General features: G+C 32.8%; 41 protein-coding genes and 1 other annotated feature. Of the genes, 11 read left to right on the plus strand and 30 right to left on the minus strand.

The window, feature by feature from the left end; all coding sequences use genetic code 11:
* Positions 1–714: 714 nt before the first annotated feature.
* The 6 genes from nadE to BM120_RS07285 all read right to left on the minus strand — a co-directional run bounded on the left by nadE (position 715) and on the right by BM120_RS07285 (position 6,781).
* On the minus strand, positions 715–1,470 hold the full coding sequence (nadE, locus tag BM120_RS07260) for an NAD(+) synthase (protein ID WP_091994502.1): 756 nt from the start codon (positions 1,468–1,470) through the stop codon (positions 715–717).
* A 12-nt stretch (positions 1,471–1,482) separates the two neighbouring features.
* Complete coding sequence (locus BM120_RS07265) at positions 1,483–2,124, minus strand: YigZ family protein (protein WP_091994503.1); 642 nt, start codon at positions 2,122–2,124, stop codon at positions 1,483–1,485.
* Between the two features lie 154 nt (positions 2,125–2,278).
* Positions 2,279–3,352, minus strand: a complete 1,074-nt coding sequence (locus BM120_RS07270) for a CPBP family intramembrane glutamic endopeptidase (RefSeq protein ID WP_091994505.1) — start codon at positions 3,350–3,352, stop codon at positions 2,279–2,281.
* Positions 3,353–3,412: 60 nt separating this feature from the next.
* A complete protein-coding gene (locus tag BM120_RS07275) occupies positions 3,413–3,628 on the minus strand; it encodes a type II toxin-antitoxin system antitoxin (protein ID WP_091994506.1) in 216 nt (71 codons plus the stop codon).
* Positions 3,628–4,638 (minus strand): SPFH domain-containing protein, encoded by a 1,011-nt coding sequence (locus BM120_RS07280; protein ID WP_091994508.1) that lies wholly within the window; start codon positions 4,636–4,638, stop codon positions 3,628–3,630. Before BM120_RS07280 ends, BM120_RS07275 begins: the two co-directional genes overlap by 1 nt.
* A gap of 109 nt (positions 4,639–4,747) precedes the next feature.
* Complete coding sequence (locus BM120_RS07285; protein WP_177187397.1) at positions 4,748–6,781, minus strand: cell wall-binding repeat-containing protein; 2,034 nt, start codon at positions 6,779–6,781, stop codon at positions 4,748–4,750.
* A gap of 313 nt (positions 6,782–7,094) precedes the next feature.
* On the opposite strand from BM120_RS07285, the gene BM120_RS07290 reads away from it, so the two are divergent.
* Positions 7,095–7,772 carry a HEAT repeat domain-containing protein gene (locus BM120_RS07290; protein ID WP_091994510.1) on the plus strand — a complete coding sequence of 226 codons (678 nt, stop codon included), beginning with the start codon at positions 7,095–7,097 and terminating at the stop codon, positions 7,770–7,772.
* 54 nt (positions 7,773–7,826) lie between these two features.
* Positions 7,827–8,243 (plus strand): NUDIX domain-containing protein, encoded by a 417-nt coding sequence (locus BM120_RS07295; RefSeq protein ID WP_091994512.1) that lies wholly within the window; start codon positions 7,827–7,829, stop codon positions 8,241–8,243.
* 179 nt (positions 8,244–8,422) lie between these two features.
* Here BM120_RS07295 and rpsD read toward each other — a convergent pair whose 3' ends face one another.
* The 3 genes from rpsD to BM120_RS07310 form a co-directional block, all read right to left on the minus strand.
* Positions 8,423–9,028: a 30S ribosomal protein S4 gene (gene rpsD / locus BM120_RS07300; protein ID WP_091994514.1), complete on the minus strand. Its 606-nt coding sequence runs from the start codon at positions 9,026–9,028 to the stop codon at positions 8,423–8,425.
* A gap of 285 nt (positions 9,029–9,313) precedes the next feature.
* Entirely contained in the window at positions 9,314–10,849 is a 1,536-nt protein-coding gene (gene cls, locus BM120_RS07305) for a cardiolipin synthase (RefSeq protein WP_091994515.1), read from the minus strand.
* A 3-nt stretch (positions 10,850–10,852) separates the two neighbouring features.
* Positions 10,853–11,140: a cysteine-rich small domain-containing protein gene (locus BM120_RS07310; RefSeq protein ID WP_091994517.1), complete on the minus strand. Its 288-nt coding sequence runs from the start codon at positions 11,138–11,140 to the stop codon at positions 10,853–10,855.
* A gap of 296 nt (positions 11,141–11,436) precedes the next feature.
* Here BM120_RS07310 and hflX (BM120_RS07315) point away from each other — a divergent pair, with 296 nt between their 5' ends.
* Complete coding sequence (gene hflX, locus BM120_RS07315; RefSeq protein WP_091994519.1) at positions 11,437–12,744, plus strand: GTPase HflX; 1,308 nt, start codon at positions 11,437–11,439, stop codon at positions 12,742–12,744.
* Between the two features lie 13 nt (positions 12,745–12,757).
* Positions 12,758–14,053, plus strand: coding sequence for a GTPase HflX (hflX, locus tag BM120_RS07320; RefSeq protein ID WP_091994520.1), 1,296 nt, complete (start codon positions 12,758–12,760; stop codon positions 14,051–14,053).
* Between the two features lie 134 nt (positions 14,054–14,187).
* Here the strand turns inward: hflX (BM120_RS07320) and BM120_RS07325 are convergent, their stop codons facing one another.
* Complete coding sequence (locus BM120_RS07325; protein WP_143076521.1) at positions 14,188–15,438, minus strand: D-alanyl-D-alanine carboxypeptidase family protein; 1,251 nt, start codon at positions 15,436–15,438, stop codon at positions 14,188–14,190.
* Positions 15,439–15,676: 238 nt separating this feature from the next.
* On the opposite strand from BM120_RS07325, the gene BM120_RS07330 reads away from it, so the two are divergent.
* Positions 15,677–16,210: a DUF4364 family protein gene (locus BM120_RS07330; RefSeq protein ID WP_177187398.1), complete on the plus strand. Its 534-nt coding sequence runs from the start codon at positions 15,677–15,679 to the stop codon at positions 16,208–16,210.
* A gap of 75 nt (positions 16,211–16,285) precedes the next feature.
* Here the strand turns inward: BM120_RS07330 and BM120_RS07335 are convergent, their stop codons facing one another.
* Together BM120_RS07335 and BM120_RS07340 are read right to left on the minus strand one after the other, a co-directional pair.
* The gene (locus BM120_RS07335) at positions 16,286–16,903 is read right to left on the minus strand and encodes a hypothetical protein (protein WP_091994525.1); all 618 of its coding nucleotides are present in this window, start codon (positions 16,901–16,903) and stop codon (positions 16,286–16,288) included.
* 197 nt (positions 16,904–17,100) lie between these two features.
* Entirely contained in the window at positions 17,101–18,438 is a 1,338-nt protein-coding gene (locus tag BM120_RS07340) for a bifunctional folylpolyglutamate synthase/dihydrofolate synthase (RefSeq protein ID WP_091994527.1), read from the minus strand.
* 404 nt (positions 18,439–18,842) lie between these two features.
* On the opposite strand from BM120_RS07340, the gene BM120_RS07345 reads away from it, so the two are divergent.
* The 3 genes from BM120_RS07345 (at position 18,843) to BM120_RS07355 (ending at position 21,793) form a co-directional block, all read left to right on the plus strand.
* Positions 18,843–19,469, plus strand: coding sequence for a GntR family transcriptional regulator (locus tag BM120_RS07345; RefSeq protein ID WP_091994528.1), 627 nt, complete (start codon positions 18,843–18,845; stop codon positions 19,467–19,469).
* Positions 19,470–19,509: 40 nt separating this feature from the next.
* On the plus strand, positions 19,510–20,940 hold the full coding sequence (locus tag BM120_RS07350; RefSeq protein ID WP_091994530.1) for an aminoacyl-histidine dipeptidase: 1,431 nt from the start codon (positions 19,510–19,512) through the stop codon (positions 20,938–20,940).
* A gap of 313 nt (positions 20,941–21,253) precedes the next feature.
* Complete coding sequence (locus BM120_RS07355) at positions 21,254–21,793, plus strand: ECF transporter S component (RefSeq protein ID WP_091994531.1); 540 nt, start codon at positions 21,254–21,256, stop codon at positions 21,791–21,793.
* A gap of 117 nt (positions 21,794–21,910) precedes the next feature.
* Here the strand turns inward: BM120_RS07355 and BM120_RS07360 are convergent, their stop codons facing one another.
* Positions 21,911–22,816: a CPBP family intramembrane glutamic endopeptidase gene (locus BM120_RS07360; protein WP_091994533.1), complete on the minus strand. Its 906-nt coding sequence runs from the start codon at positions 22,814–22,816 to the stop codon at positions 21,911–21,913.
* Between the two features lie 310 nt (positions 22,817–23,126).
* A complete protein-coding gene (locus BM120_RS07365) occupies positions 23,127–25,778 on the minus strand; it encodes a valine--tRNA ligase (RefSeq protein ID WP_177187399.1) in 2,652 nt (883 codons plus the stop codon).
* A 116-nt stretch (positions 25,779–25,894) separates the two neighbouring features.
* Positions 25,895–26,122 (minus strand) — a binding site (T-box leader).
* Positions 26,123–26,459: 337 nt separating this feature from the next.
* Between BM120_RS07365 and BM120_RS07370 the strand changes: the two genes are divergently transcribed.
* On the plus strand, positions 26,460–28,007 hold the full coding sequence (locus tag BM120_RS07370; protein WP_091994534.1) for a 4Fe-4S dicluster domain-containing protein: 1,548 nt from the start codon (positions 26,460–26,462) through the stop codon (positions 28,005–28,007).
* Between the two features lie 136 nt (positions 28,008–28,143).
* Here the strand turns inward: BM120_RS07370 and BM120_RS07375 are convergent, their stop codons facing one another.
* Positions 28,144–29,694 (minus strand): ABC-F family ATP-binding cassette domain-containing protein, encoded by a 1,551-nt coding sequence (locus BM120_RS07375; RefSeq protein WP_091994536.1) that lies wholly within the window; start codon positions 29,692–29,694, stop codon positions 28,144–28,146.
* 141 nt (positions 29,695–29,835) lie between these two features.
* Between BM120_RS07375 and BM120_RS07380 the strand changes: the two genes are divergently transcribed.
* On the plus strand, positions 29,836–32,646 hold the full coding sequence (locus tag BM120_RS07380) for a transglycosylase domain-containing protein (RefSeq protein ID WP_091994537.1): 2,811 nt from the start codon (positions 29,836–29,838) through the stop codon (positions 32,644–32,646).
* 231 nt (positions 32,647–32,877) lie between these two features.
* Here the strand turns inward: BM120_RS07380 and BM120_RS07385 are convergent, their stop codons facing one another.
* From BM120_RS07385 to BM120_RS07420, 8 genes are all read right to left on the minus strand, one after another.
* Positions 32,878–34,515 (minus strand): DEAD/DEAH box helicase, encoded by a 1,638-nt coding sequence (locus BM120_RS07385; protein ID WP_091994539.1) that lies wholly within the window; start codon positions 34,513–34,515, stop codon positions 32,878–32,880.
* 277 nt (positions 34,516–34,792) lie between these two features.
* Entirely contained in the window at positions 34,793–36,148 is a 1,356-nt protein-coding gene (locus BM120_RS07390; RefSeq protein WP_091994541.1) for an MATE family efflux transporter, read from the minus strand.
* A gap of 12 nt (positions 36,149–36,160) precedes the next feature.
* The gene (locus BM120_RS07395) at positions 36,161–37,231 is read right to left on the minus strand and encodes a methyltransferase domain-containing protein (RefSeq protein ID WP_091994542.1); all 1,071 of its coding nucleotides are present in this window, start codon (positions 37,229–37,231) and stop codon (positions 36,161–36,163) included.
* Between the two features lie 44 nt (positions 37,232–37,275).
* Positions 37,276–38,649, minus strand: coding sequence for an ABC transporter ATP-binding protein (locus BM120_RS07400; protein ID WP_091994544.1), 1,374 nt, complete (start codon positions 38,647–38,649; stop codon positions 37,276–37,278).
* Complete coding sequence (locus BM120_RS07405; protein WP_091994545.1) at positions 38,643–39,329, minus strand: energy-coupling factor transporter transmembrane component T family protein; 687 nt, start codon at positions 39,327–39,329, stop codon at positions 38,643–38,645. Before BM120_RS07405 ends, BM120_RS07400 begins: the two co-directional genes overlap by 7 nt.
* Complete coding sequence (locus BM120_RS07410) at positions 39,329–39,913, minus strand: MptD family putative ECF transporter S component (protein WP_091994547.1); 585 nt, start codon at positions 39,911–39,913, stop codon at positions 39,329–39,331. The genes BM120_RS07405 and BM120_RS07410 overlap by 1 nt, the downstream gene beginning before the upstream one ends.
* A 60-nt stretch (positions 39,914–39,973) precedes the next feature.
* Complete coding sequence (locus BM120_RS07415; protein WP_091994549.1) at positions 39,974–41,698, minus strand: ABC transporter ATP-binding protein; 1,725 nt, start codon at positions 41,696–41,698, stop codon at positions 39,974–39,976.
* Positions 41,691–43,466, minus strand: a complete 1,776-nt coding sequence (locus tag BM120_RS07420; RefSeq protein ID WP_330389417.1) for an ABC transporter ATP-binding protein — start codon at positions 43,464–43,466, stop codon at positions 41,691–41,693. The genes BM120_RS07415 and BM120_RS07420 overlap by 8 nt, the downstream gene beginning before the upstream one ends.
* Positions 43,467–43,698: 232 nt before the next feature.
* Here BM120_RS07420 and BM120_RS07425 point away from each other — a divergent pair, with 232 nt between their 5' ends.
* Complete coding sequence (locus BM120_RS07425; RefSeq protein WP_091994550.1) at positions 43,699–44,688, plus strand: helix-turn-helix domain-containing protein; 990 nt, start codon at positions 43,699–43,701, stop codon at positions 44,686–44,688.
* Between the two features lie 53 nt (positions 44,689–44,741).
* Here the strand turns inward: BM120_RS07425 and BM120_RS07430 are convergent, their stop codons facing one another.
* The 7 genes from BM120_RS07430 to BM120_RS07455 all read right to left on the minus strand — a co-directional run bounded on the left by BM120_RS07430 (position 44,742) and on the right by BM120_RS07455 (position 57,582).
* Positions 44,742–44,855: an IS3 family transposase gene (locus BM120_RS07430; protein WP_091994602.1), complete on the minus strand. Its 114-nt coding sequence runs from the start codon at positions 44,853–44,855 to the stop codon at positions 44,742–44,744.
* A gap of 164 nt (positions 44,856–45,019) precedes the next feature.
* Complete coding sequence (locus BM120_RS07435) at positions 45,020–50,803, minus strand: Cna B-type domain-containing protein (protein ID WP_091994552.1); 5,784 nt, start codon at positions 50,801–50,803, stop codon at positions 45,020–45,022.
* A gap of 146 nt (positions 50,804–50,949) precedes the next feature.
* Positions 50,950–51,126 carry a hypothetical protein gene (locus BM120_RS10895; RefSeq protein ID WP_177187400.1) on the minus strand — a complete coding sequence of 59 codons (177 nt, stop codon included), beginning with the start codon at positions 51,124–51,126 and terminating at the stop codon, positions 50,950–50,952.
* Positions 51,127–51,405: 279 nt separating this feature from the next.
* Positions 51,406–52,017 (minus strand): recombinase family protein, encoded by a 612-nt coding sequence (locus BM120_RS07440; RefSeq protein ID WP_091994553.1) that lies wholly within the window; start codon positions 52,015–52,017, stop codon positions 51,406–51,408.
* A 614-nt stretch (positions 52,018–52,631) separates the two neighbouring features.
* Entirely contained in the window at positions 52,632–54,272 is a 1,641-nt protein-coding gene (locus tag BM120_RS07445; RefSeq protein ID WP_242941576.1) for an ABC transporter ATP-binding protein, read from the minus strand.
* 61 nt (positions 54,273–54,333) lie between these two features.
* Positions 54,334–55,023 carry an ABC transporter ATP-binding protein gene (locus tag BM120_RS07450; protein ID WP_091994556.1) on the minus strand — a complete coding sequence of 230 codons (690 nt, stop codon included), beginning with the start codon at positions 55,021–55,023 and terminating at the stop codon, positions 54,334–54,336.
* A gap of 48 nt (positions 55,024–55,071) precedes the next feature.
* Positions 55,072–57,582: an ABC transporter permease gene (locus BM120_RS07455; RefSeq protein WP_091994558.1), complete on the minus strand. Its 2,511-nt coding sequence runs from the start codon at positions 57,580–57,582 to the stop codon at positions 55,072–55,074.
* Positions 57,583–57,671: the final 89 nt, after the last annotated feature.

The raw sequence follows: 57,671 nt of genomic DNA on the forward strand, positions 1-57,671 counted from the left end.
CACGCTTATTAAAAATGCCAATAATGATATCAATATTGACCTAAATTTCTCTTTCATTTTTTCCTCCTCAACTGATATTCTTATAAATTATCGCTGTAAAGCTCCTATTTTTTTGTATGTTTGAAATAAAAAATTGGCAAGAATACATACCTATCCATCAGGTAAATATTCTTGCCAATCACAAAAAATTATATTACAAAAAGACAGAGCTATTTGTCTGTCTGTCTGTCTGTCTGTCTGTCTGTCTGTCTGTCTGTCTGTCTGTCTGTCTGTCTAACGATTGTGTTCAAATAATCCATCCTTGTCCACTCTTTTCACATAAATTTCTATTTGTATATTATATCAAATTCATTTAATTTTTTCCAGTGTTATTTTTCATATTTGTTACTTAAAATTTGTAATATTACAATCGATATGAAACAAATAATAAAAAAAGAGAGAAAATCCTGTATAATTGAAGTAACCACAAATCAAAAATGAAAGGAATTCTCTCTATGAATAATATTATAACACAAAAGCAAAGATACTTATCTCATATTTTAGAAGCTAGATACCATGTAGTCAAAACTTACAGAAGTGATTACTTCATCAAATTTGTATACAGAAAATATAAAAATTAGTATATTTAACTCCCCATTTTTCCATAACATCTTCTAAATGTTCTAAAGCATTTTTTTCATAGTCTCTTTTTAAAATACAAATTTCAAACCATATCTAAAATACTGGTGGCTTTGGTGCTGGAACTCTCTTATGCTCACTAATTCTATTTAGCCTATCGATTATCTCCAGGTCTTTTTCAGGAACCTCGTCTCTTCTTCCTTCAACAACCATATCTATATAGTTGTAAGTAGTTCCCATTTCATTTTCGTCCGTCTGACCTTCCCATAGTCCCGCAGATGGAGCCTTTTTAATTACATCCTCATGTACTCCAAGCTCTTTTGCCCATTCATATACCTCTGCCTTTGTAAGATTGGCGATCGGCAAAAAATCAACACCGCCATCTCCATATTTTGTAAAGTAACCAGTTAGTATTTCAGCAGCATTGTCAGTACCAGCAACCAAATAACCTTGATTGTTTGCAACAGCATACACAGTCGCCATTCTAACTCTTGCTCTCAAATTTGCATCTGTTATCTTCTCGTTCCCCTCTATGAATAGCCCCTTTTCCTTCAATTGCCCACACACAGCATCAAGAATAATTCCTTGTGGCTCATCCAAAGTCAATTCGATATGTTCGATTCCACAGCCTTCAATAACCTTTAGAGCATCTAACCTATCTTGAGTATTTGATTTTATATTCATAATAACGCCCAAAGAATTTTCAGGGAAAGCCATTTTCAACAAATAAGCTACAACTGCTGAATCTATTCCACCAGATACACCTACTACAGCACCTCTGCAATTAGCTTCTTTTACTTTTTCTCTAATCCAATCAACAGTTTTTTCAATTTTCTCTTTTCTAGTCAACATAACAATTCTCCTTTAAATAATTCTTCCATCTACAACAGACAAGTAAAACTCATCCCCAAAAGACACCCTTGCATTTGCATTTGTCAATTCTAATATCATTTTATTTAAGCCCTCTGTTTTTTCCGATTCACAGAAAACATTAATCTTTACCTTATCAGCATACTCTATCTCTTTTACAAAATAATTATTATTCGATAACTCATTTTGTATTTTACCCAATAACGTATATTCAAGCTCTACTTCAACGCTCACAAAAGGTCTTTTTTCAACGATTTTAGCAGCATCCAAACCAAGCTTTGCACCTTTGGTATATGCCCTTACAAGCCCTCCTGCACCTAGTTTAATACCACCAAAATATCTAGTAACAACAACTACTACATTTCGTAAATCTTCCTTTTTTATCAGCTCCAAAGTCGGTATTCCCGCAGTTCCTTGAGGCTCACCATCATCACTATATCGTTGAATATTCATGCTTTGACCAATTGTATACGCCCATACATTGTGAGTTGCATCTTTATAATTTTGCTTTATTTTATCAATAAATTCTCTAGCCTCTTCTTCTGTCTGAACTGGCTTTGCATGGCCAATAAATCTTGATTTTTCAACAATATATTCATCGCTACCATATGAATTAAGTGTTTTGAAGTTATCCATAAAGCAACCCCTTTCTATAAATCCTTTAGAAATTATTATATCACAAACAGAGACGTATTTTCAAAAACTCAATACTTATTTTACTCTAGTTCGTTTATACAGAAATATCGACCTCAGTTGTGATTTCTGAGGTCGATATATATTTATTTTTAAATTAACTATTAAATCTTTCATATATTGTTGGCATCCTGAAGTTTTCATTTCTCACATATTTACTAAATACAAACCAAAGCTGAGTCAAAACAACTACTGCTATAGTGGCAATTATACTCTCTACGTCATATGACTGATTTTCTATTGAGTTTGAAAAAACACCTACAAGATTATTATTTAGAAAATGCATAATTACTACAGACCATATTGATTTGGTGTATCCATATGCAAATGAAAATAATACAGACAGTCCTATGCAAAAAATAATCTGAATACAAACACTAAACATCCAAGTCTTACCATCCGAGTAAAACAATATATTAAGTGGAAGATGCCATAGTCCCCAAATTACGCCTAAAAGGATTACCCCTTTTACCATCCCAAATTTTTTCTGTAATACAGGTTGAAGATAGTATCTCCATCCGTACTCCTCACCAAAGAATGGCATATATACTAGGAAAAATGATGGTATTAATGATAATAAAGCATATACTTTGTCAACACCAAATTCTGATATGATTTCTTTAATAGAATTTTTTTCTATTAAGAATACTATCAAAAATCTAGAAAAAAACAGTATTATAAATATCAAAGAGACAATCAATACTTTTTTTCTTGAATCTAATGAAAACCCTGCTTTTTCTTTCAGGTGTTTATCCATCACCCAAAGATATGATATTCCAACTATAGATGACAATATCATCACTATATTTGTAATAAACGATATACTCTCTCCGACAAATGGATACAATATTGCAGTTACACATAGTATTACAACACATATTATATATAAAATCATAAAACTGAACATATTGCTATCTTTTTTTATATATTTATTTTTGAATAATATATACATAACTGCAAATGCTGGTATAAACATCTGTAAAGATGGATATATACTTGTATCTAGCCCTTTTTCTTTTGCAAGATAAAGTGGTATTGCCATTATAAATGGTATTAAAAATGATATTAACATAAAAAGCATTAAATCATTGTTTTCGGTATTTTTTGATTTTTCCTTAATATCATTACTATTATCCTCAATATTAACTCCATTCAACATACTATCCTTCATAACCCCCTCTGAAATAACCACATTATTCAACAATGTTATTTCATTTCATTTAATAAATAGCTACAAATCACTCTCTTCTAAATTTATTTCCATTTCCTCATCAATTTCTTCTGACACATATTTTCCGTCTTTTTTTCTTTGCTTTACACACAAGGTCAATAGATATTCAATTTGACCATTTATAGATCTAAAATCATCCTCTGCCCATGATGATAGCTGGCTATAAAGCTTGGAGGAAATTCTTAGTGGAACCTGTTTTTTTGTATCCTTTTCCATTAGTAAAGACTTCCTGAATTTACAATTGGTTGTGCATCTTTATTACCGCAAAGAACAACCAATAAGTTAGATACCATTGCAGCTTTTCGCTCTTCATCAAGCTCTACTTTGCCTCCTTCACTAAGCTTATCAATTGCCATTTCAACCATACCTACAGCACCATCAACAATCATTTTTCTAGCATCTATTATTGCAGAAGCCTGCTGTCTTTGTAGCATAACAGCTGCTATTTCCTGTGCATATGCCAAATAAGTTATTCTAGCTTCAATTATTTCTATACCTGCTTGATTTACTTTGTTTTGTATCTCATCTTTAATTCTCTTAGCCACTATTTCACTTGAACCTCTCAATGAACCCTCATCTGGCTCTCCATCACCTGTAGTATCAACATTAGATGCTACATCATACGGATAAATTCTAACGATATTCCTCAATGCAACATCACATTGAAGCGATAGGAACTCCATATAGTTATCTACTTCAAAGACCGCCTTCGCAGTATCTGTAACCTTCCAAATGACTGCTATCCCTATTTCTACCGGATTTCCCAAACAGTCATTTATCTTTTGCCTATTATTGTTTAGAGTCATATGCTTTAAGGATATCTTTTTGCTAGAGGGAGAATTGACTTCAACACCTTCAATATTCACATCTGTTTTCTTTCTATTCACATCGCCACTCTGTCTCAAGGACGTAGATGCAGCAGGATTAACTGAGACAGAAAATGGATTTACAAAATATATTCCTTCTTTTCTAATTGTACCAGTATACTTACCAAAAAGAGTCATTACCAATGCCTCTTGAGGCTTTATGACCTTGATTCCTGCAAAGCAGATAAATATAACTACCATAAGGCAAATCAGTAAAAAAATAAATATCGCTTTAGTAGCACCGAAAATATTTTCAGCTCCAATAACCTTTATGAATAATCCAACATCTGCTACCAATGCTAAAATAAGTAAAAATAACATCCCCAGTCCATTCATAGCCTTTAATTCTTTTTCTTGCATAATAACACCTCCATTAATTATATTTGCTAAAAAATAAAGAAAAAAATACAAAACATCTTTTCGATATCATAATGATATCAAAAAGATGTTTTGCAGTCAATAGCATATTCTATCTAATTTTTGAAAAATCTTTTACCAAAAATACATTCTCTAGAAATATTCTATTATTTTTATCCAAAATTGATGTAGGTGATATTTCATTTTTAAAGACAGCTATATTTTTTCCATTCTCTTTTCTATATCCGTACTGGTGTACCATGTATGTCCTTCCATTTTCATCAACACCTAAATACAGCATTGTGTGTCCAGATAAATACATTGCTGAAAAACCTGGCTTTTGCTTCTTTAACAAATTGTTTTTTGCATTATAGCCACCAGAAATGTTAAAATTCACAGTACTTCCAATAATATCCTTAGATTGCGTGGAGGTATCTCTAGAAATTATCACTCCAAAGCTCCTATATACATCTCTTATAAAGCCAGAGCAGTCTCTGGCACTATTGCTATGTCCCCAACCATACTTTTCACCATTGAATTTTAGCATCTGCTTTATTACATTACTTTGAGTGAACGGCAAAAAGCGTTCTGTCGCATCATTCTTATTTATCTCAATATTTCTAACCCTATACCCATCTCCAGATATCGGCATGGATACAATGTAGTTGTCCCCATTTTTTTTCAATAATGGCAATTTCGTACCCATATCCAAAAGATATCCTTGACTATCTCTGATTTGTCTTGAGATAACGGTTATAAAGCTTTGATTTTGTAATTCAATTAGCTTCTCCTTGGAAACCTTCATTATATCTTTTGTCGGAATCCATCCGCGATAGTCTACAGAGGTTATATATGCCCACGATTTGTCGGAATTGTATTTATTTATCGCAATAGGCTCCCAAGGGAAAAGTCCTGACAGTGATGAATAATCGTCAAAGGTGTTTGGATCGACATAGTTTTTACCCATAGGCTTTTCTTTTATAATTGTTCTTCTAGCAATCACACCAAACTCAGAAGCATTCTCTGCGTATATATTATATAAATAGCTTGAGCGCTGAATATTCGACTGATTAATTCGCTCTATTTCTTCTGCTGAATACAACACTGTATTATCATATTTGTTATAGTAATTCCAATATTCATAAGTATTTCTGTTCGTCGGCTTTAATTTACTTCTAGGTGTATTCATATCCTTATCTCCAATTGACGAGTCTGGATTGCCATCGTTTGATGCCATCGAAAATAATTTACTAGACACAGAATTTTCTCCACCAACGACAAATATTCGTTCTTTATTTTTTATATATTCCTTTATGTCCGAATCTAAATTTTTGTTATTTGTCAAAAGTATAGAGCTATCGTAGCCAAATGAAAGTGTTCCAGATGCTAAGGCATCTATCAGAGCTCTTCCATTCGAAATAATGGAGCTTGTATATCCAGTTTCCTTAGCAATATTTAACGATGTTCTATATCTGTCACTACCACTTATTCTTCTTGAAGCCTTTATCATTTTAAATGTATTGCCAGAAATCGAGCCTTCTCCTCCCACTACAATCTTATCTAGGTTAGAATTAATCAATTTTGAAGGTATATTTCTATCATCTATCAATATGATAGGCATTGTATTTCTAGCCAAAGCAGTAGATGACACAGAATCGGCTGGATTTGCTGCCACGATATAAGAGCTAACATCTGTGTTTTTCTCTATTTCATCCGCAATTAACACAGATGTTTCATATCTACTAGCACCCCCAATCCTTTGAACTTGAATTCCTTGTCCTTTTAATCCATCTTCTATTTCCTTACCTACAGAGCTATAACCACCTAGTATTATGACCTTTTCAGGCTTTATCAAGTCAATTTCTCTCTTTGTATTATCATCCAAATTATTTTCTCTAGTCAATAATATTACACCCTCGCAGGAATTTGCTAAAACTGTTCCCGGTAAGGCATCTATAAAATTTTTTGAATTTACAAGGAGCACAGCCTTTTTATTTTCGATTTTTCTAGAGATATTGATGGCGGTCAAATATCTATTGCCACCAGATATCCTTTCAAAATTAATACCATCTGCCTTTACTTTTATTCCAGCTATAGCTAGTATAGACAACGATATTGTCATAGCTTTTATTACTCTGTTTTTCATATTACACCTCATTTCAAAATAATATTTATTTGAACTCCCTCTTGCTATCAGGCATTTCTACCTGTATATACAATTATATCATAACAGTAACCAATTGTTCCCATTCAATTACAGCAATTATTGTCACAAGTATTCAGATGTCCATAAAAATAGGTATGAAATTTTTTTAAATTTTGTCTTGAAAACGTTGTTTAAAGCTTTCTATGATGATATAATAAAGGAAAGAAAATAATTTTCTAAATTTTTAAAAAGTTATATTGAATAAAAGAATTTGTTATTCGATAGATAAAATTTATTATTAGGAGGAATAGAATTGGTAATAAGATGGGAAAATGTCGACGACCTAGAGGATTACTTTATTACTTATCTTCTTTATGCAGATTCTTTTACAGTTCCACAAATATCCAGAATAAGAAATATGACAGAAGAATCTGTTAATAAGGATCTTATATTGGCAAAGACACGATTGAGAGAAGTTAGAAAATCCTCCGATACACCGAAAAGTGATATCATAGAAAAGTATTTGTCATTATCAAAAGAGGAAAGATTGGATTTTATAAAAAAAGTGCCAAAAAACGAATTGGAATCATTTAAAATGAAGGTATATAAATCCATTCTAAAGACTGATAACGCTGAAGACTTGATGGTATTGGTATGGACTGTTGGAGAACTAAAGGATGATAGATTTCTTAACATTATCTATCCACTTCTTGACAAAGGTCATTCTAATTTAAGGCGTATAGCTTACTCTGCATTGGGAAAAATTGGTAATTCTGATAGTTGTAGGTATATTGAAATGGGATTGTCAGATTCCAATCCACAAATCAGACAATACTGTGCAAAGTATCTTGGAAAAATTGGAACAAGAAACAGCTTGAGAATTTTAGAAAATGTAATCAAAAACAAGTCTGATTTTGAAAAGAGGTACGTGCTACGTGCCTGCGATGAATCAATTATAAAATTGAAGCAGAAATTCACAATCAGCAAATAAACCGCGTAGCTGCGTGGTATAGTAATATTACTAAGGAAAATGGAGGGATTCAAAATGATAGTTAGACGTTGTTCTGGTGGAGTTGTTTTTTATGCAAATAAGGTATTGTTGGTTAAAAATGACAAGGGTGAGTGGACGTTGCCAAAGGGAAAAATAGTTGGCGAAGGACTGCCTCATGAAAGTGCTGTTCATAGAGTAAAGCTAGAAACGGGAGTAGCTCCTAAGATATTGGATATCGCAGGAGACACCATTTATGAATTCTTCTCAAGAAGTAGAAATCAAAGAGTTTGTAATGCCATAATGTGGTATGTTATGGAGGCTGAAAATATTGAAACCGAAATTTCTAAAGAGTTTTTAGAGGGTGGTTTCTATAAGGTTTCAGATGCGTTAGAAATGCTTACACATAGTAAGGAAAAATCATTGGTTGATGTATCGTATAAGAAATATAAAAACTATAAAAAAGAAAAATAACAAGAATTAAGCTATAGTTATCATACTTATGATTACTATAGCTTATTTTTAGCTATAAAAAATACAGCCTATGGATTATCTATTTGTGATTTCATAGAAATATTACAAATAGCTTATTATTTCAATAAAAAATGCAGTAGACGCCATAGTGGCGAATACTGCAAAATACTTTTTTTATCCTATAGTGATGACTTAGAGTAGAATTCGACTACTAGTGCGTCATTGATTTCAATTGGCACTTCATCTCTCTCCGGCATTCTTGAAAGAACTGCTGAGAAATTAGCCTGATCCTTAGTTAAATAAGGGTATTCGCTTAGTGAAGCAGCCTCAAAATTAGCCTTGAATAAAGGATTAGTTCTATATTTTTCTCTTAGTGATATTTCATCTCCAACACTTACAATGAATGAAGGTATATCAACTTTTCTTCCATTTACATGGATGTTTCCATGACCTACCATCTGTCTTGCCTGTCTGATTGAGTTAGCTAGACCCATTCTGTATACTAGGTTATCTAGTCTACATTCCAAAGTCTTTATAACTGCATTACCAGTTGTTTCCTTAGAATTCTGAGCCTTCTTCATATAAATTCTCATCTGCTTTTCAGAAATTCCGTAGTAAGCTCTTAATCTCTGCTTTTCTAGCAACTGCTGTCCATATGGTGAAAGCTTCTTATCACTTCTAGCAGTTCCCTTTCCCGCTCTGTTCATTGCTTTTGGATGACCACAAACATTAAGTCCTAGTCTTCTTGACAATTTGAACTTAGGTCCCTTTGTAATTGATGACATAATTTTTTCTCCTTTTTAAAATAATAATTTGGATGCACACCTTGTGCATTGTCCACGAAAATGGATGTGTAAACATACTATTTCAGCCGCAAAGACTAACTGTCTTAGATATATTTGCTACATTGTCCATTTAAAGGCTATGCCTCTATGCTGTAATTCACAGCATTAATACTATACCATTTTTTACAACAATTGTAAATACTATTATATAATAATATCAGCTTTTTCCCAAAAATTAACTTCGAGAATTTTACCTTTTTTCTAAAGCTATGATTCTAACAGCTATTACAATAATGGTGAAAACAGCCTCAAAATACACTGCCTAATTCTCAGTACAGTCGATCTATCTGATGAGTAATTATGTGTAACCTCCTCACATTGCTCAAAAACACTCTCAAAATCCTTTTTCATTTCCAAAATCACAGGATTGTCAGTAATGAAAACACCATTTTCAAAATGTAGATATAGACTTCTATAGTCCAAATTTATTGTTCCAATAATTGCGTATTTATCATCGGCAATATGTTGCTTTGCATGCATAAATCCCGGTGTATATTCAAAAATTCTTACACCCTCTCTCGCCAGTGCAGCATAGTATGATCTAGTCATGCTATATATTACTTTTTTGTCTGGGATACCTGGCGTAATAATCCTCACATCCACTCCTCTTTTTGCAGCCATTGTCAATTCGTCATTTAATAAATCATCAATTATCAAATATGGAGTCATAATATACAAGTAGTCATTGGCACTCTTTGCCAAATTAATATATGCATTTCTCGATACTTTTTCCTCATATAGTGGATTTTCTGAGAATGGCTGGACAATTCCCTCTTCACCCTCAAAATAATCTGCTTGATTCAACAATCTATCAATATGCTCTTTTTTATTTATGTCGAATTTAATAGAATTCCACATTTCCAAAAACATTATTGTAAAATTATCTACCGCCCTACCTTCTATTCTCACGCCCGTATCTTTCCAATATCCATATGGATTTACAATATTGAAATATTCATCGGCGATATTATATCCACCAGTATAGGCAATCTTGCCATCTATGACTGTTATTTTCCTATGATCTCTATTATTCATAAAGATGTTCAAAATAGGTATCACTGGATTAAAAACCCTACAATTAATCCCCTTCTTTTTGAGTTTTTTCGTAAATGAAGTATTTACAAAGCCAATACTCCCCATATCGTCATAGAGTATTCTAACATCAACACCTTCTTTGACCTTTTGTACCAAAATATCTTCAAGCTCTCTAAATGACTCCGAATCTTCAATTGCGTGATATTCCATAAATATGAAATTTTTCGCATTTTTCATATCTTCCTTTTGAGCAGCTATCCCCTCATAAGCCTCACTAAAATACCTGATTTTATTCCCCTTATATGGAGGCATTTTTCCATGCTTGCTTATATAATATGACTGTCCAAAGGCAACACTATCTCTTTCTCTAAGCTCATTTAAAACCGATCTATCAGATATCAAAATACTGTCAAATATTCCATAAATCGACTTATATCTTCTTTTCGTAAAAAAACGTGAAAACCTACTTCCAAATAATGTATAAAAAATAACACCAGCTAATGGCAAAACTAAAAGAAAAAACATCCAAGGCATCTTAATATTTGCGTTAGTGTGTTTTCCGTATACCTTAAGAGCTAAAACAACCGATAGAAGCTGTGTTATTACAGTCACCAACTGATAGTAACTGCTAAGTCTGTAAAACATAAAATAAATCCATGATACTTGAACAATTAAGGCTATCCCAGCCACTATCCCCCTTCTAATTCCATTACGTCTATCTTCCACTTATTACTCAGCCCCCATTCTTTCAACTATTTTTGTAGCCTCAACAATTTCTTTAAATTTTGAGATAATATAATCATAGTTATCTCTTACATGTGGCAATAAACAATTTGTACAGTCCTTCACACCAGATTCAGTTATAGAAAAGTTTCCGCCACATTTCTTACCCAGTGCATAAAGAGGACAATAGCAGAATAGACAATTAAAGCTTTCTTTTTTTAAACTACTACCTTCCAATTTGTGACATGGAAAAAATTCGCATTCAGCATGACTAAAAAATTTATATTTTTTCATATAATAACCCTTTATTTAGATTCAATCTAAACCAAATCCTTTCTTGTAATCGTATTCAACTATAATATAGTATGAACTCTTTGCGTAATTTTATAATTTGTTTTTCGGTACATATATTATACACCAAACAAAGTAACTTTTGTTTAAATTACTGTTTATTTTATCAATTATATAGCTATATATCAATAAAATTGTGGTATAATTATTGTAAATTTACCAACATCATCTAAGAATGGATGCTCTTGGTAAATACTTTAGACTCAAAAACAGGAGGATACTACATAGTATATAATGATATGAACGATTTAAATATAAATAATGAAGACATGATAAACCAGAGAGAGAAAGCCCTCTGCGTAGGTCTTAATCTTACGTCGAACAGCTTGCGAAAATCAGAAATAGATATTGAAGCTTCAATGAAGGAGCTTATAGAGCTAGTAAAGGCTGCTGGTGGCGAGGTTGTCGGTGATTTGACTCAAAACAGATCCACAATTGATGCTGCCACATACCTGGGAAGCGGAAAAATAGAAGAAATAAAAAACTATGCCGAAAGCCTAGATGCTACAATGGTTGTTTTTAATGACGAGTTGTCTGGTGCTCAAATAAGAAATATTGAAAACATTGTTGGAAAAAAAATAATCGACAGAACAACTTTGATATTGGATATTTTCGCACAAAGAGCACATAGTAAAGAGGGAAAGCTGCAAGTAGAGCTTGCACAATTAAAATATAGATTACCTAGACTGTACGGCATGGGTGGACATATGAGTAGAACTGGAGCAGGTATAGGTACAAGAGGTCCAGGTGAACAAAAATTAGAAAAGGATAAAAGACATATCCTAAACAGAGCGGCAAGCATCAGAGAGGAATTAAGAGAGGTTTCAAAAAATAGAGAAACTCAAAGAGTTCAAAGAGCAAAGAATAATATTCCAATAGTGGCTCTGGTAGGATACACAAATGCCGGAAAATCAACATTACTCAACGAGATAATAAAAAAACATCCAGAATATGAAAAGGAAAAAGACGTATTTGTGAAGGATATGCTATTTGCAACCCTTGATGTATCTTTGAGAAAGTCTGCTCTTCCAAATAAAAAAGAATTTCTAATAGTAGATACTGTTGGTTTTGTAAGTAAGCTTCCACATGATTTAATTGAAGCATTCAAAGCAACCTTGGAAGAAGTAAAATATGCTGACTTAATTCTTCACGTTATTGATGCCACTAATAAAAGCTCAGATATTCAAAGGCTGACTACAGAAAGTGTGTTAAAGGACTTGGGTGCTAATGACAAAGAAACTATAACAGTCTACAATAAAATAGATCAGCTGGAATTAGATATTTATCCGAAAAACCAAAAAGATATCGTCTATATTTCTGCAAAAAATGGAATAAATATAGACAAGCTGATGAATCTAATTCAAGAGTCGATTATGGAGAAAACATACAATGTAAATCTGCTGTTACCTTTTGAAAGAGGTAATATCTTCAGCTCAATCAAGGACAAATACGTATTGGACAGATTTGAATATACTGCTGAAGGTATCGATCTAATAGTATCCTTAGATGAAATGGACTACAATAGCTATAAAAAATATATAAAATAATCAGGAGGTCCCTATGGAAAAATTAATTATTTCGCAAAAAGATCTAAGCAAATTCGATGAAATCGGTATAACTATAGCCGTAGCCGAGGACATAATCATCCATGCTACATCAGTTGAGGAATCTATGGTGGAATTGAAGGAGCTCGTTCAAGCAGCCGGAGGAGATGTAAGAGCTGAGCTGATACTTCACCAAAAAATCGATCCAGATTACTATCTAGATAAGGAAACCTTGGACTATGTAATCAGACAGCTAAAGGATTTAGATGCAAATATGCTCGTATTTATAGACGAATTAACTGGAACACAGATCAAAAATATCGAGGAATTATCTGGTGTAAAGGTTGTAGACAGAACGATGCTTCTATTAGACATACTTGCAAATAGAGCCAATAGAAGAGAGGGAAAACTTGAAATAGAAAAAGCGCAGCTTTCATATAGACTAGATAGATTGGAAGGTTTTCAGGGAATATATAAATACGGCTCTGGAATATGTGTAAATAACCCCTTCGGAAACAGAATTCTTACTGATGAGGAAGCTATAAAAGAAAAAATTCAGTCAATCAAAATCGATTTGAGTGTCATTGTAAAAAACAGATTTGTCCAGAGATCAAAAAAATTAGGAAAAAATCTTCCGCTCGTTGCATTTACTGGATATACAAATTCAGGAAAATCCGCTATTATCAACGAATTGATGAAATTAGATTCAGATTATACAAGAGAAAGCGAAATAGTGGTAAAAGACAAGATGCTGTCAACAATGGACGTTTCCTTAAGAAAATCCGTTCTACCAAACGGACAAGACTTTTTGGTTGTTGACACGATAGGATTTGTAAGCGATGTTCCAAGACCAATGCTAACTGCCTTTAGATCGACTTTTGAAGAAATAAGCTATGCCGATCTTATCATCAACGTTTTCGATGCAAGCTCTAATGGACAGGATATCCAGAAAAATATTATGGATTATACCTTTGAAAAAATTGGAGTTACAAACAAGAAAAAAATATCTGTTTACAATAAGGCAGATAAGCTTGATGTCATTCCTGAAAGCACAGACGAAAAAATATACATTTCAGCAAAAAGTGGTTACAATATGGATAAATTGCTAGATGCTATTCAGTCAAATTTATTCCAAAAGTCTTACGAAGAAATTCTTCTTATACCATATTCAAAATATGAAGCTTTCAATGAAATAAGATCTAACAGAGTAATTGAAATGGAAGATTTTGAAATGACGAATGATGGAATAAAGCTTAGACTAGTTATGAATCAGTCAGAGCTTGATAAATATAAAGAGCTTATAGCTAAATAATAATTACACCAAAAATATGTATTTAACTAAAAAAGCTCGCACATTCCAAAAATTGCTGTGTTCTCCAAAATAAGCTAGAATATACTAGTCTTGAAAACAACACATCGACAAGGAATGCTGCGAGCCTTTATTTTTTAAAATAATTTAAAAACCGGATATTCACCATTGCTATCTATGCCAAGTAAGGTTGAGTATATTGCAGAAAATGAAACCTTCAGCTTGTCAAAATAAGGCAGCTTTTCGAGTGGCTTTTCCGTATATATATTACTCTCGGAAATGACATTGTCATATTTATCCTTTAATACCATTTTTCCAATCGGACTGTCGTTATTATCCATCAATTTAACAGTGTTGTACCTAATACTCTGCTTTATTTTTTCAGTATCCTTTTTCATTACCTTTATTTCATTTCTTGAAGAAACATCAATATTAAAAATTGATAGACCTCCTAAATTCGTATTTGAAATCTTTGAGCTTTTACTATACAAAAGCTTTGTTTTGTAGTGCTTTGCGATGTAAGTCAATGCATTAAATGTCGTGCTTTTTCTAGCGTCTTTACTAGGTGCTCCAAGAGATACACCTACCAACCTGTTTTTATAATCATTACCATTTCCCTTATCAGTAATCATCGAATACGCAAGACAATACCCAGCACTGTCTGTGAAGCCCGTCTTTAATCCATCTACACTGCTTATTAGCGGAATCAAAGGATTAGTATTTTCTTTATTTATTTTTTTTGCAACACCAGTAAAATGAGATTTATTGGTTATTTTAATCAATTTATTTGGATATTTTTTGTATATCCAAAAAGATAGTTTCAATACATCTCTCGCTGTCGTTTCATTCTCAACAGACATTACCCTGCCATCATAGTTTATCTTCTCTGGAAGTCCGTTTGGATTATAAAATTTTGTATTTGTCATTCCCAGCTCGACAGCCTTTTTATTCATTAATTTCGCAAAATTTTCATAGCTTCCACCTATATGTCTTGCAATTGCCAGCGCTGCATCGTTGGCTGAAATCAACATCATTCCCTCCATAAGCTCTCTCAGAGTTACCTTATCGCCAGCAACCAATTCCATATGAGTGCCATATCGGTTTACATCCGATTGTACAATTGTAACTATATCATCTTCTGAAGCTTTTTTTGAATCTATTGCATCAAATGCTATTAGCAATGTCATAACCTTTGAAATACTTGCCATCGACTGCACATTATCAGCATTCTTTTCATAGATAATCCTACCAGTATCTATATCTGAAATTATTGCCGATCTTGAAAATGAGTCATTATATCTAGTAGCCTCAGCATATGAAGCCATTGCGAATTGACATGATAATACCAATGACATCACAGAAGCTATTACCACCTTCCGAAAGAACATAATCCTATTTTGATTCACATCCAAACACCTCTCAATTTAATATCAAATATATCTTACAATATAAAATTCAATAATACAATACAAAATAAGTAACAATTACAATAATTTCAATAACATCAAAGGTAACAATTTGAAAATAATATTGAAAATTTTTGAAGCTGTTACTTTTGTTGTTTGACATAAAGTATCTCTTAACTTAAAATTATATTATATGATTATGATTTTAGGAGGGTACACCATGTTTGATAAGAATTTTGATGAACTGATAACAGAAAAACTCACAATACTATATACCTTAAATAAGATAAAAAAAGATATGACCGATGCTCAGCTCGCAAATGTAATCCTTAGTACCGAAATACTGGATTATTTTACGCTTATGTCACTCCTGCAAAATATGATAGAAACCAAAATAGTAACAACCTATAAAAAAAATGGTACTATTTTATATTCGATAACACAGAATGGACTCGAAGTATTGACATCATTTATTGACAGAATACCCGACTATTTTATAAAAAAAATAGACAAGTATATAGACGAAAATTACGATGAAATTTTCACAGAGAGGATTATGTTTAAGGCAGACTACGATAAAAATTATGATTTTAACTATACTGTTGTAGCTTCAGTTACAAAAGGCTCTTCAGAGATTTTTAAAACTAGTTTTTTAGTTGAAAATGAAGATGATGCAAAAAGAATCTCCAGTAAATGGGTAAAATCTGGAAACGAAGAATATCTAAAGATTTTGAATATATTCGGTCTCATATAACACAAAAGGAGAATACAGAAACACCAAATCACTGTACTCTCCTTTTTTAGAACATACCTTCTAGCTAATTATAGCCTACCTTCTAGCTAAAGATATCACATTTTCTTCTATAACAACAAATTCAATATCAGTTTTTTCCAATATTCCTTTGATAAATGCCCTTCTTAGCTCCGTATAGTATTTATGAAAATCTAAATCCCAATATGTCCAGTACTTCATCGTAGTAGGTCTCGTTCTCGTCCATACAACTTCATCGTACCTGTCATCCACTATTTTATTGAACTCTTCAGATTTTCCACCATCCAACAATAGGTTTCTAATCACCCAGTATATCTCGATAACGGGTTTACCTTCATATTCCGGAGCAACCTCCGTCCCCATTTTATAGAACGCGTCCTTCAAGTGCATCATCTGACTTTCATCAGCATCGATTATTTTCTTTACAGAGTAGGCAAATCTATTTTCTATTATCGCCAAATTTTTTTCAAGCCACCTTACGTCGCCTTCATATTTATCCACAATACTATCGACATCATCTATCTCAATTTGACCACAAGTATCATCTATATCTTTACCCAAATCGTCATAAAGTCCATACTCATCAGATATATCAACACTAGCCTGAACAAACCTTTCCTGCTGTAACATCCTAATATATGTTTTTTTCAAATTTTCCCTTTTTTGATTGTCCATTCTATTCACCTCTTAATTACTTAATTATCACAATACGTTTTCTCAAAGTGACGTATCGCAAGTCATACAATAAAGCTAGTAATTTTATTATATCACTTTTACTAATATTTAACAATCTTTTTTATTAACTATTAAAAATGATTTTAATTTTTTTGTTTATTCAGCTACAAATTTTTTTAGATATAAATGCCCGTTTATCATACACCTTTTTTTGCCATTTTATTTGCCATCCTTATCTTCCCTATCAAGTATAAAGAGCCCGCACTTACGATAGCAAATTTGCCTTTCTTATTTCTATATTTAATTTTATTAACATTTTCTATTGCAAACTTTATCGCCTCTTCAGGATCTTCAATACAAACAATATCCTCTGAATACACACCTACTCTAATTGATAAAGCCTCAACTGACATAGACCTTGGACTATCAGGCAATGTCACGACAACTCTATTGAATTTAGGCACCAGAGCCTTTACTATTCCATCTACATCCTTGTCTTCTAATACCCCTATGACAAGAGTTTTGTCATAACCATCAAGCAATCTATCAATTTCCTTTGATAACATTTTTGCAGAATCAAGGTTATGGGCTCCATCGACTATTTGAAGAGGCTTTTCGGAGATAATTTCAAATCTTCCAGCCCACCTCGTATTCAATATCCCATTTCTTATATTTTCCTCAGAAATTTTTACAAACCTAGAATTGTTCATTAGAAAAAATGCAACATTACACGCCAAAATACAGTTTTTAACCTGATGCTCCCCCAGAAGCCTTATTTTGTAGTTTTTTCGTTCATTCCTTAGATAATCCTTGAATGAGAATATCTGATTATTTAAATTATATTTCTCTATTATCACATCTGAAAAATCGGATACAATCAATTTATTTTCCTTTTTATTACAAACATCTCCTATCACTTTTTTTACACTCATCCCTTGGTCGTATAAAAATGTTACACCTCTTTGTTTCACTACTCCGGCCTTTTCATAGGCTATTTTTTCTATTGTGTCTCCCAATACCTGTGTATGATCCATGCTAATCGATGTAATAACGCTCACGAGTGATTTTTCAATCACATTTGTGGCATCATAGCTTCCACCTAGACCTACCTCTAATACAACTACATCTACATCCTTCATGCAAAAATAGCAAAACGCAATCGCAGTAACAATCTCAAATTCAGTTGGATGTGGCAGCCCATCATTGATCATACTATCACACACAATTTTCACTCTAGTAGTAATCTCTGCCAAATCAGTATCTGATATGTTTTCAAAATTTATCCTTATTCTTTCATTGAATACCTCCAAAAACGGCGAGGTATATAGACCTGTACAGTACCCACTTTCTTGCAGAATATTGGCGATAAAAGCAGCTGTCGATCCTTTACCATTAGTACCAGCAATATGGATAAATTCCAGCTGTCGTTGAGGATTACCAAGCCTATCCAAAAGCTCTGATATACTTTCCAATCCTAGAATCATGCCAAATTTATTTGAGCTATGTATATAACATATTGACTCTTCATAATTCATAATTTCTTCTCCCTTTTAATTCTTAAATTGTATTACCAGCTCAAATGCTTGAGCATATTTACAAACAAAGCTTTGCTCATCTATTTTTTAATAAATCTATATAAAAAGTATCTCGCACCATCCATTTAGTAGCCAATATAAAAAAATACTAAAGCTTATATTCTATCATACCATAAATAATGAAATATTTGAAATTTTTTGTAAAAATATTCACCAAATTATACTCGATGCTTTTTAATAAAATAAAACATTTAATAAAAATTAATAATTCTACGTTTATAAAAGATTTTTTTGTATATTCAAAACTATAACAGTTGTTTTTTACTAACATACATTATATAATATATTTATTGAATAAGTTTCTCATAAATTACAAATAAATCATAAAGATTAGGGGTGTTATTATGAAAAAAATTGATATATACGAAGAACTTAAGTCGAGAATTGTAAAAAATGAGTACAAACCCGGACATGTGCTAAACGAAATAGAAATATCAAAAGAATTCGATATAAGTAGAACTCCAGTCAGAAATGCATTCCAAAGACTTGAATTGGATATGTTACTGAACATCGTTCCAAGGTATGGAGTTCAAGTTGCATTTATTGATTTCACAACTATGAAATCCTTATTTGAATTGACCTCTGTTTTAGATCCTCTTGCTACAAGAAATGCTGTAAACTATATAACAAAAGAACAGCTAAATAGATTGAAGGAAATAACTGCAGAGCTTGATAAATTATCTCTAAATGATGACTATCAGAAAGCCATAGATTATGATGAGGAGTTTCACTCTATAATACTGGAAGCTTGCAATAACCCTTGGTTAACTTCAACTCTAAAATCACTTCATCTACATACCGAAAGATTGTGGCACTACTGTAAGGGATACTTTACAGATATGACGATATTTACTAGAACGTTTAAGCTGATTATTGAAGCAATTGAAGAAAATGACGAAATAAAAGCTGAAAAATACTCTAGAGAACATATCAACGATTTCGTATCAAGAGTAAAGGAAGCTTTGTTTTAATAAAATTTTCATTTATAATTTTTTGTGGAGGTTTAGTATAATGAATAATTTAAGCAATCTTGAACCGAAGGAAGTATTCAAATGGTTCTATGAAATCAATCAACATCCAAGAAGCTCTGGAAACGAAAAGGAAATCAGTGACTTTTTGGTTAACTTCGCAAAGGAGAGAAATCTTGAAGTCTACCAGGATGATATCCTAAACGTAATAATCAAGAAACCAGGAGCACCAGGATATGAAAATTCTGAAACTGTCATTATCCAAGGACATATGGATATGGTTTGCGTAAAAACAGATGACTCAAGCCATAACTTCGACACCGATCCTATTGAAATGATTGTTGATGGTGATATTCTTAGAGCTAACAAAACCACTTTGGGCGGAGATGACGGAATAGCAATAGCCTACGGATTAGCAATATTAGATGCAGACAACATTCCACACCCACCAATAGAATTATTGGTTACGACTAATGAAGAAACTGGTATGGATGGTGCAATGGCATTGACTAACGAGCATCTTACAGGAACAAGACTTTTGAACCTTGATACAGAAGAGGAGGGCTGCTTCCTGGTAAGCTGTTCCGGTGGCTCAAACATCGACTCTATTTTTGAGGTCGAAAGAGAAAGCACAAGCTCAAAGGCTTACGAGCTTGTTGTATCTGGATTAAAGGGTGGGCATTCAGGTGCTGAAATACATATGCAAAGAGGTAACTCAATAAAGCTTGCCGCAAGAATTCTTCACTCCATCAAAAAGGATATCGTTTTGGCATCTATTGACGGTGGAATTAAACATAATGCTGTACCTAGCTTCACAAAAGCTGTATTTACTTGTGATAACTATATTGAATTAAAAGCTTCAGTAGAAAAATTAATAGATGACATAAAAGAAGAATATAGAGTTGAAGAACCAGGCTTGAATATTTCAGTTCAGGCTTCAAATACAACAGAAACATACACAAAAGATTTGAGCAATAGACTTATCAACTTCTTGATGGTATTGCCAGATGGAGTTCAATATATGAGTAAGGATATCGACGGTCTGGTTCAGACATCACTTAACAATGCTATAATCGGTGAGAAAGATGGAAGGCTTGTACTTGTTACATCAGTTCGTTCTGCTTCTACAAGCTCCTTGAGAGAAATATTAAACAGAATCGCTTCACTTTGTGAGGCATTTGGTGCAAATAGTAAGGAATATGCTTCTTACCCAGCTTGGCAATATGAAGCTGAATCAAAATTGAGAGATATAAGCGTCAAAGCTTATGAAGAATTATTTGGCAAAACTCCAGAAATATCTTCTATTCACGCCGGATTGGAATGTGGATTATTGAAGGGCATACTTCCAAATACAGAGATGATCAGCTTTGGACCAGATATCAAAGATGCACATACTCCACTGGAGCATATGAGTATATCATCTGTTGAAAGAATGTGGAAATTCACTAAGAAATTGTTGGAAAATCTTAAATAGCAAAGGCTATAGTCTATAAACAATATTTATTATTATGATTTATTAGAGCTATTCTCTGCAATTGTTCTAAAACATAATTTTACCATTGTAACGATACATTTTGGATATTTATACCAAATGTATCGTTTTTCTTTTAATTAAATACATTTGCAAGTATAATATAATACGTAAGCAGTAATATTATTTCAAACGAAGATATTATGAAGGTATTATAATATATAAATAATGTATAAATAATATAAATATAATTTTCACCTGGATCTACATACAACAAGCTATAACTGTAACTATATTATACAAGGAGGCGTTTCAATTGATTGAAAGTAATACAGTAAAACAGAGTAACTCGAAATTTACAACTAAGGATTTGGTAGAATGTGCCTTATTGACAGCACTTGTATTTGTCGCCACAGGATTTATTAACATAACTCTTCCAATTTCTATGAAGGGTGGTCTAATACACCTTGGCACAGGTATGCTATTTATTTCTGCCATTGTTTTTGGAGAAAAGAAGGGTGCTATTTCAGGTGCTTTCGGTATGGCAATTTTCGATATTTTATCAGGCTGGGCAGCTTGGGCTCCATTTACATTCGTTATAAGAGGTATTATGGGATATATGCTGGGAAAAATATCTCACATAAACGGAAAAAATGGAAATAGCATTGTCATAAATATCATTGCGATGCTGATTTCAACAATTTGGATGATAATTGGATACTACTTCACAGAGGTCATCCTTTATGGAAGCTGGATCACACCATTTACATCAATGCCGGGAGATCTTGCCCAAGGAATTGTAGGTGCATTGATTGCACTTCCAATTATTAAAGGCTTAAAAAGAGTATATAAATAACAAAGCAAAAAAGGCTCGAAAAATTCATCTCGTATGAATATATGAGCCTTTTTTACATGAATATATAATCCTTTTTTTAACTAAATATACTTTTATATCTTTTTTTAAATATGCTTTTTATACCTTTTTTTGATATCTATTCCACATAAACATTACTAGCAGTGTAATCGCAGCATTTAATCCTATTACCACTAAATTTCCCATCAAATCTCCACCACTAAAATGCGAGCTCGCATTAAAATCTACTTCTATATTTGAAAAATCTGTCAACAGGTTTAAAAACAGATTGTTTGCTGAATGAAGCACTATGCTCGCCTCTATTCCACCAGTGTAATAAACCAATACAAACATAAGCAAGCTTGTAGCAAATAAATACAATGTAGCTGAAAAATTATTAGGATTGTGCATCAAAGCGAATATTATGGAGATTAGAGTACAAAGCAGAATCCATGCCCATTTGTTTGATTTTATAACAGTTGAAAATATCTGCAAGCTACCTGCTCTAAAAACAAACTCCTCTCCTGCCGATTGTAAAAAAGACATCACCACTGTTATCAAAACAGATGATATTGTAAAATTCGAAAATACTAGCTCAGATTCCATTTCTAAGGCTGATTGACCTATTATCAATATTCCGGATATTGGAGCAACTATTACCAAGCATCTGATAAACCATCCCCATCTAAAACCAGGCTTTATTGAAATAAGCAGCTTAGGTGAAGACTTATATACGATATAGTACGCTGACATGATTGAAGGAACAAACATAAAAATCAACCAATCTGTAAATCTCGACTCATAAATTGGATTCAAGCTTGCCGTTCCTGATATGAAATTAGTCAAAAATAAATCAAACAATATAGAGCTAGCCTCACGAAGAAAATAGTAAACCCCTATAAATAGAAAGCACGCCAATAGTAATCTATACCACGAATCGATTGGATTACCCAGTGCTCTCAAGAAAATATTTCCATGTGTGCATTTGCTACATTCTAATTTAACTTCGTCATTTTTATTTTTCATAAAACTCCCCCTTTATTACTCTAAACACATCTTCATCTAAATTATACAGGTTTTATTTTGTTAATTCAATGTATTTAATCTTTTCTTAAGACAAGCTTTATAATATTTAAATAATTTCAATATAACAAATAAATTTAAATCCAAAGCGTTTCGATAAAATAAAAAAGTCACAATATATTATAACAGCATCCAAAAATCATATCAGCAATCCGACAGAGTTGAAATTGAAATACTGACACATATATAATGTGACTTTTATATTATCGTATTATTTGTAGATTTATCTCACAATAGTGAATCTAAATCATTTTTATAATTTTGACAATCTCTCTTCAATTGTTTTTAATATTTCTTCATATTTTTCTTTTTTCGCCTTTTCTTCTTCTATTAGTTTTTCAGGCGCCTTACCCATAAATCCAGGATTATTTAGCTTTCCTTCTACTCTCTTTATCTCAGAAATCGCCTTTTCTTTTTCCTTGGATAATCTTTCTCTCTCTTTTTCAAAATCCACTAATTCATCAAGAGGAATAAATATCTCTACACCATCAATAACTATTGCTACTGCATCTTCAGGTATCCCAGCTTTTACATCCTTTATTTCTACAGCTGAAGCAAATGCTAATGCCTTAAAGTACTCCTGACCATCTTCCATTGCAGATTTTTTATCTGAAGAAGGAACAATTATTATCTTTGCTTTTTTTGAAGGTGGAACATCCATTTCTGTCCTTACATTTCTGACATTTCTAATGGCTTCCATTATCAAGTTCATTTTTTCTTCTTCACTTTCCATATTGTCTTCTTCACTGTATCTAGGGTATTCAGCAGTTATTATTAATCCATCAACAGCTGGAAGATAAGAGTATATTTCCTCTGTAATAAACGGAATAAATGGATGTAGAAGCTTCAATACCTTTTCAAGCACATATGTTAATGTGTAAAGTGCCGCTCTCTTGGCATCCCTATCCTCCCCATACAGCCTTGGTTTAACAATTTCAATATACCAATCACAATATTCAGACCAAGTAAACTCATATGCCTTTTGAAGTGCAATACCTAGTTCAAATTTATCCATATTGTCAGTTACTTCGCCAACTATTCTATTGGCTCTGGAGATTATCCATTTATCCGCCAAAGTTAAAGCCTTTGAAATTGCATTTCTATCAAGATTTTCTAGTAAAGCTTCGTCTTCCAAATTCATAAATACAAATCTAGATGCATTCCACAATTTATTGTTGAAGTTACGAGCGAACTCAACTCTTTCCATATAAAATCTCATATCGTTACCAGGTGAATTTCCTGTTGCAAGAGTAAATCTCAAAGCATCAGCTCCAAATTCATCGATTATATCTAGAGGATTTATACCATTTCCAAGTGACTTCGACATCTTTCTACCCTGCGAATCTCTAACCAAGCCGTGAACTAATACATGCTCAAATGGCTTTTCATTCATGCAGAACATACCACTAAACGCCATTCTTACAACCCAGAAAAAGATTATGTCATATCCAGTAACAAGCACTGATGTTGGATAGTAGTAATCCAATTCCGGAGTTTTTTCAGGCCAACCTAACACTTCAAAGGGCCATAATCCTGATGAAAACCAAGTATCAAGAACATCATCATCTTGCTTGAAATGTGTAGAATTGCACTTTGGACAAGATGTAGGTGCACTTTCTGAAACCACTACTTCCCCACAATCTTGACAATAGTATGCCGGAATTTGGTGTCCCCACCACAGCTGCCTAGATACGCACCAATCTCTGATATTATCTAACCACTGAAGATAAGTCTTATCAAATTTTTCAGGAACAAATTTTAGCTCTTGGCTCTTTAGTATTTCTATTGCTGGCTTCGAAAGCTCATCCATCCTTACAAACCATTGTAGAGATAGTCTAGGCTCTATTACAGTATGACATCTATAGCAAGCTCCAACAGCATGGTCATGCTTTTCAACCTTCAATAAATAGCCGGCTTTATCAAGGTCATTTACCAGTGCTTTTCTACATTCATATCTATCCATTCCTTCATATTTTCCAGCAAGCTCGTTCATCGTCGCATTATCATGCATTACGTTGATTTCTTCAAGTCCATGTCTTTTACCTACTTCAAAATCATTTGGATCATGAGCTGGAGTCATTTTTACTGCTCCAGTTCCAAATTCTTTGTCTACATACTCATCTGCAACTATTGGAAGCTCTCTTCCAACCAATGGCAATATGGCAACCCTTCCAACAAGATGTGCATATCTTTCATCATCTGGATGAACAGCAATACCAGAATCTCCTAACATTGTTTCAGGTCTAGTAGTCGCTATTTCAAGATATTCATCACTATCCTTTATTGGATACTTGATATGCCAGAAAAAGCCTTCCATATCCTCATGCTCTACTTCTGCATCCGAAAGTGTAGTCAAGCAATCTGGACACCAGTTTATTATTCTGTTTCCTCTATATATGTGACCTTCTTCATATAATTTAACGAAAAATTTAGTAACGGCTTTGTTGCATCCAGCATCCATCGTAAATCTTTCCTTCTCCCAATCACAAGATGCACCAAGCTTCTTCACCTGATTTACTATTTTCCCGCCAAATTCATCCTTCCATTCCCAGGCTTTTTTCAAAAATTCATCTCTACCAACCTCGTACTTTGTTTTTCCTGTTTCCTGTTTAATTCTGTCAACAACCTTTACTTCTGTAGCTATTGATGCGTGATCTGTACCTGGAATCCATAGTGACTCGTAGCCATCCATTCTCTTCCATCTTATAAGTATATCCTGAAGCGTATCATCAAGTGCATGTCCCATATGTAATTGACCCGTAATATTTGGTGGTGGCATCACTATCGTAAACGGTTTTTTATCCTTATTGATACTCGATTTAAAGCATCCCTTTTCTTCCCAATCTCTATAAATCCTTTCTTCAAAATCTTTAGGATTGTAGTTTTTTGCTAAATTCTTACTCATAATATACCTCCTACTTGTTATAATTTCACAAATAAATATTAATATATCTATCTGATAGTTTTGTATTTTCTTATATTTCATAAAAATACAAAGCTATAAAAAAAGAACACTCCATCCAAAAGGACGAAATGCTCGCGTTACCACCTTAATTTCGGAAAAATTTCCGACACTCAAAATTTTTAACGTAATTACACGTATCGTACTACACAGCTAAACTACAGGGTTTAATCTTCATACGATCTGCTCAAAAGCTACCTTCAATGCACCCTCAATAAAAACCTCTCACCCATAGTCTTCTCTCTGAAATCTACTGCACATCTACTCCTCTTCATCAAAGCATTTGACAAATATATTCACTATAGTGTAAATGATTATATAACAAAAAATAATAAAATGCAACATAAAATTTATATTTTTACAATATTACGAATATTCATGATAAATTTTTCCGATAAACTGCGATACATTTAATATATATAATCTATAAAATGACCTATTTTATTCGTAATTCAATGTTTATTTTGACGGTCATATATGTTATACTTGTTAGGAAATGGTTTATATACAGAGTAAAATTCATAACGTTCTTTACTTGATTTTTATAGACCTATTTTATGTGTTTTATTTTGTGTAATTTATATATTATATTAAGTATAAATTGTGATATTTTTGGAGGTATTTATGAGCTTAAAAGGTATTTTTACTGTAATAGCAAAAGTTCGAAGAGATGTATTTACAGAAGTTGCAAAATTTGCATATGAAGGAGATAACGACTACAATAAATTGGAAAATATTCCATACAAAATAATTTCCGGTGAAATAGCAACCGTTAGAGAAAGTATATTTTTGGAAAGAGCCATAGTAGGCGAGAGAGTAAGATTGGCGATGGGTATGCCACTTAGGAAAATAAATGAACACGCACCCTTGTCTACTGGTATCGATGAAAAATCGGTGAGCAATATTATACACAAACCACCATTTGTAAATATTATAAAATTTGCGTGTAATTCATGTCCAGACAATGTATACAAAACCTCTGATATGTGTAGAGGCTGCTTGGCGAGACCTTGCATCGAAGTATGTCCAAAGAATGCAGTATCAATGGTAAATGGAAAGTCCTTTATAGATCAAGAAAAATGCATAAAATGTGGAAGATGTAAATCTGTTTGCCCTTACTCAGCTATTATAAAAATGGAAAGACCATGTGCCGTTTCCTGTGGTATGGATGCAATAAAATCCGATGAATTTGGAAGAGCTACCATAGATTATGAAAAATGCGTTTCTTGTGGCGTGTGCATCTCATCCTGTCCATTCGGTGCAATAGCTGATAAAACTCAGATTTATCAATTGATTCAAGAAATAAAATCCGGAAGCAAGGTAATTGCCGAAATAGCACCTGCTTTCGTAGGTCAATTTGGACCAAAGGTAACTCCAGAAAAATTGAAAGCCGCTCTTATTGAGCTAGGATTTTTTGATGTCGTAGAAGTCGCAATAGGAGCAGATCTATGTACAATAGAGGAGGCCGAAGATTATTTATCAAAAGTACCTGATAAGCTTGAATTTATGGCAACCTCTTGTTGTCCTTCTTGGTCAGTAATGGCGAAGAAGCAATTCCCTGAATTCAAAGACAATATATCTATGGCGATGACTCCTATGGTATTTACCGCAAGATTTATTAAGCAAAAACATGAAGATGCAAAGGTTGCATTCATAGGTCCATGTGTGTCAAAAAAATTGGAGGCAACTAGAAATTCTGTAAAAAGCCATGTTGACTATGTCTTGACCTTTGAAGAAGTCATGGGTATGTTCGAAGCGAAGGACATACAATTAGAAGAAATAGAGCCTGCAAAGGATATGAACTATGGTACTGCTGCAGGTAGAGGATTTGCAGTGTCTGGAGGAGTTGTAAATGCAGTTGTAGATGTAATAAAAAAAATAGATCCAGAAAGAGAGGTTCCTGTAGACAGTGCTGATGGACTAAAAGAATGTAGGAATATGTTATTGCTTGCCAAGGCTGGAAAAAGAAAGGGCTATTTGCTAGAAGGAATGGCTTGCCCTGGAGGATGTGTAGCTGGAACTGGTACTATTCAGCCAGTAAGCAAGAGTGCAGCTACTGTAAATGTCTATAAAAAGAAAGCTCCTCTTCAGGTTGCCAACGAAAGTAAATTTTCTCATGTTCTGGCAAATCTTGATGATTCTTGGTATGACGATTGGAATATCGAAAAATAAATAAAATCATAAAACGACATTCACAAATTGCTGTTAAATGTAAAAAGGCTCGTTACACATAGTTTTTATAACAAAACTGACTGTACGAGCTTTTTTATATTTATTTTTTATTTACGATTTTTAAATTGCTCTAATTTTATATAACCTTTGTTGTAAAGTCTTCTATATTCCACACCTCATTTACCACATCATTATAGAATTCAGGTTCATGACTAACCAACAAAACAGTTCCTTTAAATTCCTTTATCGCTTTTTTCAACTCATCCTTTGCAGCTACATCTAGATGATTGGTAGGCTCGTCAAGCACAAGAAAATTTATATTTTTTAGCATTATCTTACATAATCTAACCTTTGCAGCCTCCCCTCCAGATAAAACCTTCATCTGACTTGTAATATGCTCATTTGAAAGTCCACATTTTGCCAGAGCACGTCTGACATCAATATTATCCAAGCCTGGATATTCATTCCAAACCTCTTCCAGAGCAGTATTTGTATTTTCATGTGAGCTCTCTTGTTCGAAATAGCCTACCTCTAAATAATCTCCCAATGATACAGATCCATTATAAGGCTTAACAATTCCCAGCAGGGTTTTAAGCAAAGTGGATTTCCCTATTCCATTCATGCCCTTTAATGCGATTCTATTTCCTTTCTCAAGCCTAAAATTAAGCGGCTTTGTAAGTGGCTCTCCATATCCTAAAACTAGATCCTTTGTTTCGAATACAACCTTTCCACTGGCTCTTGCATCCCTAAACAAAAAAGATGGTTTAATTTTCTCTCGTCTTTTTTCCAAAATTTCCATTTTATCTAGCTGCTTCTGTCTAGAATTAGCCATACCTCTCGTCGCAACCCTCGCTTTATTTCTGGCGATGAAATCTTCAAGCTTCCTTCTTTCTTCAACTTGCCTTTCGTATGCCTGATCCTCCTGACGCTTTTTTATTTCATTTAGCCTTTCAAATTCGTCATAATTCCCTTTATATCTGTTTAATTCACCATTTTCTAGATGATACACCACATTACAAGTATTATTGATAAAATCAATGTCATGAGAAACCAATACAAATGCATTCTCGTATTCTTGAAGATATTTTACCAGCCAATTAATATGCTCTTCATCCAGAAAATTTGTCGGTTCATCCAAAACTAAAATAGTGGGATTTTCAAGAAGTAATTTTGTCAAAAGCACCTTTGTCCTCTGACCTCCTGACAAATCAGAAACTTCCCTATCTAATCCAATTTCTCCAAGCCCAAGGCCATTCGCCACCTCCTGAATTTTTGCATCAATTGTATAAAATCCGCTGTGTTCAAGTACTGTCTGAATATCAGCCGTATCCTCAAGATACTTTGCCATCTCCTTGTCTGAAGCCGCCGCCATTTTGTCGTATATTTCAAGCATTTCCTTTTCAAGCTCAAACATATGTTTAAAGGCAGCTCTTAATATATCTCTTATAGTTTTTCCCTTTTCCAAAACAGTGTGCTGATCCAAATATCCAACTTTGACTCTATTTGACCATTTAATCGTACCAGCATCTGGCATTAGCTTCATGGTAATAATATTTAGAAAGCTTGACTTTCCCTCACCATTTGGACCAACTAACGCTATATGCTCGCCTTTTCTTATTCTAAATGAAACATCTTCCAAAATCGTTCTCGCACCATATCCGTGGCTAACATTTTCTACTACTAGCATTTTTGCCTCCCTTATATAAACTAGCGTCAAAAAAATACATACGCATATATAATATTATAAATTGCTAATTAGTTCAAGTATATATTGTATTCAACTTCGTTTTAATGATATAATATTTAAGAAGTAAGGAGGTTACAAATAATGAAAAAAGAAAATCCTGAAGATAATAAAATTAGAAGAAGAGTTGTATCTTCCAATAAAAAAAATAACAGCTCTTCAAATGATAATACATCTTTTGATAAAAATAATTTGAAGTTGCCTTCCGAAAGACAGAAAGAGAAAAATCAGAGAAAATCAAAATCTCCAAGTCAAGGAAGCCCAACTAGAAAAAGCACGAAAAGTTCAAATACCTCTTCAAAAACTAGAGCAGTCAATGCTTCTCAAAATGAAAGCAGTGGTGTGAAAAGCCTACTAGATTCTCGTAAAAATAATGATAATAAAAAGAGCACTAAAACACCATCAAAGGCTGCAAAACGCAAAATGAGAAGTAAAAGAAAAAAGAAGATAATAGGAACATTCATAGCACTGCTTATAATTACCTTCGCAAGTGTTTTGGGATTTGTATTTGCCTCGCTTAAGGATGTTAAGCCTGTAAACGAGGCATTGTTGGACAAGCTCACTCATCAAACAACTACTATTAAGTATGCAAACGGCGAAACCATGTCAACAGCGCCAACACTTTACAAAAAATCACCTGTGCCACTTAGTGACATTTCACCATATCTTAGAAAAGCAATAGTTTCTATAGAAGATGAGCGTTTTTACTCACATGGTGGTGTTGACTACTGGGGTCTTGGACGTTCAATTGTAAAGACGCTATTGGGTAGAACTCAGGGTGGCAGTACTATCACCATGCAGGTATCCAAGGTGTTGCTGACAAGTAGTGATCAGACCTTTAGTAGAAAGATTAAAGATATTTACTATGCCCTTGAAATGAGTAAGACAATAAGCAAAGACAAGATACTTGAAATATATCTAAACAACTACTTTGTCGGCAAGGGGCTTGTAGGAGCTGAATCCGGTGCCATGGGATATTTTGACAAGCATTCAAAGGATCTGACTCTTGGTGAGGCAGCGATGTTGGCTGGGGTAACAAGAAACCCATCAAAGTATGCACCTTACATAACAGCAAGAATTACTGGAAATGAAACTAAGAATGATCTTGATCATAAATTATTATATTTCCAAGCGAGCGACGGATTACAAGCTGCAAATAAGGTCGAAAAGGATATGATAGAAAAGCTTTATGAATGGGATCTTGTGGACAGCGATACCTATAAACAATTAAAAAGCGGAGACTTGGTTTTCAGAAAAGCAATCAACAATCCTGATGCAAAAGCCCGTCAAGAAATTGTCTTGGCTAAAATGAAAGAGCTTAACGTCATTTCTGATAAAGAATACGTCACTGCACTGAAGGAAAATATTAACATTAGATTTCCAGATTCGAGCGAAAAAATAGCAAACTCTGTTGAGAGTTTAATAGAATACGATGTCATCGATGCATTGATGGAGCAAGGTAAGACAGAGGAAGAAGCTAGAAATATGTATTACAATGGTGGATTGATAATTAACACGACAATAGATCCAAAGATACAGCAATCAATTGAAGAAGAATACGAAAAAAACTCTAACTTTCCTAACCACAAGATTACTTCTAGCGGTCTAAGTCAGCCGCAGTCTGCATCGGTTATAATAGACTATAAAACTGGTAATATAAAGGGATTAATAGGTGGACGTAACATCAAAGCAAGAAAAACATTGAATAGAGCTATTACTCCTTATCAGCCTGGTTCTGCAATAAAACCTCTTTCCGTATATACAGCTGCAATTGATACTCAAAAGGTTACTCAATCTACATTGATTTCCGATGTAAGAGGCGGCTACAGATTTAGTGAGAATAGAGCTGATAACCCAGAAACTACTACTCAAGGATATGGTTCAATGTCAATAAGACATGGTCTCGCATTATCATCAAATACAATAGCATATAAGGTTGGCGAATTACTCGGACCAACATATGACGATACAATTGATGTGATGATGGATTATCTGAGAAACTTTGGATTAACTACCATCTTGGATTTCAAGGAAGAAAATAAGGCAGGCTTACAGAGATCTGACCGTCACTTTAACTCATTAGTTCTTGGAGGTCTTACAAAGGGTGTTACTCCTTTACAAATGGCAGCAGCATTTGGAACTTTGGCAAATGGTGGAGTATATGTTGAACCTGAAATATTCACTACAATAACTACTTACAACGGTGAAATGATAATAAAAAATACGCCTAAAACTCACAAGGTAGTAGATCCAGAAGTGTCGTACGTGCTTACAGATATGCTCAAAGCGGTAATCACTGAAGGTATTGGTCAAAATGCGTCACTTTACTCTGGAATACCTGTAGCAGGCAAAACCGGCTCTACAAATAACTATTTGGACACTTGGTTTGTAGGATACACACCTTATTATGTAGGATCAACTTACATAGGTGACGATGCCGGTACAAAAAATGAGGATGGAACTACTATGAAGAGAAGAGCAATTGAAGGTGGAGGCTCCATGTCAGCAGCAAAGCTATGGGGAAAAATAATGAACAAGGTTCACCAAAACTTAGAATACAAGAATTTTGTCAAGCCTGACAAAGTTTATATGACTACTATTAACCCAATAGATGGTGGAAGATCGTCCTATGGTGTATTGGCAGCATTTATTGAAGGTACTTCGCCTGATAGATATAGTTATTATGTACAGCCTACAAGAAAAAGTACGACTCAAGGAGCAACAGATCAAACTGACTCTGGCTCAAGCTCTGGAACAGGCACAGGAACAGGTACTGGTACTGGAACTAGCTCAAGAGGCTCTGGATCATATGGGCAAGGCTATAATACTCAGCAAAACTACAACTCTCAGAGAAATTACAATCAAGGAACATATAACCAAGTAACAGGAAATTAATAATCAAACAAAGGGACTGATTCAAATTTGAGACAGTCCCTTATTTTTCGATTATTAATTTCTATTTTTTTGAATAAAATAAATTTGAATAAAATAAAGCCATATATCTGTAAAAATAACTTTATTCATCTGCCATTCAAACCATCCACCATCATACATAGACATATTAGTATAGCCAGCATCATACATTACTAGGAAGGGAAAATATCATTTTCTCAAAATATTTAATGATTATCTCCCACTTCTATTTGCAAATTCAATATTTAACTTATTTCCTTTTATTTTTCTATTTTTCATCTTCAATATTATTGTCTTTGCTTTGCTTTTATCTACATCAACAAAGGTATATTTATCATAAACATCTATATTACCTATATGCTTTCCTCTCACGCCTGTCTCACCTGCAATAGATCCAAGTATATCCTTAGCTTGAATTTTTTGGTTTCTACCTACATTTAAGAATAGCCTAGCCATATCCCTTGAGTTATTGAAATTTCTGGATTTTCCATTTGAAGTGCCTCTTCTTTCACCTCTACGATCAAAATATGATCTTTCTTCCTTAATTTCTTGCTTTTCCTCGTCTCCAATGCTGTTTTTGACTATTGCTGCACATAAATCAATAATTGAATAGTCTTCTTCATTTAAAAATTCTTCAACCCATTGTAATTGCTTTGAAAATTTACCTTCTTCAAGAGTCTCCTTAACATCAGCAAAGAATTGGCTTACTTTCTTTTGCTCCACATCGTCAACAGTCGGAATTGAATGCTTCAATATCTTCGACCTTGTATATCTCTCTATATCCTTTAATTTTCTCATTTCTCTTCCGAAAACAAAAGAAAATGCAATACCCTCTCTACCAGCTCTGCCAGTTCTACCTATTCTGTGAACATAGTACTCTTCATCCTGTGGCAGCTCATAATTGATAACACACTCCACATCATCTATATCAATCCCTCTAGCAGCAACATCCGTAGCTACAAGAATATCTATTGTAGAAGACCTGAATTTATCCATAACTATATCTCTTTGTGCCTGCTTCATGTCACCATGAAGAGAATCAGCCCCATAGCCTCTCGCTTGTAGATCTGAAACCAGCTCGTCTGCACCTTTTTTTGTGTTAGTAAATACCACAGATAGCTTTGGATTGTATACATCAATTAATCTTGTTAGCACTTCTAAGCGATTCGAATTTCTTGTCTCTATATAGAATTGCTTGATATTGGATACTGTAAGCTCTTTTCTAACTACCTTTATATTGACAGGAGCCTTCTGATACTTAGCAGTCAAATCCAAAATTGATTTGGGCATAGTAGCTGAGAATAAAACTGTCTGTCTGTCTTCTGGGATATTGCTCAATATAGTCTCAATATCTTCTCTGAATCCCATGTCTAGCATTTCATCTGCCTCATCTAGAACTACTGTATTGACACATTGAACCTTTAAAGTTCTTCTATTGATATGATCTATTACTCTTCCTGGTGTACCAACTACAACTTGTACTCCACCCTTTAATGCTTTAATCTGTCTATCTATTGGTTGACCACCATATATTGGCAATGTCTTTATTCCAGTAGAATACTTAGCCAGCTTCCTTATTTCCTCTGATACCTGAATCGCGAGCTCCCTTGTAGGACAAAGTATTATCACCTGCAAGCGCCTATCTGAAGGATCTACCTTATTCAATAGGGGTATACCAAAAGCCGCAGTCTTACCTGTACCAGTTTGCGCTTGCCCTATTAAATCATGCCCCTCCAGAAACACAGGAATGGCCTTTCCTTGAATTGGAGAAGGTTGCTCATACCCCAAAGCTTCTATCGCTTTTTTAATTCTTTCATTTATTTGTAGCTCATTAAAACTTGTTATTTCCATAAATTTTCCTTTCTAAATATACATCCCTTTATTATACTTCTTATGAATATAAATTGCAAGTAATACAAAAATCACGATAGTAATATATTTCATCAGATATATATCTTTTTACATTTTTATAAATGTATTTTTGTTCATCAGTCATATGCAAATATCTAATTTTTTTAAATTCCAAATATTTTTTGAACAAAAAAGAGAGCTCCTACCTTTTGATACGAGAAGCTCTCTGAAACGAAGGAAAATCATCTCCCTTTCAATTTTTTTGTATATACTACATTTAATTATTTTTCATTGTTCGTAAGCTTTTAAATTCCTTTACAAGCATAAGTACAATTATTAAAGTTAATAAAGTGTCTATCGCAAACGAGCCGTAATAAATTGATCCTATCCCGAAAAGTTTAGGTAAGATAATCATAAGCGGAATATACAAAAATACCTGTCTTCCAATACCAATCATCATAGCCGGTTTCGGCTTTTTAATAGCAGGGAAAAACGTCATTGCCGTAAGTACCAGACAAAGCATAGGAAGAATTAAAATGATAACCCGAAAATAATTCAAATTTGTTATACTAAATTCCCCTGTAGGAAGCATTAAATGAAGTACAAACTCCGGTGCAATTATTGATATAAGCCACATCGGAAGTATAAGTACAAAGGCAACGGCTGAAAATAGCTTGTAAAATCCGATTACTCTGTCCATTTTTCTTGCCCCGTAATTAATTCCGACAGCAGGCTGTAAGGCTCTCATAAGACCGTAAATCGGTGTCATTAAAAGGTTTAAAATTCTAAATACCATTCCATAGAATGATACATCCGATGTAGTTCCGAATGTATTTAGAGCTTTTAGAATAATTATCCCCTGAATAACTGTCATAATGGTCATAATAAATGATGGCATACCGATATTTACAATTTCTTTAATAATACTCTTATCAAAATATATTTTCATTTCATCGGTTTCAAAGCTCGCTTTTTTTCTTTTGCAATAGATGAAAAATAACAAGCAGTAAACAAACATTGCAACATTAGTTCCCCAAGCTGCACCCCTAACTCCCATATTTAAAGCGGCCATAAAGAGATAATTAAATACAATATTAACAACCATTCCTATACCCATCATAATTGCCGCTGTTTTCATCTTCCCTTCTGCTCTGACAATCATATTATATGCAAGACCACCTATCCAGAATATAGCTCCGAAAAGAGTTACACTGTAGTATTCTCTTGCATAAGCTAAGTTATCTCCTCTTGCTCCGATTAAATTAAGCAAGGGATTCATAAATAAAAATCCAAATATCACAGTGGATATACTCAAAAGTACAATAAGGGTGTTAGTGTTTCCCAATATCCTTTTTTGTACTTCTTTGTTATTTTCTCCTATCAAAATACTAAGATAAGAGCCTGCTCCAGTTCCGGCTAAAGACCCCAAGCCAAGAGCTATCTGAGTTAAGGGATAAACTATAGATACTCCAGCAAGAGCTTCTTCTCCGACAAGTCTTCCTACAAATACCGCATCAAGGACGGTATTTAGCCCGTATAAAAACATAGCAATAACCGCAGGAAGAGAAAGCTTAAGACAAGTTTTCAACATTTTATCATTAAGTATCATCGTCTTCTCTTTTGTTGCTTCCATATTTACTAATTATCACTCCTTCACAATTTTTTGAAGAATATCCACATCAAGATGTCCTCCTGAAGATATAACAGACATCTTTTCTAACGAAACAAATCCCGCTTTTATGGCTGAATCCTTTACCATGTCCTTAGTTACTTCCAAATACATATCCTTCATTCTATATATAAACCATGAAACTACCATATCCCAAGGCTCACTGTAATCTTTGTCTATTCCGTCAGCTATGCACACAAATATTCCATTAGGATTTAATGCCTGATAAATTTTTCCCATAAAATCATCTAAACAGTGCTTTGCAGCATATATTGAGCTTGAAGAAAAAATAACATCATATCCGCTTCCTATATCATCCTTTGTAAAATCTCCCGTTATAAGCTTAGCGCGTTCTTTCATTTCGGTTAGTTCAATGGATCTACCTATAATATCTCCCATAGACGACAAATCATATAAGGTAAGCTCTATATCAGAATGCTCTTTTGAAAAAGCAAGTGAATACATCCCTGCCCCACAACCCAAATCAAGGAGTGTTTTTCCTTTGTTTATTTTAAATACTCTTGATAAAAGCCATTTCATTTGTTTTAGATTATATCCGGATTGAATAGTTCTAAATGTATTTTCCATTTTAGAAAAATCTATTTGATCATCTTCTGTATAAGCTACCCTGTCTTCTACCTTTTCATCGTTTTGGAATTTATAGCTTTTATTATCTAAATTTATTTCCAACAAAGAAGAAATATCCTCTTGAAAAACTCCACCCAAATCAGTTCCGAAAGACGCCAAAACACTTCCTGCATAATCTTCACTACTTTTAACCAAATACTTATTTGTATCCGATGTGTTTTTATATTTCTCTTTTTCTTTTTCAACATACTTTAATGCTCTTAAAGTCTGTAAAAAAATTTCGGTATTTTTTTTATTCCAGTTTTTTACTTTTGCCAGCTCATCACTTGTTTTAGGCTCTTTAAGTTCTTCAAATACACCCAAACGAAGTGAATTGACTAAAGTTTTTACTCCTATAACATAATAGGGCATTTCAAAAATTTTCATTAGAAAAGCATCAGGACTGTATATTTCATTCATAAAATTTCCTCCTATCTGTATAAATAGATTTATATATCAAATTTTTAATAAATACGAACAACATAATCGGCAGTTGTATTTAAAAACTCCGTATCATGTGAAACAATAAATATGATGTTATCCTCTCTTCTATTTTGACGAATTAAATGGGAGATTTTTATCATATTTGCGTAATCCATTCCACTTGTCGGCTCATCAAAAAATACAAGCTCGGAATTCTTAGCAAGTACCGAAGCGATTGCCACTCTTTGCTTTTGCCCTCCTGACAGGCTCATTGGATGACAGTCTTTAAATTCATACAAGCCAAGTCCTTTTAAGATATTCTCTAGCTTGTCTTTTTCGATGTTTTTTATTCCTAGTCCAACTTCATCTATTACAGAATCTGTAAAAAGCTGATGATTCACATCCTGCATTACAAGAGCTGAAAGCTTAAGCCTATCTTTTTTAGAAAGCTTGCTCCCATTTAAATAAATTTCCTCTTTGGATAATTTTTCAACTCCTATAAGGCATCTGAGGAAAGTGGATTTACCAAGTCCGTTTGTGCCGATAATTCCATATATTTTGCCTGTTTCAAATATCATATTTTTCAGATATATTTTTTTATCTGTTCCTTTAAAATTAAATTCCATACTTTTAATCTCGAGGCTTCCCTTATTCGGATTTTCAGGAACTCTAAGCTTCGTTTTAATTTTATCTCTCAAGCCTAAAGCATTTAACTCCTCTACAGATAATTTTTTGAAATCGTCTATTTTATACCTTCCTTGTATTTTTCCATTTTCAACTAAAAATACCTGATCTGCAATATCCATAAGATAAAATATTCTGTGTTCCGAAACAATTAATGTTATTCCTTTCTTTTTAAGCTTTATAAGCATTTCCCTTACAATTTCAATATTTTTTTCATCAAGATTTGATGACGGCTCATCCAACACGATTACATTGGTACCTGCAATAAAGCTTGCAGCAATGCAAAGAATCTGTTTTTCTCCACCTGAAAGCTTAAAAATATCCCTATTTAAAAGATGCTCTATAGGGAATACCTTAAGCATTTCTGCAAGCCTTTCATCCATTTCACTCCTTGACAGTCCGATATTTTCCAAATAAAATAAGAGCTCAATTGTTGTATTCACATTAAAAAAATGGGTTTTAGGATTTTGAAAAACGCTTGATACCAGCATAGATACCTCATAAAGCTCAAGAGCTTTAATTTCTTTACCGTCTACCATAAGCTCACCATTTAATACCGCTCCATCATATCTTGTGGATAATCCGTTAACGGAATTAATAATTGAGGATTTTCCACTGCCACTCTTTCCTGTAAGCAATATACATTCCCCTCTTTTAACAGTCATGGAAATATCCTTTAATATATTTTCATCTTGTTTATAGGAGAGATTTAAATTTTTAATTTCTACCATAACCATCCTCCTATCACTATTACTAAAATTAAAGCTGCATAAACAAAATCAACAGCTCTCAGTCTTACAGAGATATATCTGATTTTCTTAATAGGATTTTCAATACATTTTGTCTCCGCCGCTTTTGAAATATCATCTGCAATATTTGACGAAATGACAAGAAGAGGTACGATTATATATTCCATATAAGAAACAGGATTTTTAAAAGAAATACCCCTTATCTTCATCGCCAACCTTATATTGTATTTTTCTTCCTTAAACGATGGAAAAAAGCGAAACATCACCGCAATGGGTATGGATATTCCTCTCGGAAGCCTTACCTTATCCATAGACGATATAACGCTTCCTACATCTGATGTTTTAATCATAAATTTCCCCGACAGATAGGGAAGGTAAAACATTTTAGCTACAATAAAGAGCATAAAGAACATTTTTATCATAATATGGCTGTCCTCAATCATATTGAGTTTAGGCAATAAGGAAAATATGCCAAAAAAGAACACTCCTTTTATTGCATCTACTTTAAAACCATTTTTATAGAAAAGAAAGGAAATGAGCAAAACAATTCCTATTTCAAAGTAAAATTCTATATGATGAAGTACAGTCAGCCCAACCAGAAATGTTATCAAAAATTTTGTGATAGGATTGGGATTATATGTGCTATCCAAAGAAGCGAGCATTATATTATACCCGCTTTTTCAAAGTGCTTTTTAAGGAAAGCTTTTCCAATGTATGCTCCAATAACTCCACCTACAATTGCACCTGCATATACAAGTGCCATATTAGGATAGGTAACTAGCTTTTCAAGCCCTGCTGTAAATTCCTTTCCCATCATTCTCATACACATTTCAAGATATCTTTCCTTTACTAATAGCAGCTGCATTAGAGACCCGCAAATCCATGTGTTAAATACGGCGAATGAAATCATATTATACTTAAATGATTTGTAATCTCCCGCCTTTCTTATCAGCTCTGCAATCATCATTATGATTAAAGCATGAACAGGTAGTACATAAGTATGTCCCATTGAAAACATAATAAGCGGAGATATCATACCAAGTATAAATAAGCCCCAAGGTTTTTGAACCTTTGCCATAAAAAGCATGATAATAACACCAGTAACTATTCCCAAAGCTGTAGGATATACCAAAAATAAAATAGGAATCATACCGATCATTCCAACGGCGAACATCACTACAAAATATATAACGGTAAATACACCGATAGTTACCAAATCCTTTATCTTCAGTTTATTTGTATTCATAAGTTTTTACCTCCTTTATATTCCCCCAAGTCATCACTTTACTACATTTAAATTTTTATATTACGACATAGATTTCGAAATCATATACTGATATAAATCAGATTTTTCTCTGAGCTCCTCATCAGTTCCCAGAGATTCAATTTTTCCATGATTTAATAAAACAATCTTGTCAGCGTTTCTTATTGTTCTCATTCTATGAGCAATGACGATAACTGTTTTGTTCTTAATCAGCTCAGATAGAGCCTCCTGAATAAGACTTTCATTTTCGACATCAAGAGAAGCCGTAGCTTCATCCATCAGAATAATCGGTGCATCTTTTAAAATTGCCCTTGCTATGGACAGTCTCTGCCTTTCACCTCCTGAAAGTCTTTCTCCGTTTTCTCCTATAACCGTATTTATCCCATCCGGCATTTTTGCAATAAACTCATCGCATCTTGCAATTTTTGCAGCTCTTATGATTTCTTCATCTGTAGCACCCTTTTTACCTATTTTAATATTGTCTTTTATACTGGCATTAAATAAAACCACATCCTGAAAAACAATAGAAAAGCTTTTTAAAAGGGTTTCAGGATCTACTTTTCCAATATCTTCTCCTCCTAAAAGAATTTTACCCTTATCTATATCCCAAAATCTTGCGGCAAGCTTGGTCAAAGTCGTCTTACCGCTGCCCGATGGACCAATCAAGGCAGTCACCTCTCCTTGCTTTGCAGTAAAGCTTACTCCATTAATCACCGAATAATCATCATATCCGAAATAGACATCTTTAAATTCAATATCATAATTTTTTATATTCATATAAGATTTTCCCTCTTGAATCGGCATTGTTTTAATTTCTTTCATTCTGGTAACAACTCCATCAAGAAGATTAATCATTGCCATAAATGCAAGAATACTTTCAATAGGCAAATATATACTTGCAGTCAGCAATAGAAAAGCTATATAAACAAGTACATTAATCTCTCCTGCAATTAACATACCTGCGCCGACAATAGATACCGTTACAATTCCAAGCTTTAAAAGAATTCCTGCAAAGGCAATTGAAATACCTGAAACAAATTCGGTTTCCAGCTTTACCTTCGTTGCATTTTTTAATTTATCAAAAAAAACCTTAATTGTTTTTTCTTCCAGGTTATATGACTTTATTTCTCCAATTTGCTCAATTTTTTCTTGCAAATCATCAAAAACCATTCTGCTTGCTTTTATCCACTTATCTACGGTTTTTCTTTGCTTTCGCTTAGATAAAGAAAAAATAAGAATGGATATAGGTATTACCCAAAGTGCAGAAGCTCCAAGCTTCCAGTTATAGCTTAAAATCATAAGGGCTATAATCGCTGTAGAAATACTTGTCGAATAAATATGAGGCACTGCATGAGAAAATATTTCTTCATAAAGCGTAATATCACCCATCATTGTTGTCGCAAGATCAGTTAAATCTCTTTTTCCGAAATATGATAGTGGAAGCTTTTTCATTCTGTTTGCAAGATCTATTCTGGAGCTTGCCGTCTCCTCATACACATTATTATAAAGCCTTACATAATCCCATCTTGCAACAAAATACATAATGACAATCATCGTTATAATAAGCCCTATATAAACATAATTTGAAAGCTTTAAGGATCCTTCTAACCCCTCCACTTTACCTAAATATTGAAACAAAAATGTAAAGGCTATTATAGGAGGAAACATTTTTGTTAAATTTAATATTGTGTGAGAAAAAATAGATTTTTTAAGGTTCCTTGCTCCTATTTCCGTCATAGCATATCTTTTTATAAAATATTTATCCATTCTGACCTCCTATTCTCCAATTAATAGACCTTTGATATTCATCCCAAAGCTTTTTGTACATCTCTCCCTTTTCAAGTAGCTCTTCATGCCTTCCTTCTTCTACTATCCTGCCACCATCTATAACAAGGATTTTATCGGCATTTATAACCGTTGATAGTCTATGAGCTATCATAAGAGTTGTCTTATCTTTAGAAAGCCTTTTAAAAGCTTCCTGAATAATGTATTCATTTTCAGGATCTGCAAAAGCAGTGGCTTCATCTAAAATTAAAAGCTTTGCATCTTTTAGAAAAGCTCTTGCAATGGCAAATCTTTGTATTTCACCACCTGAAAAATAAGTTCCTTTTGTTCCGTAAACTGTATCGAGTCCCTTTTCAAGATTATCCACAATCTCCTTTGAACCAGAATTTATAAGTGCATTCTCTATTTCAATATCTGTTGCATTTTCTTTGCCTAAAAGCAAATTATCTCTAAGGCTCATTTTAAATAGCTTAGACCCCTGAAATACAAAAGCTATTCTTTTCATTAAAGCTTTCTTTTCATAATTTTTAATATTTGTTTTACCTATTAAGATTTCTCCATTGTCTGCATCATAAAATCTTGCCGCAAGCCTTGCTATGGTACTTTTTCCTCCACCGGAAGGTCCTACAAGAGCTACAGTTTCTCCTTTATTTACACAAAATGAAATATTGTCCAAAACCTTTTCATCCTTATATGAAAAGGACACATTTTTAAATTCTAATCCATCAGCAAAATCTATCTTTTCGCCATAAGTTAAATCCTCATAATTCAATATATTATCAATATTATCTAAGGCTGTGGCTGCAAAAAAACTAAACTGAGTAATAGTCGTACTCCTCATAACAAACATCCCAAAGGTTGGACCCAGTAAAAGATAAAAAACAGAATTACCTAATACCATACGAATATCCTCTCCTCTACCTATCAGAACTATGGCTACAGGTACAAGGAAAAATGCTGTAGAAGCTGTAATAGCTTCATACAAAGACATTTTATTTCTGTACATAACGGTAAGCTTCATTACAGTTTCTTTTAAGCGAATAATTAAGGAATGAAGCCTCTTAAAGCTTTCAACACTCTGTGCAAAGGTCTTTACAACAGGTATCCCTCTGACATACTCTACCGTTTCGGCTGATAGATTTGCAAGATCTTCAAAGTATTTATTTCTCTCCTTTTTCATTTCCTCATTCATCATAGTTGCCATAAGTCCCATTGATATTATAAGAGGAATAAGGCTTGCCACTCCAAGTCTCCAATCAAAGTATAGAAATAGTACCAAAAGAATAATCGGAGAAATCACAGACATAGCTATATCAGGAAGCTGATGAGCCAAAAAACTGTGGGTTTGAGCTGCACCGTCCACAATCACATTTCGAATTTTTCCACTTTCTCTATTTAAAAAATATCCCAACGGCTTCTTCATCAACTTTTCTACATTTACTTTTATAATATTATCCTCTACCTCAAAAGCAAAAATATGAGATATTATAAGCGCTATAGTATAAAGCAAAAGACCTGCAATAGCAAATGCTGCGGCAGAAACAGCATAATTCTTTATAATCATAGAATCAATATTGCTGCTATCAAGTATGACACTTTTTACTATTTTATGAATATAAACCATAGGCGTAATCACCATAATCCCAGAGGCAGCAGATAAAATCATAGCTAAATAAAGCATATAGCCCTTACGTCCCGCATAGGGCATAAGCCTTTTTAGCACTGACGGTTTCCTTTGTTTTTCTTTCAAAATAATTATCTCCTTTCTTTGTTTTTACTGAAGCTTTATACATTTTTACCAAAATACAGTATAATCCTTTTAAACTATCCCTTTTAGCTTTTAAAAAATTAATTTTTTCTATAAATAAACCCCAGTAATTAATTATATATAATTGTATCATTTCAAAAATTATGTTACAATATATACAAAAGATTTATGTCTAATAAGGATAAAGTCTAAAAGGGATAAAAGGAGTGGAATTATGAGTGATTTTTATCAATTTGTAAAAGAATACATGAAGGTATGTGAATGTGAAAAAACATGTAAATACTGTAAAATAGGTCATAATTTTTGTATTGATACAGATGAAGCCAAGGGTGTTTATTGGTTTTACGAAACAGAAGATTTTATAGTCAGTATTCATGATTTTTTTATAAAAAAAGAAATGATACAAACCAATTTCCCCAATATGGATGAATTTATGCTTTTTTCTTCCTCATACATCATTACTGCAAATGGAGAAAGCTTTAATCCTTACCAAACCCTAACATCAAATGTTTTATATATTATCGATTTAAATAATGTATCTAAGAATTATCGCTTTCTACTTCATGCAGGTTCCCCATATCTAAGTGTTGAAATCAACTTCAAAAAACAAATGATTGAAAAATATTTAGACTCTTTAAAAGATAAAGTTTCTTACTCAGATATATTTTTTAATACAAAATTAATGATTACAAAAGCTTTAGAACATTTGGCAAAAGATATATTAAACTGCAAAATGGAATCTCCAGCCGCTGAAATATTTTTTGAAGCAAAAGCAAAAGAATGGCTAAGTTTAACAATAGATGCATTTTTAACTCGAAAGAATAGCTTTTTATCTGAAGATGATAATAAAGCTATAAAAAATGTTGCAAAATACCTTGATGATCATTATGCTATAAATGTCCCTCAGGAAACATTGGAAAAAATTTCCATGATGAGTGGCACGAAGCTTAAAAAATTATTTAAACAAAAATATCAGATGAGCATTACTGAATATTCACAGAGAAGAAGAATGAACATTGCTGAAATACTGCTTTTAAATTCGAATCTCAAAATCAAAGAAATAGCTGAATCAGTAGGCTACTCTTCTCACTCTAAATTCAGCACTTATTATAAAAAATATAAAGGGGTTTATCCGAAAGATATTAAAAAACAGGTATCTGAAAAACTATTTATCGACAATTGTGATTGTTTTAAGGATAAATAAACTGTGCAAAAAGAGAAGCTTAATCTGCCCTCATCATTTGAACAGGTTAAGCTCTAATAACTAATTAAGGCTCTATTCCTATATACAACAGGTGTTAATCCTTTTAACTTACTTTTAATTCTATCATTGCTGTAGTAATAAATATATTTTTCAATTGTTTGTATTATATATAAGTCTTTTCTAAATAATACCTATATATTTGTTTTGATAAAAGTAGAAAAAACCAGAGATATCTATTTCTAAATATCTCTGGTAAACTTAACACCGGTAAATGATATAATTTCCTGCCCCACTATTTTATAGAACAAAGCTTTCTTATTTGTAATTTTTTCTACTTCGCATATTTTCTGCGTTTATAATCAAGCAATAGCAATGAAATTCCCGATACAAGCATTATCCATGCATATATAGACAAATTCGCTTCATCTCCTGTTTTTGGTAAGTTCTTACTTATACTTGTATTTGAAACATTCGGTTTTTCAGTATTCTGCGAAGCTGTAGGTCTATCCGATCTTGTTGATGTATTTGGATGTGTTGTTGACATACTTGAAGATGTTATTGGCGTACTTGGAGATGTTGTTGGTGTACTTGGAGGTGTTTGCGGAGCTTTTTTTTCATTGGTAATAGTAAGTCCATCTTTCATACTTCCTCCATAGACTACCTTGTACTGCTTATCATCAAATTTAATGATATTGCCATCTTCACCAGCTTCTTTCACAGTGTATTTGTAATAGTCTGTGCCGAGTCCGTTTGCCACCTCAAGCTTTTTGAATACTCCACTCCAGTTATTACTTGAATTTAACTCCAGTGTTTTTCCTGTAGGATTTCCATCCTTGTAAAGTTCTACAGTAATTTTATCTGTTGGAGCCTTGATAGTATTTCCACTATGGTCTTTCCATAGCTTTGTTACCTTGATATCCCTAATTGATGGCTCCATTGGTGTCCACGGTGTCTTTTCTTTGTTGGTAATGGTAAATCCATCTGCCATAGTTCCATCATATCTTACTCCGAACCATTTACTATTGAATTGAATAGCAGATCCATCTTCCCCTATTTCTTTAACAGTGTACTTATGGATTGTAGGATTTTCTATTGATTCATAAGCTTTCAGCTTTTCAAAGGTTACTGTCCAGTTGTTATCTTTATTCAATTCCTTTTTACTTCCTGTAGCTACTCCGTCCTTATATAGCTCTACTTCTATTTTTTCAACAGGGGCTTCGTTCAAGTTATTACCTGAGCTATCTTTCCATTCCTTTGTTACCTTAATATCTCTTGTTGGCGGTCTCATCGGTGTCCAAATTAAGGACCAGATAGCATATAGCTCTACATCTTTATCTACGCTTCCTATCTTAAAGGTATCCCCCTTATAATACGTAATACCCTTGCCATCTGCCTGTGTATTCCATCCATTAAAGATATAGTTAGCTCTCTTCATTGTGCCTTGATCTAAAACTGTAACCTTGTCTGTATCGGCATCAATTCCATCAGCTTCAGCAGATGGATAGTATTCTGTATTGTCTTTAGGTACTTCTCCGGTTACATCGGTATGATTTTTATGGTAAATGACATTTCCATAAATGATAATATCATATTTTACCTTTACCGTATCCTCAGGAATTGCTTGTTCTCCACCTGCCAATGTGTTAGCCGCAGCAGCTTCACCTTGAATTTTGCCTGTAGCCTTTGCTTTCACTTTTCCTTTATCAGTAATTTCTGCTATATCACTGCTTAATCCGATATATTTTAATGCAGGTTTTTCCGTAGGGTGATCACTTGTCACAATTGCTTTAGCTGCTTCTTCCATTGACTCCTCTCCAACATGGAGCTTTACATTTTCTATTTTTATTTTTGGAAGAATAATAAGTCCACATCCGATAGAATCAAGAGCCTTATCTTCTATTAATTCAGGTAGCTTCGAGGTTTCATAGCTTATTCTGTCAAAATCAGAATTCTTAAGCTTAAGCATATCTGAAGCTTTTGCTTTAACAGTAAGCTTTACTTCATCATTTGGCACAATAACTTTTATCCACTGACCCTCATCAAGCATATAGCTTTTTAATTCATACTCTCCCTTATCATTTGTTGTTGCACTGTCAATTAAAGTATTTGCGGGAATAATCCTGTCATTAATGGCTATATCATGATTTGGGGAATAAAGCTCAAGCTTAATACCACTTGCTTTGTCTTCTCCATCATCAAATTTACCATTTTCATTTTTATCCCACCAAACATCAGATCCAGCAATTGTAAAGCTGCCATATACATACTTAGCCGGTTTGATATACTCACTTATCTTATAGCCTGTATAATCAGTTGCCTCAAGATTTCCTCCGATATATGCCTCAATCTCATCAATCGTATTTTTAGCATCTGTTCTTAGAGGTAGCTTAATACTTACCTGACTGCTCTTAGGAAGCTCACCTAAGTCGATTTTTACGTGAGTTACCTTTGACCAATCGTCTATATTATCTGCCGAAACAAAAGTATTCCCTCCATCAATACTATAAATGAATTCCCGCTTACCAGCTTGGCGACTATCGCCCGACACGATAGCTTCACCCGTCAAATACATGTCAAAATCATTTTTAAGATTCTGGCTAGTATAAGATGCAAATTTCCCTTTTTTAGGAATCTCAATAATTGTCTTGTATTCCTTAAAACCATTGCCATCCGGTACTTGTACAAAGAAATCTCCACGAAGATCAGCTCTTTCATTCTGATAAAATTTTTGTGTTGTAAAACCACTTTCTGAGCTATCATAAACTATATCATCATACTTTCCAGGAAAAATATTTGATCCTATAAATGCGTTTTTAGATACAATAACCTGTACATTGCTTAATTTGATACCAAAAAGCTTCTTCTCTTTTGTCGCACCCAATGCTGTTGCTGCATTATCAGCTAAGCTATATAAATCTCCTTCAAGCTTAGCATAGCTATAGTATTCTTCCTTACTACCATCAAGCTTATTTTCAAGACTACTCATATCATAGTATACCATACCATAAGGATAATGCTCATTTTCTCCCAATTTAGTTATACTTGTATATCTATAGCTCTTAAGTGCTATCACGATTGGATCTTCCATAAATTTAAGTACCTTGCTATTATCACCATAATAATATGACCATTCTTTGTTTTTAGTGATTTCTCGAATTTCTCTATTCAAGGCTTGTATTCCTACATCTGTGATTGACATTTTAATCCATTTTTTACTGTCAGCATCAGTAATTTGCTCGATCTTTACGTTACCTGAGGCATTGTTATATCCTAAAAATTTGCATTTATCCAAATCTGCTGAAAATTGCTTATCAGTAATCTCAACATAAGCTGCCTCCGGTATTCCATAAGGCATTTGTCCTACCTTAGGCATATCTGAATGCATTACATAAGCATAAGCTTTTGTCTTAAATGTTACTTTTTGGGTCGCTGTTCCTCCTTGTGAAATGGTATTATTTGTTGAATCTCCATGATTATCTATGATATTATCATTTGTCTTATTAGTAACAATATATGTTCTAGTTAATGTTCCGTAAAGCTGTGGACTAGCATTACTATTCCAGCTTCTTCCACCGAATACTTGCCCCTTGCTATGAGTATGAATTTGATTGGAATCCGTACAATTATCGTTATAGTATTTACCCGTAAGATTCACAACAAAATAATTAGGACCATACCAGCTGCCTGTATCTTTCACAATTTCCAAATTCTTACCCTTAAAGCTCGTATTTCTAAGCTCATACTCAATGTTAGAAAAGAGCACTGCTCGTCCTGTATTAGTATCAACAAATGGTTCAATATTAAAGATTCCATCATAAGATAAAGCAATGCTTGATAAGTGCTCATGCTTTCTATCTATTCCCAATTCAATTACTGTTCCGTCTTCTATATCCCCGATATTATACACCTTTTCAATACTTTCTGTATTTGTCAAATTATCAGCAGTTTTATAAATAATTTTCCATCCGCTTAGAGCCTTCATTGCCTTAAATTTACCGGTTAGAAACCCGTTTTTCTCCTCCTGACTGTCAAGCCCCTTTAAATTCAATGTATCTACATTCATAATTATTTTCGGATTTTCAGAGGTTGGAGAATACTTTTTATCTTTTCCATAATTAAAAAAAATCATCCAAGTATCAAAAAAAGTTCCATTTTCTGCTTGCTCCGGATAAAGTATCTTCTTTTGTTTTTTTCTTTCATCCGTACTTTCAGCAGCAATCGGTGTACAAGGCTTTTTAACTACTGTCATCCAGAAGAAGTCATCATATGCCTTTCCACTTATATTATTTACCGGAGATTTTAGTGCTTTTTCCGATTCTGATATAAAGCTGTCATTGATATTAGCATCGGAATCTATTGATTCAGCAGAGTATTTAACCTGCAATAGCCCTGTTGCTTCAGGTGTTATGTAGTAATCAAAGCGACTCTCTCCTGAATATAAATACCTTCTATTAGCAGTATAGTCAGAATAGGTATATGCATTAAAAATCTCATTATTCAAATGCTCCCAATAAACCTTTACCTTCGTTACTCTTCCCCCGGATGTATTAAAGCTAACTTTTTGTGTATGACAATCTCCTGAGCCATACAAATAAACATCATCATTAATTATTTCTGTATATTCTCTTCCATCCTCTGTCGTATAAACAACCTTATCTATCTTAAACTGTCCTTTAGCCCAAGTATTTACATAAGCATGCCAAGCTCGTGGCTGAATTTCCTCTGGAAATTCAAAGGTTTCAATAGTCGCACCCGTCTTATTCTGAGGAAAATACTCTGTATATCCTCCACTTGCATTTTTTAATACATACCAATTATTATGCAAGGATGCAAAGCTAACATCCTTATAATTTGCATCAGCTGATACTGCATTAGCTGTATAAAAGCCAGAGGCGTTTTTTCCTAAACGATAACCTCCATTAAGGAAATTATTAATTTCATAATTGTCAACAATCTCTTTCTTAAATGTTTTTATTTTGACACCCTGATTACTATCAGTTATCATAACCTCCTTACTTCCATCAATACCATTAGGCGTCTCAAAAATAATCTCAGGTGGTTCTGCCTCATACAACGCTTCCGATCCCAAATCCTCAACTCCATCAGCTACCTGCCAAACCGGTGAAAATCCGTTCTTTAGAGCATCACTCCACTTAAAGTCACTTCCATTATTATATATTGCCCTTTTAGGTGTTAATATATAATAATTTCCCTTACCATTATTGTCATTTTTGATTTCACTAATGCTAAGCTGAGTCGCTAAATCACTGTCATACAAACCACTTCTGCTCTGCAATTTATACAAAATAAAGTTGTTTTCTGTGTCTGTAGTCTTTGGTACATACAATTTAATCTGCTTTAATTTCATAAGTGGTGTGTCATTATCATGAATTGTACCTTGAGTATAATAGTACCAATCTTTATTTCCATCAAAAGCCAGTTGTTTCGGCTCTCTGTCATAAAATAATGTAAGACCTGCATTAGTTATCTTAGGGTTGCTGCTAGCATTTAGATAACGATCACCTGTTACCTTTGTTTTAGTATCATCAAAATTATCAGGTGTCATTCTCCACTTGTATTCTGAAGGATTATCTTTACTTTTAATCGGTTTATTATCCTTACCTTCACAAGCAGCAACATTTAATATTGTTTCAAGCTTCCCTTCTTTAAGCCATTTCTCGCAGTCTGCCACTGACAAGCTTTTTCTAGAAAAAGCAATATTAAATAAAATATTTGAATCCCCTAAGGAATACAAAATAGTATCCTTTATATCATAGACGATTTTTACAACCTTATCGTAATTTTTTTGTGTGACAGAATCCAAAGGAATAGTTTTTCCATCCTTATCAAGTAGTGTAATATTATCAAACAGTACACTCTCATTTCCAGGATTCGTAAGCTTAAAGCCATAAATCGGAATATCTACCACAATTTTCTGATCACCGAATTCATTTTTTCCATCATCTCCCACATAACGAAAAGGCGTATAGGATATGGTAAATAAAGTATCTGTCATAGTTGCCAAATTGTATGAATTTAAGGATGTTCCATCGCCATTTGACATATCCTTAATCTTATGACTATCATCGTAAACAACGAGTTCCCCGTTTCCCATAAAATCACCTGTATTAAATGACGGCGACCTCATCGAAAAGCTTTTAGGAAGAAATTGTATCACTTCATCTTTAAGAGCTTCATTGAGCTTATTTTCAGATAAAGCTTCATTTTTGCTAATAGGATTTTCATCTTCTTTGACATTATTTACTCTTCACTAATATTATTTGCGTTGAAATCTTCTTTTCCCAATTTTTCTGTAATTGTAGCTTCAACAGGATCGCTGTCTGCAATAACAATACTGTTTGGAACAATCACTCCTAAGAGCATTATAAAAACTAAGAAAAAAGCTATTAATTTTTGTAATACTATCCTCTTTTTCATTAACTTTCTATTCCTCTCCTCTATATATTTTTCAAAGGCTATTATTTCAATTTTGGAAAATAAACTAGACTTTAAATGACGTTTTATAGTATAATAAATAGAAATAGGTTTGTTATGTAATTTACTATGAATTTTGACGATACTTGTGTCGATTTTAAGTAGAATTTAATTTGTAAGATTTTTCCTGTAAATTAAAGTCTAATATTATTGACATTTAAAGTCTACTTTTTTTGACAGCTTCTTAAAGGCTTGCTTACGATTTTAAATTTAATCCTTATGCTAGGTTCTTTTTTCTCTCGTATATCCCCCTTCTCTTAACCATTTTGAAAACGTAGTATGACTTATATTAAGTAATTTTGCACCTGCTCTTAAACCTATTTCTTTATCTCTCCACTCTTTAGCTATCCTATCAAAATCTTCAGGAATATCTTTTTTGCTTCTACCAAATTTTACTCCTCGTTTTTTAGCTTCTCTTATTCCCTCCATCTGCCTTTGGTAAGTATTTTCTCTTTCTACCTGAGCTACATAGGATAATATTTGTAATACAATATCGGCTATAAATTTTCCTGTTATATCATTTACCTTTGTTCTCGTATCAAGAAGCGGAAAATCAAGTACGATGATTTCAGCATTTTTTTCTTTGGTAATTATATTCCATTCTTTAATAATTTCATCGTAATTTCTTCCCAGTCTATCTATTGATTTGATATAGACTTCATCTCCTGCTTTGAGCTTTTTGATAAGCTGCTTATATTTTTTACGGTTAAAGTCTTTACCACTTGCTTTATCAATGTATATTTTTTCTATTCCTATACCTTCCTTCAAGATAGCTGTTAATTGCCTATCTATATTCTGTTCCTTTGTCGATACTCTTATATATCCATACTTCATCTATCTTCCTCCACTTCTTTATTCATAAGTTAGATGTTATATGGATACCTTAATTAAAAATATATTTCCTACCGCAAATGAAAAAGAAGCCCTTTAAATCCAAAGTCGCTTCATCTTCTTTTTACAATGAGTCTTGCATCCTTTTTATTATTCGCTCCTATAAGCTTGCGATAGATATAGCAACACTCGGTTTATTCAACTTTTCTTTTATCTTTTTTATATAATACATAGTATTCCTTTCGTTGTAATTGTGCTCACATTATACTGTATAGTAAGCACAATCGCAACATCAGGCTTTTAATTCTCGTTTTATCCCTATATCTATTATAGCTACTTTTAATTTTTTCATACTTAGTTCTTACTCCTGTTAGTTTTATAAAATAATACAAATAAAAGTGGTATAATATTAATAGCAATACAAATTAAAAAAGAAAAATAAATAAAAAACGATTTAATTTTATTACCACGAATATATTTTAATACAAAACACATATATTTTTATTCCTCCATTCTGCATATCACAAGCTATTTTCTACAACTATTATTTTATTTTTTTGAATTAAATTAAAAATAAAAGGATATGTAATTTACAGTCACATCCTTTTACTAGAAAATTATTCATTATAGTACAAAGTTCTATATGAGTCAGAGCTTTTTAATAAAGCTTGATGAGTACCCTTTCCAATAATTTTTCCACTATCTAACACAAAAATATTATCTACATCCTTTATTGTTGATAATCTATGAGCAATTACTATTACAATTTTATTATCAAAAAATTCTTTTAAATTATTTATTATTTCCTTTTGAGATATATTATCTAATGCTGATGTCGCTTCATCTAAAATAATAATATCACTATCACTAAGTATAGTTCTTGCTATTGCAATTCTTTGTTTTTGACCACCTGATATTTTAATACCTCTTTCTCCAATTTTTGTGTCAATACCATCTGCTAGACCTGATATATATTCACTAATCCCCACCTTTTCACATATTATCTTTAGAATTTCTTCATCTATTTTTTTTCCAAGACAAATATTTTCCCTAATAGACATATCAAATATTAAACTATCCTGTGTAACTACAGATATATTTTTTCTTAATGAATATAAATTGATATTCTTAATATCGATTCCATCAATAAGAATACATCCAGAATCAACATCCCAAAGTCTAAATAGCAGGTTTATTATTGTTGATTTTCCACAACCACTACTTCCTACCAATGCCGAAATATTTCCTCTATCAAAAACCAAATCTACATTCTTTAATATATTCAAATCCTTTGTATAACCAAAATTCACCTTATTAAATTCTATTTTTTCTATATTCCCTTTTTCCAGTGTAATAGAATCCTTTTCACTTGCTATATCACTTTTTTCACCTAACAAACTATAAACTCTGTCTATTGATACTTTTGCTTGCTGAATTTTGTTATTTGCATTTACTATACTCATACACGGACCTAATAGCATTGCACTATAGCTTTGAAAAGCCAGCAGTGCTCCTAAGGTTAGACTTCCATTTATAATTTTATATCCCCCATATCCATATAATATCATTGTTATTATTGAATTTATTGTTATTGCAGCTGTAATATTTCCACTATATAATAAGTGTGTTTTTATATTTTTATTTATTATTTTTCTATCTTTTTTTATATAATCAGATATAAAAAATCTTTTTGATTTTGATATAACAATACTCATAATATTAAGTACGTATTCTTGTATAAGATGAGTAATATCTCCATACTCTTTTCTTATCAATGATACATTTTCGTGTATCATCTTAGTAAAAATTCTTTGCAATAATATCAAAACTATTTGTAAAAAGATTACTATCAAAAATAAATCATACTGTAATCTAATCATAAAATACAATGCTGCAGTAGCTGTTATAAAATTTTTCACCAAGGAAAATGCTAGCTCAGCATCAATACTTTCAATAGTATCAATATCTGATTGAACTATCGAAAGTATATTCCCTGTTTTTTTATTTGTATAGTAATCTCCCGACAAAGTCGATATATGCCTTAATATCCTTAATCTTATTTTTATTGCAACAGAATTTCTCATAATTGAATAAATATACCCTAGTATAAATTCAATAAAAATTGCTAATAGCTGAATAATAAGATAAATTAACGCAAGTTTTAATAAAGTAGAAAAATTCTTTCCTATAATACCTTTATCTACTATTTTTTTTAGTAAAAGTGGTAAATATAGATCCATTACTGTTACTAACAGCATAAATATTGAAGATAAAATTATCTTTTTTTTATTATTTATATATATATAATTAATAAATTTTCTAATATTTTTGTTTTTTTCTTTCATCACTTATTATCTTTCCATCGCTTATCGTAATTATTCTATCAGCCTTTGATGCGACTTTTTCATCGTGAGTTATCATAAGTAGTGTCTGATTAAATTCTCTTACCATATCACCAAATAGAGTCATTACATCTTCTGTAGTCTTACTATCCAGATTTCCAGTTGGCTCATCTGCAAATATTATAGACGGTTTATTCGCTAAGGCTCTACATATAGCCACTCGCTGCTGCTGACCTCCAGATAGCTCATTTGGAAATTTCTTTAGTTGATCGGATAAACCTACTCTCTCAACCACCCTCAAAATATATTCTTTATCCTCTTTTTTTCCGTCCAGTTGAACTGGCAGTACTATATTATCATATATGTTTAAAACAGGAATTAGGTTGAAGCTCTGAAAAACGAAACCAAATTCTCTCCTTCTAATTTTTGATAGCTCATCGTCGTTTAGATTATAGATATTTTTATCTTTCAATATTACCTCTCCTGACGTGGGTTTATCTAGTCCTGCCATACAGTGCAATAGAGTTGTCTTTCCTGAACCACTTGTACCTATTACTGCTGTAAAATCACCTTCTTCTATTTCAAGGCTTATTCCATCAACAGCCTTTACTATACTACTTTCTTTTCCATAATATTTTTTCAATTCTTTTGCAATTAATACTGTCATAATTTCTCTCTCCCTATATAATATAAATACTAGAAATCATATTGCCTACTACCATTCCTCTCTTACAATATCCCAAGAGAAAAGAACTGCTATCAGACTCATAAATACATACACCAAAAATATTAATATTATTTGATTTAGTGGTATACCAACATCCATAGTTTTAGTGAATCCAGATGCTATCAAATCCTTATTTATACTTACCACCTTATTTACATGATAGATAGAAGCTAATATCGAAGAAATCAATGCAGAGATTATTCCATAATGAAGTGCTTCTATAAAATCAATTTTCTGTCTTACCTTCTTTGTCATTCCAATATATCTATAAATTTTTACTTCTTCACGTCTATTAATAAGATTACTTCTCATAATAAATATGAAATTTACAGTTGCAAGAATCAAAATCAACACTTGATAGACAATATTAAGCCTTGCTTCACTCTTTAGGTATGAGCCAAAAAATTTCATGTCTTCCCCTTTACCTCCAATTGAAGTAACATAATTATCAAGTAATGTTTTCTCCAAAAAATCATTCAAGCTATTCACATCACCATTTTTCGTTGTAATAAATACCTTGTTGTATTTCTCTGCACCTGTTATTTTTTTATAATCATCTTCTCGAATAATAATTTGTCCACCTCTTACTCCGACACTTCCATCCTGCGAAGACGCATATTTTTTATCCATAATTCCACTAACTGTAACTTCTACCTCAGTGAAATTTGCAAGCTCATTGTCTACTGATGGAATTTTTATTTTCAATTTATCACCGATAGTTATCCTCTTTAAAACACTCAGATCGAAATTTCCATCTATTTTTGAATATACATTATTGACAAATAAGCAATGGATATCACCAATATTATCTCCGACAATGTTTTTTCCCTCACTGATAAATGATTTTCTATCCTGTAGCATCTTATCAGAATAACCTCTGACTGCAAGTGGGTATTCAAGATTAATATCGTTTAATCCGTACATTTTTTTGTATCTTTCATTTATATTGCTATTGTTATCTACAAGGAACGCATCATTTGAATAGAAATTCGATTCAACTTTATCTATATCCTTATATTGATATATTTTTTCCATTACCCCATCATCTATTGTATAGAAAAGCGAATCTGTACCATTGATACTTCCAGAGAGAGTCTTATCCACAGTACCATATGACATTCCCCAAATACCACCTGAAACGCCTCTGTTGATGCTTTCAGTTAGAAACTCTGAAGAAGAAAAATTCAAGATAAACATATACCCTACAAGAACAATAGTAAATATTGTTACTACTGTTCTGGACTTTCTTCTAAGTATATTGCTCCATACAATTTTATATTTAATATTTACATTTCTAACAAGCTTAACCATTTTACTTTTATTTAGAGCTGAATTGTCCTTGCTATCGTCTATAAGCTCGATAATTGTCCTTTTTACAACTTTCTTATTCAATAACAGATAGCTTATATACAGGGTAATTACATTCATGATAAAGACAATCAGAATAAATATTGGTTTTATTGCTAGCTGAGCATTTTCTTTGTATACAAATTTTATTCCAATAAATGAACACAAAATTCCCAGTAAAATTCCGACCGTAGTTCCAACAATCCAAAACAAGTTCAAGTATGACTTGACGAATTTTTTTGTTTGTTTCCTTGACATACCAAAGCTTCTAAGAGTTCCAATTTCAGAGCTCATTTCAGAAATAATAATGCTAAAAATATTATACACAATCAACATTGAAACAAACAACAATAGCAGCATACTAATTATGCTCTCTTTTTGATATTTAGATCTAAGCTTAAGCATTTCTATGGAACTAATAAAGTCATTTTTTCTAATATTATCCCATCCCATTTTTAATTTACTCTGTAAGGTTTCTATATATTGTGTAACATTCTCGCTATTCTTTAAAAATATTACTCCATCATAAATTGAGCCTTTTCCCTGATTATCGCCTCCAGTAAATGCTTTAAATTTTACACCACCAGTGGATACTGTAATATCATCATAGTACTTTGTAGATTTTGTCAAATATCCAACTATTATATATTTTTTATCAACAGAATCCATTACATTCTTGTTGTTTATAATTTTTTTATCAATCTCTAACATGGTTATTTCTTTTCCAATTGGATCGTCTATTTTCATATTATCTATAGCTTTTTTCTCAATAATTATTTCATTTTCATTTTTAGGATATGAGCCAACCAGTTTATATTTAAGAGAATCAATATACTCTTTGTTGTATTGATATTTACTTAATTTTATGCCTGACTTTCTGTAAATTGATGAATTTAACTTCTGAGCATAAGCCATTTTAGAAATATTACTTTCACCGCCAAGCTTAGCAATATCGGATAATTTGATATTATCAAACGAAATATCATAGCTTCCATTTATGTTTCTCGATTCATTTATTTGAGATTCATAGCCAGACTCCCTAATAGTATTAACGCTAAAAAACAATACCGTACCGACAATTATACTTGCCAAAAGTGCGGCAGTCTTATTTTTATTTTTCAAAAAAAATTGAAAACACAATCTATACATCATTATTCACTCCTTTAACTCCCATCTTAGTTTTAACACTTCTATCTTATAAGAAATATTTCATACAATCAATACATATATATTTTTTTTAT

This window comes from Peptostreptococcus sp. D1, assembly GCF_900112955.1.
GTDB lineage: Bacteria > Bacillota > Clostridia > Peptostreptococcales > Peptostreptococcaceae > Peptostreptococcus.

What these genes read in the sequence shown, in the direction of transcription:
- BM120_RS07295 (WP_091994512.1), top strand. Translation starts at nt 7,827, where the DNA reads ATGATAGTTAGACGTTGTTCTGGTGGAGTTGTTTTTTATGCAAATAAG.
- BM120_RS07360 (WP_091994533.1), bottom strand. Translation starts at nt 22,816, where the DNA reads ATGAAAAATAAAAATGACGAAGTTAAATTAGAATGTAGCAAATGCACA.
- BM120_RS07280 (WP_091994508.1), bottom strand. Translation starts at nt 4,638, where the DNA reads ATGCAAGAAAAAGAATTAAAGGCTATGAATGGACTGGGGATGTTATTT.
- BM120_RS07400 (WP_091994544.1), bottom strand. Translation starts at nt 38,649, where the DNA reads ATGGTAGAAATTAAAAATTTAAATCTCTCCTATAAACAAGATGAAAAT.
- BM120_RS07410 (WP_091994547.1), bottom strand. Translation starts at nt 39,913, where the DNA reads ATGAATACAAATAAACTGAAGATAAAGGATTTGGTAACTATCGGTGTA.
- BM120_RS07350 (WP_091994530.1), top strand. Translation starts at nt 19,510, where the DNA reads ATGAATAATTTAAGCAATCTTGAACCGAAGGAAGTATTCAAATGGTTC.
- BM120_RS07330 (WP_177187398.1), top strand. Translation starts at nt 15,677, where the DNA reads ATGTTTGATAAGAATTTTGATGAACTGATAACAGAAAAACTCACAATA.
- BM120_RS07265 (WP_091994503.1), bottom strand. Translation starts at nt 2,124, where the DNA reads ATGGATAACTTCAAAACACTTAATTCATATGGTAGCGATGAATATATT.
- BM120_RS07325 (WP_143076521.1), bottom strand. Translation starts at nt 15,438, where the DNA reads ATGTTCTTTCGGAAGGTGGTAATAGCTTCTGTGATGTCATTGGTATTA.
- BM120_RS07390 (WP_091994541.1), bottom strand. Translation starts at nt 36,148, where the DNA reads ATGGAAGCAACAAAAGAGAAGACGATGATACTTAATGATAAAATGTTG.
- BM120_RS07435 (WP_091994552.1), bottom strand. Translation starts at nt 50,803, where the DNA reads ATGGGAAACGGGGAACTCGTTGTTTACGATGATAGTCATAAGATTAAG.
- rpsD (WP_091994514.1), bottom strand. Translation starts at nt 9,028, where the DNA reads ATGTCATCAATTACAAAGGGACCTAAGTTCAAATTGTCAAGAAGACTA.
- BM120_RS07340 (WP_091994527.1), bottom strand. Translation starts at nt 18,438, where the DNA reads ATGAATTATGAAGAGTCAATATGTTATATACATAGCTCAAATAAATTT.
- BM120_RS07270 (WP_091994505.1), bottom strand. Translation starts at nt 3,352, where the DNA reads ATGAAGGATAGTATGTTGAATGGAGTTAATATTGAGGATAATAGTAAT.
- BM120_RS07440 (WP_091994553.1), bottom strand. Translation starts at nt 52,017, where the DNA reads ATGAAGTATGGATATATAAGAGTATCGACAAAGGAACAGAATATAGAT.
- BM120_RS07370 (WP_091994534.1), top strand. Translation starts at nt 26,460, where the DNA reads ATGAGCTTAAAAGGTATTTTTACTGTAATAGCAAAAGTTCGAAGAGAT.
- BM120_RS07335 (WP_091994525.1), bottom strand. Translation starts at nt 16,903, where the DNA reads ATGGACAATCAAAAAAGGGAAAATTTGAAAAAAACATATATTAGGATG.
- BM120_RS07285 (WP_177187397.1), bottom strand. Translation starts at nt 6,781, where the DNA reads ATGAAAAACAGAGTAATAAAAGCTATGACAATATCGTTGTCTATACTA.
- nadE (WP_091994502.1), bottom strand. Translation starts at nt 1,470, where the DNA reads ATGTTGACTAGAAAAGAGAAAATTGAAAAAACTGTTGATTGGATTAGA.
- BM120_RS07375 (WP_091994536.1), bottom strand. Translation starts at nt 29,694, where the DNA reads ATGCTAGTAGTAGAAAATGTTAGCCACGGATATGGTGCGAGAACGATT.
- BM120_RS07380 (WP_091994537.1), top strand. Translation starts at nt 29,836, where the DNA reads ATGAAAAAAGAAAATCCTGAAGATAATAAAATTAGAAGAAGAGTTGTA.
- BM120_RS07455 (WP_091994558.1), bottom strand. Translation starts at nt 57,582, where the DNA reads ATGATGTATAGATTGTGTTTTCAATTTTTTTTGAAAAATAAAAATAAG.
- BM120_RS07365 (WP_177187399.1), bottom strand. Translation starts at nt 25,778, where the DNA reads ATGAGTAAGAATTTAGCAAAAAACTACAATCCTAAAGATTTTGAAGAA.
- BM120_RS07345 (WP_091994528.1), top strand. Translation starts at nt 18,843, where the DNA reads ATGAAAAAAATTGATATATACGAAGAACTTAAGTCGAGAATTGTAAAA.
- BM120_RS07425 (WP_091994550.1), top strand. Translation starts at nt 43,699, where the DNA reads ATGAGTGATTTTTATCAATTTGTAAAAGAATACATGAAGGTATGTGAA.
- BM120_RS10895 (WP_177187400.1), bottom strand. Translation starts at nt 51,126, where the DNA reads ATGAAAAAGAGGATAGTATTACAAAAATTAATAGCTTTTTTCTTAGTT.
- BM120_RS07450 (WP_091994556.1), bottom strand. Translation starts at nt 55,023, where the DNA reads ATGACAGTATTAATTGCAAAAGAATTGAAAAAATATTATGGAAAAGAA.
- BM120_RS07385 (WP_091994539.1), bottom strand. Translation starts at nt 34,515, where the DNA reads ATGGAAATAACAAGTTTTAATGAGCTACAAATAAATGAAAGAATTAAA.
- BM120_RS07275 (WP_091994506.1), bottom strand. Translation starts at nt 3,628, where the DNA reads ATGGAAAAGGATACAAAAAAACAGGTTCCACTAAGAATTTCCTCCAAG.
- BM120_RS07405 (WP_091994545.1), bottom strand. Translation starts at nt 39,329, where the DNA reads ATGCTCGCTTCTTTGGATAGCACATATAATCCCAATCCTATCACAAAA.
- BM120_RS07310 (WP_091994517.1), bottom strand. Translation starts at nt 11,140, where the DNA reads ATGAAAAAATATAAATTTTTTAGTCATGCTGAATGCGAATTTTTTCCA.
- BM120_RS07415 (WP_091994549.1), bottom strand. Translation starts at nt 41,698, where the DNA reads ATGGATAAATATTTTATAAAAAGATATGCTATGACGGAAATAGGAGCA.
- hflX (WP_091994520.1), top strand. Translation starts at nt 12,758, where the DNA reads ATGGAAAAATTAATTATTTCGCAAAAAGATCTAAGCAAATTCGATGAA.
- hflX (WP_091994519.1), top strand. Translation starts at nt 11,437, where the DNA reads ATGAACGATTTAAATATAAATAATGAAGACATGATAAACCAGAGAGAG.
- BM120_RS07395 (WP_091994542.1), bottom strand. Translation starts at nt 37,231, where the DNA reads ATGAATGAAATATACAGTCCTGATGCTTTTCTAATGAAAATTTTTGAA.
- BM120_RS07445 (WP_242941576.1), bottom strand. Translation starts at nt 54,272, where the DNA reads ATGCTGTTAGTAACAGTAATGGATCTATATTTACCACTTTTACTAAAA.